The following is a 42,987-nucleotide window of genomic DNA, read 5'->3' on the forward strand; positions in this document are numbered from 1 at the left end:
GGAGATATTTGTTTCCTTCATAGTTGTACATCATGGCACTTGAAAGCCTACCTGCATAATCATATTGGTGATAGATGCGATAACTGTTGTCACACTGACGGGTGGAGATGGATGAAATACGCCCGTTGAAGTACTGATCTCCATAGGGAGTGGGCTTAGCTTCGTCGTAATAGAATACTTGCGAAAATATATTTCCGGAAGTACTGTTTAATTTTCCGTCGATACGGTAAGTCGTTACAATCTGGTCTTTATTATTAAATAGGTCTTGATGAGAAATACGTCCGAATTCATCATAATTCCGGTTTTGCAAAGAATATGATTTGTTGATCCCCAGTTTACCGGAAGCAAGAAATAATTCCAAAGAAGAAGATACCTCACGTCCGGCATGGTCATATTCGAAGCTGAGTTCTTCCGTGCAAACCTCCATGGAGGTGATATACGTTGTATGCTGGTTAATCGGATTGTTTACGAAGTTGTAGTTGGACGTGTTTTGGGTATTAGTGTTACTGATACTGTTATAGGTATCTGTTTGAATGGAGCGTCCGCGCTGGTCATAGTAGTTAACCGATACTTCATAATCACATTTTGTATCCAGAGTAGTGATATAACTTCCTGTTTGTAAAGAATTGGCGGCATGACTTTCGGTGGGACGGGAAGTCATGAGGTTTGAAAATAGGGGGAGGCTTATAAAATCATAATAGTCATAATAAAAAGCTTTATTAATATGGACAGAATTACCCATATTGATGTTTTCGGTATATCCATAAGGCATATTTGTATGAAAAGTCTCTTTAACAAGTATGGTGCTGAAGTTCTTAATCAGACTTGTATGAGATTGTGTATTTATCACTGTTCCTTCCTGAATTATCCGATTGAGTCCGTCGTATTTTATAAAAGTCCACTCGTTGCGTGAACGCTGGTTAGGAGATTGTTTTAATACCGGACGACAATCACCGTCATAGACTGTATAGTACCATCCGGAACCTGGAAGTTTTGTAGCAACGCAGTTGTTGAGTCCGTCATAATGATAGAAGTAGGCATACCGATCGAGTATATCATTGTCTGAAAGAGTATAAATATCAGAAGTACTTTGCAGAATATCAGATGCAGCCGGAGGAAGGACACAAAATAATTCGTCTAAATTATCATAAATATAATATGTGTCGGAATTTTCTGAATAAGAAATATGAGTATGACGTTCCAGAATAACTTTCTTTTCAGGATTGGTGAATGTGTAGAGAATGTTTCCATCTTCATCGGTTTGTTTTATACAATTAAGAAAACCGGCAGGATATACTCCTTCATTTTTTATGGAAGTGTCTGAATTACGTGTATAATGATATACTGACAGTTCGGAAATAGCAGGTGTATTCATCAGATATTCCATACGGATAGATTTGCCTTTTGAGTTTCGTCCGACTTCTGCCGTAATACGGTTCAAGACAGAGGGCTCATACTCATATTCTACATGGTAATAGTCCTTATAATCAGATGATTCGAAAGTGGATAAGGGCTTGTATAAACCATCTGATGTGGAAAAAGGAAGAGCTTGCCATTCGCATTCTTTACGATTTTGACTATCATAAATGATATGGTTTGCTATGTCTTTGCCCAATGGAGTAATACCTTGCTGAACGGTTTGTATCAGACGTCCGGCACTATCATAATAAGAAGTACTGATTAATGAGTTTTTACTATTCAATACAGTTCCAGGGGGAATTTCAGCCTGGGGAACATAGACACGGATGTAATTTTTCTGTGCAAATGCCGGAAAACAGAATAAAACAGAGAATAACAGAAAAATGCTGTATTTATGTAGATTATTTCTCGGTAGCATATTTATATTCGTTTTTTTGTATAACATTTTCTCTTTTTCCTGTTTCGATAGTTTCGGATAAGCGACCGAATTCATCATAAGTATATCGAACTGTTACACCGGTAGGACCGGTCTGGGATATTATTCCGATTAATGGTTCATAACGGGTAATAATGATTCTGCCCTGCGGTAATGCTTCTCTTAAGGAGTGTAGTAAATCCCAGTCCGTTTCTGTCGGTTCCTCTTTGTCGGCTAATGCTTCTATGTCTATACCTTTATTTTCTACTTCCGCAATTGTGGCATTACTTATCTGGGCAATAATATGCTGATGTTTGTATCCCCATACTAACACTACCGATTGCCCCATACGGGTGTGCAGGGAAGTATTTAGACCACGTTTGTTGTAGGAGTTGTAAGTAATATCCGGCTTACCTGTATATATGGAAGTATTTCCATTAAACGAAGGTATTATGACTCCCGGACGATTATAAAATATATATTCTTTCCATGGTTTTACTAATGAATCTTTATAGTGAATGTGCCATAATTTTTTGCTTAATATCCCATTGGTGAAAAAATCTTCCTCTATCGGAGTTGTTATCAGGTTGTATTTTTCGAAATACCCATCAAGATAAGGGTTGATGAAATCTGTTGCATATCTGATGAAGTGCGATTTTATACAGTCGTTTTCTCTGATAATCATCCTGCTGAGCAAGTAATTGGAATTGTAGGCATATGTCTTTTTTACCGGATGTACGACAAACGTATTGCTTAGCTTTGTATAAATGGTATCTGTTTCTTCAATAAGTTGGGTACAGTAATTTTCAATATGATAATTATGAGATAAATCATTCGGATAATATTTGAGACCCTTAATGTCACTAACTTTAATTGCTTTATATTTTTTGATGTTCTGAGATAAAAGATTGTCTCCCGAATAAATCCGGCGTTTTATCAATTTTCCGTTAAGAGGCATATTTCTTCCGGGATAATCGATATAGAATTCATTGTGATCTTCTTTTTCATTGTGGAAGTAATTTTTTTCAATAATGGTTTTGTCATCCTTTGTCTGTTGAATGATATTCACTTGCTCATATCCCATAAAATAGCTGTTATAAGGATTCTCCAAAGGCTGTATGGCTGCCGAATTGAATTCGATATATAAAATATTGGCTATTGGTATTCCATTGGAATAAGTGGCAAAATAGTTTCTATTTACCATTCGGTTAAAAACTGGTTTTCGATTTAATCTTCCCGAACACTCTCCTTTGTCATTTGTATAGTAATATTTTCGGGTGGTGAGTGGAGATTTGATTTCTGCGATTCTTATTCCTCCGACTAATGGTTCATAATATCCTAACTTGGCTTTGTATCTTTTTATAATGACTGAAAGCTTGGCCCGGTCAGAAGTTTTTAAAGTAATAGTATGTGTACCTTTCGGACAGGCTGTTCGTTGTTTTAAATGATATTGCCCATGAATTGGACTTCCCGAATTATAGGTATCTTGAGGTATTCCTACAATGGAGGTTATTCCGGGGATATTAATTAAGGTTGTATTCTTTTCTTTTTCTATACAATCTATATTGCCGTCATAAACCCAATTAATATCAATACACCCATCATATGGCATTGAAAATGTTGTTGTTAAAGAAGTGTTATCATATTCTTTCAATGCATATATATCAATAGATAAACTATCCTGAATTTTCCATTCAATCTGTGTGCTGTCAATAACCCGGTTTCCTTCATACTTAAACTCCGTTTTTCCTTCCAAAGGGGTGGTCAGGCTTGTCAGTGTACCAATCAGTGCTTTAGAAGAAGGCTCTTTATCTTCACCATAGCCATTTATTTTCTTTCCTTTTTCCATAACGATTTTTCCATCTCGGGCAAGGGTGTATTTTTTAGTACTTTCGTCTATTGATAACGACATACTTCGATAATCACTGGAGGAAACATAAGGGACAAAGGGAATAGTCATGTTACTTTCATTATAGTAGCCCCAATAATCGTAGGCATAGCAGTTCTTTATTGGCAATGGTTCCGAATCGTTATATCCCATTTTATATTTTTGCGTCTTATTACTGTCGGTTCCTTTGATTGAGATGGAATCTAACTTTAGTCGTGAGGTATTATAATTCGGTATTTTTTGAAGATTACCGTTGTCATCCATACTCAGAAAATAGGAATAATGAAACAGGAAAGATTTTAATTTCTTTTTTCTGTCTTTGGTATATAAATTGATCTGACCTAACATTTTTGCACCTTCCGTTTCTGCATGCGGCAGGGTACGTATATCTTCTCTGTTTTTTTCGGCGGGAACAAATTCCAGTTCTCCTTCTGTCCACCGGATACCAGTGAGCCGAGGTTGTTCATAAATATATTCAAAACTGATTGTAGACTGCTTCTTGGGTTCATTCTCAATAGTGAAATGATTGATGTCTTCAATAGGATAATATGGATTCTTTAAATCTTTTACATCTACAACATGATTTGTCACATCCGATCTGTGCATAGGGCTAAGATAAGTATTTAGTGCCCTGTGATAGTCGAAAAATATTTCATCTCCTGTTGGATATTGTATGTGGGTCAGATACCAGGATGTAATGGTATATTCCGGATTGAAATCAAATGTGTCCGGTATATAGTGTTGTGAAGTGAAATGGGGGCATTCAAGATCAACTGATCTGTCAAAAAATCCCAATGCATGTCTTTTAGTTATTTCAATGGCCTTAAATGTATATTTTATATTTCCGGGAGCTATTATTTCAAAAATAGGATTATTCTTTGAGTTTTTTAATCTGATAAGTAAGTGAGCTTCCGGATCCGAAAGCTCAAATAAATTTTCCCCATGCCCTTTAATATTTGCACCTTTTTTAGAATAAAACTTTCCACTGTAACCGGCAAAATTATAGAAAAAGACATCTGGCTCAACATCTTTGTTCATTTCCGGTATAAGGATGTTTCCATTTATTGCATGAAATGATAAAAAATTGTTAGGAATGTTGTCTGCATCTGGTACGGGATTTGTATCAGTTAAGAATTGATTGAGGTCGTCTTTCCCGCGAATAGATCTTGAGATCATGCCTCCTGCTTGAAGATTCCAACCCAGACCAACCCAACTGGCTTCCTGACTTATTTTTATTCCGGAAGCATGATAACTCAAGGCTATTGGTAGGGTCCAGTCGTTGGACCTTATGTTATATAGAGGAACACTTATATCGGGAATTCCAGTGTACAAGCTTACCGGAATTTCTTCATATTGCATCATGGAATATGCTTCGGGTGAAGGTGCATAATTCTTTAAGTATAGAGGATTTTGTTCTACTTGTGCACAAACATGGATACAAATGAATAAAAAAAGTGTTATGAATAAATTGTATTTTATGACTTTCATAAATAAAAGCAGTTTTGGTTATTTTGTACTTATTTCAGTGTCAGCTTTTATATTTACTAAAAAGTATATCCTATAGCCCCTGACCATGCATTGTAGAGTGGAAGGCCAAGACCTGCATGGTGGGCTACTTCAAACTGAGCCCGTAATACAATATACTGATCTCTGCGTTTTACCGGTTTAATTTGCAGGCCTGTATTGACATAATATCCCAGAGCTGTATCTTCTGCAACGTTTTCTGCTATAGAGCTATAATCTCCTTCCTGTTCCGGACCGAACTTTCTGCCAATCATACCTGCAAATGCTCCACCGGCTTCTATAAAAGGACGTATTCTTCCTTTTGGATATGTATAGCGGATACCTAATTTTGCAGAGAGTGATGTTAGTGAGCTACTTCTGGTATAATGATGAAGATAAGTTTCAGAAATACTACCATCTACCATCTTATAGGTCTGATAAGATCTTTGTTCTACACTGTTGAAATGAGAAATGGAAATATCCATAGATGCGCTTAAAGAACTCATCCAACGTCGGCTGTTCAATGCCAGGTTTACACCAAACAGATAGGATAAATCTGGTTTACTAAAATTATGCCAAGGGCCTCTTGAAGGGAAACTGTATTGTTGTATTCCGGCATAAGGAGTCACATACAGTCTTAGGGAGTGTTTGTCTTCTTTAGTCTCAAATTCAATGCAATCTTCATTGCTGGTACACATTACATAATGATAATCTTTTGCAATATCAATCAGGCCTTTATGAGTAAATGATGCTCTTTTGATTTTATGTTCCAAAGCTGGGCAGTCTCCAAAGGCATATTGTAATATTGGAATATAGCGTTTTACATTACCAGTATATTGGCTGCCATCTTCTCTTTTAGTAATAATCTTGGGTGCATCTACTTTTATCAATTTATCACCACTCCCTACAAAGTAGATAGACTCATAGTTCTCTGTTTCATAATAATACAGACTTTTTATACCTTGAAGAAGGTATTCAAGAAAAACAGGCTGAGGTACTTCATCGTGCTTTAGCTCTATGGTGTGTGAAATATAATATTTGCCGTCGTCCGTAAATCTGTATCCTTGGATGTCATATGGATAATATGTCACAATACCCGAATTCCCTTCTGGCTTGAATACACAACGTTTGGCATTCATTTTATCCGTTCGGAAATCTATTTGTCCATAGATGGTGTCATTTTGGAGAGAAATAACAAATCCGGGACGGTAATTGCTTTGTGCATAGGCTGTAATAATCAGGAAAGAAAAGGTGCTGGTTAAAAATATTTTTAATAAAATTGTTTTCATAACGATATTTGTTTATATATAATAATGTTTTATGCTTTACCTGTATCGGAATATTTTGTTGTTTTCTATTTTAAAAAACATTGATTTTATTAAATGTCTCACTTTTTGAAAATTTTCTCACTATGGATGTTACCATCCACAATGACAGATAGGAGATAGTTGCCTGAAGACAGAGACGAAATATTAAAAGACGCTTTGTGAAGACCGGAGGGTATTGAAACATATTGTTTTTTCTCTATGCAATATCCTGCCAAAGAACAAAGTGCCAGTTCAACATCTGAGCCGCCTCCGGATAATAACTCTATTTGTAAAGTATTGCCATTTTCATCGATGAAATAATTATAAGTATAATCTTGCTTTATAAAAGAATCTGGTGACGGTGATACTATGGAATTTTTTTTCATAGCCATCCTTTCACGTATATTCATATTAACTCTATCTTTTGGAAGATATATTTGTTCTTTTAAGGGGTAATAATAGGAACGGTAGAAGTGACGAGTAGGAGTGGCTGAGGTTATGATGGAAGTTTGAACAGTTTCAAATACCGGATAGCGATATCCTGAAGCATACCAACGATAGGTGTCTGTTTGCCATGTAATACTATCATGAGATAATCGATAATGGAGCGAGTCAGTAGAGTAATGGCTATCATTGCCACAGCTTAGAATATCAGAATAGGAAGATAGACGTTGACTTGCATGGGTTGATTCACGAATACGCAACACATGGGTTAATGTATCTCCGTCTGGTAATAGAATAGTGCCGTATGCATCGGCTTGCTGTGTGGAAATACCGTACACTGCCATATTGAGTGTGTGACTGTATTTGCCTTCTCCATAATATAAAGATGAGATTGAATCTCCATAAAACATTGGATAATGCCGATAAAGCTCTGGCAATAGGTGTTTGATTTGGAGGGTGGAAGTTTGATAGCCAATGCAAAATAACGAATCTTCTGTCATTTTATATTCTGATCTTGAACGGGGAGAAACCTTCATAAGGATAGAATCTGGAGAACCTGTAAAATATTCCCGATAGCCTGTATCTAAAACAGATAGTTCACTAAAGTCCCAGATCACATTGCTTCCGCTGCGCCCGGGAGATTTGTATTGTAGCTCTTGTTTCAGGATAACGTCTCCCTCCCGAGGTAAATGAGTGTTTTGGAGTAGGACGGTTTGTCCTTGCACCATTAGCCTACACCCCCAGAGAAATAAGAATAATAGTATATTTCTGATTGTGATATTCATAATAGTATTGTTTAAGGTTGTTTGTCTCACTGTTATTTCAAATAAGAGTACTTATTATATAAAACATTTGACATGGAGTTGATACTAAACTAATATTGCAGTTTTTTCGTATAAGTATTGTATTCTAATTAAATGATCGTATCATTGAAACGCAGATTATCACAAATTCACGCAGAGAATATCGTACCTCAAATGTAGCAAACCATTTAATCTGCGATCATTTGCGCTTTAATAAAACGCAGGCATAGTATGAATTAGATTAGAAGTACTACTTAGTATAAAAAAAGCCCCTTTGATTTCTCAAAGGAGCCTTAATTAATAAAATGGATTAGTTCTTTATTTCAACCATTTATCCAGCCATTCAAAGAATGTACGTTGCCACAAGATACCATTCTGTGGCTTGAGTACCCAATGGTTTTCATCCGGATAGATCAGTAATTCTGCAGGAACACCTCGCATTACCGCAGCATCGAATGCAGCCATTGCCTGATTGGCGAGGATACGGTAGTCTTTCTCTCCATGGATGCAAAGGATAGGGGTATCCCATTTGTCTACGAACAGATGTGGAGAGTTGGCAAAGGTACGTTGCGCTGTTGCATTCTGTTTCTCCCAGTAGGCGCCACCCATATCCCAGTTGGCAAACCATTTTTCTTCTGTTTCCAGATACTGCATTTCCATGTTGAAGATACCGTCGTGTGCAATAAATGCTTTAAAACGTTTATCATGACGTCCGGCAAGCCAGTACACAGAGAAGCCGCCGAAGCTGGCACCTACGCAGCCCAAACGGTCTTTATCAACAAACGGCTCTTTTGTCATTTCATCGATTGCTGTGAAATAATCTTTCATGCATTGGCCGCCATAATCGCCGCTGATAGCTTCGTTCCATTCATTACCAAAGCCGGGAAGTCCGCGACGATTCGGGGCAACGATGATATAGTCATTAGCTGCCATAATCTGGAAGTTCCAGCGATAACTCCAGAACTGACTAACGGGGCTTTGTGGCCCACCTTCACAGAAGAGTAAGGTTGGATATTTTTTGTTCGGATCAAACTTAGGGGGATAAATTACCCAAGTCAGCATCTGTTTTCCGTCTGTAGTCTTCATCCAACGTTCTTCTACTTTACCCATTTCAAGCTGGTCGTAGATCTGTTGGTTCTCCTGTGTCAGTTGAGTGGTTTTTCCGTCCAGAGAGATGGCATAAATTTCGTCGCCCATACTCATTGAATGACGTTTGGCAATTAGCTTATCTCCGAAAAGGGCAGGAGCATCATAGTCATACATTCCTTCGGTGATCGGTTTGATAGAATCATCAGCAAGGTTGAGGGCATATATCTGTACTTCTCCATGCCATACACCGGTGAAATAGATCGTTTGTGCATCTGCACTCCAGATGAAAGCATCTACGTTTGATTCAAATGTTTTACTGACAAACCGTTTTTCACCTGTTTCGAGGTTCATTACGAAAAGGCGGTTCTGATCTGCTTCATAACCGTCGCGTTCCATACTCTGCCAGGCAATGTATTTACCATCCGGAGAATACTGCGGATTGGTATCATATCCTTTGTTCTCTTCGGTAATATTAGTCGTTTGCTTTGTTTTCAGGTCATACACATAAATATCCGAATTGGTAGAAACAGCGTATTCTAATCCTGTCTTTTTACGGCAGGTATAAGCTATCTTATCTGAAGTAGGATTCCATGCCAGTTGCTCCATACCACCCCAGGGTTTCATCGGACTTTCATAAGGTTCGTCCTCCAGGATATCAACGATATTGGAGATTGAGTTTCCGTCAAAATCGGCTACAAACGGATGTGGGGCAGTTGTTACCCATTCATCCCAATGCTTATACATCAGGTCGGTAACGATGATACCCGATGCTTTGGGCAGATCCGGATATTTATCAGCTGTGCTTTTTACTGTTTTCACTTGTGAGACAAAAAGAATCTTTTTTCCGTCCGGTGAAATAGAGAAGCCTTCAATATCCCCGTCATAATTGGTAAGTTGTTTACGTCCGCTACCGTCCGGATTCATCTCATAAATCTGGCTGCTTCCGTTATCATTGCTTAGAAAAGCTATTTTAGTTCCATCCTTAATCCAGATGGCTCCATTCTCCTGATAGGGGGTATGAGTGATCTGTTTGTTGTCACTTCCGTCCGCTTTCATGGTGAAAAGTTCGCGGTTATTTTTGTTTTCTGGTACACTGTAGTAAGCTACACTATACACAATTTTCTGATTGTCGGGTGATACGGATACTTCACCGATGCGTCCCATGGCCCATAGTGCTTCGGGTGTCATACGCATTCCTTCAATCTTGATATCCGATTTGCCGATGAGTGCTTCTGCGCTCTGTCCTGCATCTTTTGTTCCACCGCAGGCTGCTAACATCATTGTTGTTGACATAACTAACAGTTTGGCTTGTCTCATATTTTTTTCAGTTAAATTAAGATGTGCGAAGATAACGATTAAATTTTATTCATGGATTGGGTGACAGATAAATTGAATTATATTTTCTTTTTCTGCCAGTTTCCTTTCTTTATATACCACCAGCATAGTATTAACGTGAGAGTGGCATACAGATGTTCTGTGGTCCAACAGATAGCTACGTCTACTCGCAGATACAGGATGATGTATGTGATATATGCAATATAAATAGCTAATACACACATTTCCATGACTAATGCAGTTCGTGTATTACCGGTTCCGGATACGGACTGGAAATATACATTACACGGAATCATTATCAGATAACCCGTGCATAGTACCCACAATGATGGTATGGAGGCTTCCCGCAGTTCCGGAATATCTGTGTAAATACTCAGTACAAGGTTGGGGAACAGAGCAAAGAATATCAACAGTGGTAATACAAAAGCATATGCGATGCGGATATGCTGACGAATGGTGCCTTGTACACATTGTATTTCTCCGGCTCCGATCAGGTTGCTGACTAATGAACCACAGGTAGAAGCAAATGCCATTGTCATCATAAATGGTATGCCTGAGACATTGCGGATGATATTGGTAATGGCCAGTGCCCGTTCGCCCAGATGTTCTACAAAGAGGAAGAACATAAACCAGGTAGACATGGACAGCAGGTTTTGTATCATAGTCCAGAAAGACACTCCTAATATAGCTTTCAGTGTTTTAGATTGAAAGGCCGGGAGTTTGTGTAGTGCATACTTCCGGCAATCAATCCGTTTCCAGGTGTAGATGACGAAGAACAATACCGATACCAATTCTGCCAGTGATGAGCCAATGGCGGCTCCGGCAATACCTAATTTCGGAAAACCGAATTTACCAAAGATCAGGATATAGTTGAATACAACGTTTGACAGTACCATTACAATGGAGTTCAGAGTTAGGGTTTTTGTCTGCGTAGTACCTACAAAATAAGCGCGGAACATCACCATTATAAACGAGAAAAAGAAACCGAATACACGCCAGTTGATGTAACTGACGGCGGCTTCATAGATGTTTGGTGAAGAGATAATGTTCTTCAGTATATGCGGTGAGAAGCATATCGATAAGGTAAACATGACGGCGGCTAATGCTAATAGAAAATAGATTCCCTGATAGAAGATAGGACCTATTTCGTTGTACCGTTGTTCTCCGTTGCGGCGGGCAATCATGATTTGTGCTCCGATACTGAAACCGAATGCCATCATAAAAATAGCCAGGTAATAGATTCCGGCAATGGCAGATGCACCCAATTCAATCTCTCCGACACGTCCTAAAAAGGCTGTGTCCGTCATTCCTATCATCTGCTCCATGATGAGGCTGATGAGGATAGGGTAGGAGATAATCCATATCTCCTTATAAGTATATTTAGTTTTCATCTCTTTGTTTATAGTCGTTTCATCGCCCGGTGTACTTCCCCGTGTGGGAAACATAAGCACAAAGCCGGACAAATACCTTTTTGGATTTGCCCGGCTTTTTACATCATACAGAGTTTATTTTTATTATTTCTTCTGTTGCTGTCTTGTTTTTGCCATTTGTTCCTGTTGCTTTTGCATAGCTTCCAGGCGAGCGGCAAAACCGGTCTTTTTCATTTGTTTCGGGTCTTTTTTCTTTGCTTCAAGGATAGCCAGCAATTTGTCTTCATCCGTTGTTTTGCGTAATACGATCATTGTACCCACACTAATCAATGTTGAAATGAAATAGTAATAGTTCAATCCCGAAGGATAGTCATTCAATACGAAAAGGAACATTATCGGCATCAGATACATCATCCATTTCATTGCTGCCATCTGAGGCTGTGCACCGGTATCCTGCTGTTGCATGGTAAACTTAGTGTTCAGAATGTTGGTTACTGTCATCAGCAAACAGAACAAACTGAGGTGATTGCCTAAGAACGGAATATGGAACGGGAATGTAATGAAAGCATCATACGTGGAGAGGTCCGGTGCCCACAAAAAGCTCTGCTGACGAAGTTCGATAGCACTTGGCACAAACATGAACAATGCCATAAGAATAGGGAACTGTAATAACATCGGCAGACATCCTCCCATTGGGCTGACGCCATACTGGCTATACAGGCTCATTACTTCCTGCTGCTTCTTCATTGCATCTTCCTGTTTTGGATACTTCTTATTGATTTCATCAATCTTCGGTTTCAATACACGCATCTTGGCAGATGACATATACGTTTTCCAGGTTGCCGGATATACTGCAATTTTCACCATGATGGTCAATAGCAATAGCACAAGACCCATGCTCAGTCCCCAGCCCGAAAGCCAGTCGAACACGTTGATTGTAATATACTTATTGATCCAGCGAATCAGAGGCCATCCTAAATAAACCAGATTGTCGAGTTCCCATTTGTCATCACGTCCCTTATCAAGGGCTTTAAGTGTTTTGTAATGGTTCGGTCCGAAGTAGAAGTACATATCGGTAGCCTGTTTACCTGTCGGATCAAAGAAAGTATTCATTTCAGCAGAATAGTCTTTGATATAACCGGTTCCTTGTTTCTCCATCTTTGATTTTACTGCTACTTTGTCGAAGTCCTGATTAGCAATAAATACGGAAGAGAAGAATTGATTTTTGAAGGCAACCCAGTCTACGCGACCTTCGATCTGCTTTTCATCGTCCTTGGCAGCTGAGAGGTTGTCGGTTCCATCATTTACTACCTTATACATCAATTCAGCCAGACGGTTTTCGTAAGTGTATCCTTTTTCAAGCTGACGAGCGCGTTGTGACCATGAGATATCTACATAGTCTGTTGAAGCAAGTTTGCCAGCCATGCCCGTTGCCTGGATAGTAAATCCAAGTAAATAACTGTCTGGCTTCAGGGTGTAAGCAAAATCAATATAACTGTCTTTATCAGCAGCCAGACGCATCGTAATACTACTGTCGGTCTTATTAACTACTTCAAAATAGTAATCCCTGGTTTGTACTGTCTCTTTCTTATTGTAGAAATTAAAGTTCATCTCAGCATCACTACCATTGAACAATACGATTGGTTTGCCATCTTGTCCGTTGTAATCTTTCAGCATGGCAGAGTACACACGGCCTCCTTTATTGACAAATGTAATTTCTACCAGATTATTCTGAATGGTGGTGAAGGATTCTTTACCCTCCATGGCATCAAAAAAGAGTGAGGTAGAATCTACGCTTGTTGTTTCTTCTTTTTCATTAGCCAATGCAGCGGCAGTTTTAGCTTTTAGAGCTTCCTCCTGTTTTTGCACCACTGCAATGGAGTCGTAGTATCTCTTTTGTGCAGCAAGTTGTTCTTCACTCGGACGACTGAAGAAACTGAAACCTACTAATAATAGCGCTATTAAAACGAGACCCGTAATGGTGTTCTTATCCATTTTAATTTTTAATTTTTAATTATTAATTATTTATTGCCGCTTTGATGAATGATACGAACAATGGATGTGGATTCAATACCGTACTGCTATATTCCGGATGGAACTGAGTACCTACAAACCATTTCAAGGCAGGGATTTCTACAATCTCTACAAGGCCTGATTCCGGATTGATACCAGTACATTTCATGCCGGCTGCTTCATATTCGGTTTTAAAGTCGTTATTGAATTCGTAGCGGTGACGGTGGCGTTCCTGAATGTGTTCTGTTTTATAGGCTTCGTAAGCCTTACTACCTTTTTCCAATGTACATTCATATGCACCCAAACGCATGGTTCCTCCCATATTGGTGATTGCCTTCTGCTCTTCCATAATGTCGATAACATTGTGCGGTGTTTTCTCATCCATTTCACGTGAATTGGCATCTTTGTATCCAAGCACGTTACGGGCAAACTCGATAGCAATACACTGCATACCCAGACAAATACCGAATGTAGGAATATTATGAGTACGGGTATACTTAATGGCTACAAATTTACCATCAATACCACGTTGACCAAATCCGGGACCTATCATTACACCGGACATTCCTTTTAATGCTTCTTCTACATTGTCATCTGTAAGTGTTTCACTGTTTACGAAATCTACCTCTACTTTGCAGTCATTGTAGGTTCCGGCTTGTGAAAGCGCTTCGCGGATAGATTTGTATGCGTCTTGCAAGTCGTATTTACCAACTAACGCAATATGTACGGGTTCTTTTTGTTCTGCTTTATGACGACGTTCGAGGAATGCACGCCACGGACCTAATCCCGGAGTTTCTCCAACGGGGAGGCCCATCTTTTTCAAAATTGTTTCATCCAATCCCTGAGCCTGCATCAGCAAAGGTACTTCGTAGATGGTAGGAGCATCAATACTTTGTACTACTGCATTCTCATCTACATTACAGAACAATGCCACTTTTTTACGAAGTCCCGCAGTTAGTTCATGTTCCGTTCGTAATACCAGAATATCCGGTTGGATACCTGCACTTTGTAACTCTTTTACGGAGTGCTGGGTAGGTTTGGTTTTCAGCTCACCGGCTGCAGCCAGATAAGGTACATAAGTAAGGTGTACACATAATGCATCTTTACCCAATTCCCATTTTAGCTGGCGAATACTTTCCACATAAGGAAGTGATTCAATATCACCTACCGTTCCGCCAATTTCGGTAATTACAAAATCGAATTTGTATTTATTACCTAACAGTTTGACGTTGCGTTTAATTTCGTCTGTAATATGTGGGATTACCTGAATAGTTCTGCCCAAATAGTCACCGCGACGTTCTTTGTCAATCACACTTTTGTAAATACGTCCGGTAGTAATGTTATTGGCTTTTGTTGTCTGAATTCCCAGAAAGCGTTCGTAATGTCCTAAATCGAGGTCAGCTTCATGACCATCTACAGTCACGTAACATTCTCCGTGTTCATAAGGGTTCAGTGTTCCCGGGTCGATGTTGATGTACGGGTCAAACTTCTGAATGGTTACCTTGTAACCTCTTGCTTGCAGCAATTTACCGATGGATGATGAGATTATGCCTTTTCCTAATGAGGAAGCTACACCACCGGTGACGAAAATATACTTTGTTTCTCCCACAGCTATAACTGTTTTAATTATTTGTTTACTAGTAGTATTTTAAAGAATCTAACGCATTAAAAACTGCAAAATTACAAAAAAATGAGGAAGTAGTAAGTAATCACAGAAACAAATTTATTAAAAAATGCAATTCCTTCCTCAAACCCTTACAAAAAGGTTGGCAAAAACAACTTTTTACTTTTTCTATGTTTTCTGAAGTTTTTGATGTATTTTTGCGCTCAAATAGCATGAATCATGAAAAATAGTTATATCTCATCATTCGCATTGGCGATTATTTTTTCTTCGTCTGTTGTGGCGCAAGATGTAGTCGGGACTGTGTCGAAAAACAGGACTAATGTAATAAAAACAGATACGGTGTTGTCTGCAAAGCCTGATACGCTTTCGGAAGGACTTCAGCCATATCTCTTTTTGAAATTGAATACTGAGACCAATAAGCTGGATACAGTGTCTTATCTGTATCAGAAGTATATTGGAGAGTTAGATTATTTGAATGACCCTGCTGTACCGGAACGTTATATTCCGGTTTATCCAAAATACTATCGTCTTTTTGTGCCGTTGGCATATTATTATTCTCCGATTGCGTATTATTCTAAGATTGATTGGGAGATGCCTAAACTGGACTCTGTTTCTGTTGATTGTTCTAATTGGCTGCCTTATGATAAAGATCGTTTTACGACTTTGGAGCGTGCTAATAAGATTGTTGACCAGTCATTGATGGGAGTCTACTTGAATGCTCCTCAGTTGGTTCGTACGACAGAAGATCGTATCAGAAGCCGAAAGGTGTTCCGTGAAGATGTGAAGCCTAAGACAAAAACAGAGGTACTTCGTTTGTTTGATAAAGAGCCGATGGAGGTCGCAGTAGGAGAGGCTGAATTGAAAATCAGCAAACCTAACTGGTGGGTAACTGGTGGTAATGGTTCTTTGCAGATTACTCAAAACTATATTTCGGACAACTGGTATAAAGGAGGAGAAAGTAATAATGCATTGCTTGCCAATTTGAAACTGTTTGCCAATTACAATGACCGTGAGAAGGTGCAGTTCGAGAATATGTTGGAAGCTAAGTTAGGATTCAACTCTACTCCGTCAGATAAGTATCATAAATATTTAGTAAATACAGACCAACTTCGTTTGTACAGTAAGCTGGGTATTCAGGCTGCTCATAACTGGTATTATACAATTTCCGCTGAATTCAAAACCCAGTTTGCCAATGGTTATAAAGCCAATAGTGAGGAACTTGTTTCTGCTTTCTTTGCTCCGGCAGATTTGGCAGTCAGTATCGGTATGGATTATAAATTGAAGAAGAAGAAATTTAACTTTTCTTTATTCTTGGCTCCTTTGACTTATAACCTCCGTTATATAGGTAACAGTGAAGTGAATGAAACAAAATTTGGTCTGGACAAAGGCAAATGTTCTAAAAATGATTTTGGTTCACAATTCCAGCCGACTCTGACCTGGACAATCATCCCTTCCGTGACTCTTGATTCTCGTTTAAATTACCTCACCAGTTACAAATGGGTGCGTATAGAGTGGGAAAATACAGTAAACTTTGTTCTGAACCGTTATCTGTCTACCAAACTTTATGTACATGCACGTTATGATGACAGTTCGAAGCCAACTGAGGGAAGTAGCTATTTCCAAGTAAAGGAATTACTCAGTTTTGGTATCAATTATCAATGGTAAGTTAGCTTTTTGTAAGTATATTAAAGAAGGGCGGCCATATAGGTCGCCCTTCTTCATTTATTGTGTGCGATAACAAAAAAAGTAAAAATAGCACTTTAACACATAGAAAAAACAGCCTAACGCTTCGTAGTTCACAAATAATGCTTAAATTTGCCGCAATTTGTAATGTTCAGTTTGCAAAATGGCTAATACAATAAAGCATCAAGGTATTGTGGAAAACATAAATGGTTCTCATCTTTCAGTGAGAATTATCCAGACATCAGCATGTTCGGCATGCAGTGTCAAAGGGCATTGCTCCTCTGCAGATAGTAAAGAGAAGGTTATCGACATAGTTGATTCTTCGGCATCTTCTTATCAGATTGGAGAACAGGTAATGGTGACTGGCGAAACCTCTATGGGGATGATGGCTGTTGCTTTGGCTTTCGTGTTTCCCTTTGTGCTTTTAATACTTTCCCTTTTCTTATTTATGGCAGTGATGAACGACGAGCTTTATGCGTCACTTACATCGCTCGCTCTTCTTATTCCTTATTATTATGTATTGTGGTTGAATAAGAACCGATTGAAACAGAAATTTTCATTTACTATAAAACCAATAAAATAACTAATTTATGAATTTGATTCTGATTGCAGTAATTTCATTGGGAGCCATTGCGCTGGTTTCAGCCGCTATTCTGTATGCCGCTTCCAAGAAATTTGCCGTGTATGAAGACCCGCGTATTGCCCAGGTGTCCGAAGTGTTGCCCCAAGCCAATTGCGGTGGATGTGGCTATCCGGGATGTAGTGGATTTGCTGACGCTTGCGTGAAGGCTGGTTCGCTCGAAGGTAAATTCTGTCCTGTAGGTGGGCAGGATGTTATGACGCAAGTGGCCTCTATCCTCGGACTCGATGCCGGTGAAGCCGAACCAATGGTTGCGGTGGTGAGATGTAACGGAACCTGTGCTAATCGTCCTCGTACCAATCTGTACGATGGTGCAAAGAGCTGTGCGATAGCTGCTTCTCTTTATGGTGGAGAAACAGGTTGTAGTTTTGGATGTCTGGGATGTGGCGACTGTGTAGCTGTTTGCCAGTTCGATGCTATCCACATGAATCCGGAGACCGGACTTCCGGAAGTAGATGAGGCAAAATGTACCGCTTGTGGTGCTTGTGTAAAAGCTTGCCCGAAAGCGATTATTGAAATCCGTCCGCAAGGTAAAAAGTCTCGTCGTGTGTATGTGTCTTGTGTAAACAAAGACAAGGGTGCGGTGGCACGTAAGGCTTGTACAGTTAGTTGTATCGGTTGTGGTAAATGTGTGAAGACTTGTCCGTTCGAAGCTATTACGCTTGAGAACAACCTGGCTTACATTGATCCCAATAAGTGTAAATCATGTCGTAAGTGTGTGGAAGTTTGTCCGCAAGGAACAATTATTGAGTTAAATTTCCCACCGCGTAAACCAAAGGCTGAAGGGACTCTTGCAACAGAGGCTCCCAAAGCGGAGGCTTCTAAAGCAGCTCCCGCAGCCGAAGCGTAAATAATAGAATAATAACAGATAAAATACAGAATTGTATGTTGAAGACATTTTCAATTGGTGGTGTTCATCCACAGGAAAATAAACTCTCAGCACATCAGCCCATCATTACAGCAGAGGTTCCGTCGAAAGCGGTAATTCTACTGGGTCAGCACATTGGTGCTCCGGCAAAGCCTGTTGTGGCTAAAGGTGACGTGGTGAAAGTGGGCACAAAGATTGCCGAGCCTGCTGGTTTTGTTTCGGCAGCTATTCATTCTTCTGTCAGCGGAAAGGTAACCAAAATTGACTCGATTGTTGATGCAAGCGGTTATGCCAAACCTGCTATTTTCATTGATGTGGAAGGAGACGAATGGGAAGAAAATATCGATCGTAGTGAAACACTGGTGAAAGAGTGCGAACTGAGCTCTGAAGAGATTGTAAAAAAGATAGCCGATGCAGGTATTGTTGGTTTGGGTGGTGCCTGTTTTCCTACACAGGTAAAATTGTGTCCTCCTCCTTCATTTAAGGCAGAATGTGTTATCATTAACGCAGTGGAGTGTGAACCTTATCTGACGGCCGATCATCAATTAATGCTGGAACATGCTGAAGAAATCATGGTAGGTGTTTCTATCCTGATGAAGGCTGTAAAGGTGAATAAGGCATTTATTGGTATCGAGAATAATAAACCTGACGCTATTGAACTGATGACCAAAATAGCTTCTGGTTATGCCGGCATTGAAGTAGTAGCTTTGAAAGTGCAATATCCGCAGGGAGGTGAAAAGCAATTGATTGATGCCGTTATCAAACGCCAGGTTGGGAGTGGAGCGCTTCCTATCTCTACCGGTGCTGTAGTGCAGAATGTAGGTACTGCTTTTGCTGTTTATCAGGCTGTGCAGAAAAATAAACCTTTGTTTGAGCGTGTTATTACCGTTACCGGTAAGTCACTTGCCAAACCTTCTAATTTTATGGCACGTGTAGGTACGCCGATGCGTCAGTTGATTGATGCTTGTGGTGGTTTACCCGAAGATACAGGTAAGGTAATCGGTGGTGGTCCGATGATGGGGAAAGCATTGGTTAATATCGACGTTCCTACAGCTAAAGGTAGTTCCGGTATTCTCATTATGAATCAGAAAGAAGCGAAGCGTGGCGAGATACAAAATTGTATTCGTTGTGCGAAGTGTGTAGGTGCTTGTCCGATGGGACTGGAACCTTATCTGCTTTCTGCATTGGCCGAAAACGGGGAATTTGAAAGAATGGAAACAGAAAGAATCATGGACTGTATTGAATGTGGCTCCTGTCAGTTCACTTGTCCGGCTTACCGTCCGTTGCTCGACTATTGTCGCTTAGGCAAAGGTAAGGTAGGGGCTATGATTCGTGCACGTCAAGCTAAAAAATAACGAAGTATGGAAAATAAATTTATAGTATCACTATCACCTCACGTTCATGGCGGAGACAGCATACAGAAGAATATGTATGGTGTACTAATTGCATTATTCCCTGCCTTTATCGTGTCGCTACTCTTTTTCGGGTTGGGTGCCCTTATTGTTACAGCTACTTCTGTGGCAGCCTGTGTCTTTTTTGAATGGGCTATCGGCAAGTACCTGCTGAGGAAAGAAACTACTACTATTTGTGACGGTTCGGCTATCATCACCGGTGTGCTGCTTGCCTTCAATCTTCCGTCTAACCTTCCTATCTGGATTATCATTTTGGGTGCACTGTTTGCTATTGGTGTAGGCAAAATGTCATTCGGAGGTTTAGGTAATAACCCTTTTAATCCGGCATTGGCAGGGCGTGTATTCCTATTGCTCTCATTTCCGGTGCAGATGACTACATGGCCGGTTGTAGGCCAGCTTACAGCTTATGCTGACGCTACTACGGGAGCTACTCCACTGGCTATAATGAAGGGAGTTATCAATGGTGCTCCCGGTGTTTCACTGGATCAGCTTCCTGATGCCCTGAGTCTTCTCATTGGTCAGAATGGTGGATGCTTGGGCGAAGTAAGTGCTGTTGCATTGCTGCTCGGGCTTATTTATATGTTGTGGAAGAAAATTATTACCTGGCACATTCCGGTATCTATTTTGGTTACTGTATTTGTGTTCTCCGGCATTATGCATTTGGTAAATCCGGTATTGTATGTATCTCCGGTTCTTCAATTGCTTACCGGTGGTTTGATGTTGGGAGCTATTTTTATGGCAACGGATTATGTTACTTCTCCGATGAGCAAGAAAGGCATGTTGATTTATGGTGTATGTATCGGTCTGCTGACTGTTATTATCCGTTTGTTTGGTGCTTATCCTGAGGGTATGTCGTTCGCTATTTTGATTATGAATGCATTTACTCCGCTGATAAATACATATTGCAAACCTAAACGCTTTGGGGAGGTAGCGAAGAAGAAATGAAAAAATTAGAATCATCATTAAAGAATATGTTGCTGGTACTTACCGGAGTTACTGCTATTTCGGTGGCGTTACTGGCTTACGTAAATGAACTTACAAAAGGACCGATAGCCGAAGCCAATGCTAAAATATTGAGTGATGCTATTAGTGTGGTTGTACCTGCATTTGATAATGACCCTACTGCAGAAGCTACCAAGCAAACTATAGATGGGGTTGAATATACTATTTATCCTGCTAAAAAAGACGGTCAGTGGGTAGGTGCTGCTGTAGAATCTACTGCTATGGGTTTTGGTGGCGAATTGAAAGTTCTGGTAGGTTTTGATGCCGATGGTAAGATCTATGATTACTCTTTACTATCTCATGTAGAAACTCCGGGATTGGGCTCTAAAGCCGCTGACTGGTTTAAGGAAGGTGGTAAAGGAAGTATTAAGGGAATGAATCCGGGTGAAGCTCCATTGAAAGTGAGTAAAGACGGTGGTCAGATAGATGCTATTACTGCTTCGACCATTACTTCACGTGCATTTCTTAATGCAGTGAATGCTGCTTATGCCGCTTACAAGGGTAATGATGACACCAATGGAACTACCGGTGCTACACAAAAAGTTGTTGAACCTACTGAACCCATCAGTGCTAATTAAGAAAGGAGTATTAAGAAATGAATAATTTTAAAGTATTGATGAATGGGATTATCAAAGAGAATCCCATATTTGTGCTCCTGTTAGGTATGTGTCCTACCTTGGGAACTACCTCTTCTGCCATTAATGGTATGGGTATGGGACTGGCTACGATGTTTGTACTTATTTGTTCTAACGTCGTTATCTCGCTGATCAAAAATCTGATTCCGGATATGGTGCGTATTCCGTCATTTATTGTAGTTATTGCTTCCTTTGTGACTTTGTTGCAGATGGTGATGCAGGCTTATGTTCCGGGATTGTATGCCACACTGGGGCTTTTTATTCCGTTGATTGTTGTGAACTGTATTGTCTTGGGGCGTGCCGAAGCTTTTGCAGCTAAGAATAATCCGATATCTTCTATGTTTGATGGTATTGGTATGGGACTTGGTTTCACCATTGCTTTGACTCTGCTGGGTGCTGTGCGTGAATTCTTAGGTACTGGTAAGGTTTTTGATTTTGCTATTTTCCCGGAAGAGTACGGTATGTTGGTATTTGTGTTGGCTCCGGGTGCTTTCATTGCATTGGGATACCTTATTGCATTGATTAACAGTTTGAAGAAAAACTAAGGAAATTAGAATTTAGTAGTTAGAATCCATTCGGCATGATAGCTAACATACTGCATAGATTCTAATTACTAACTATCAACTACTAAATTCTGATTTTTAATTTTTAATTAATTATGGAATATATATTGATCTTTATATCGGCAATCTTTGTAAACAACATCGTATTGTCACAGTTTCTGGGAATTTGTCCCTTCTTGGGGGTTTCCAAGAAAGTAGAAACTGCGTTAGGTATGAGTGCCGCAGTAGCATTTGTGCTTACCATTGCTACTATCGTTACCTTTCTGATTCAGAAGTTTGTACTCGATGCTTTCGGGCTTGGTTATTTGCAGACCATTACTTTCATTCTGGTAATCGCCGCTTTGGTGCAGATGGTAGAAATTATTTTAAAGAAAGTATCTCCTGCATTGTATCAGGCATTAGGAGTATTTCTTCCTTTGATTACAACCAACTGCTGTATCTTAGGGGTTGCTATTTTGGTTATCCAGAAAGACTTTGACCTGTTGACGGGTGTTGTATATGCATTCTCTACCGCTCTTGGTTTCGGACTTGCTCTCGTGTTGTTTGCCGGTTTACGCGAACAAATGAGTCTTGTGAAGATTCCCGAAGGTATGAAAGGAACACCGATTGCTTTGATTACAGCAGGTTTGCTGGCTATGGCATTTATGGGATTCTCCGGAGTAGTGTAATTGTTATAAGCTATTCACTATAAGTTACGAGCTACAGCTACGAATTTAAGGATCTGTGTTTTATTGCACAGCTACTTATAGTTCGTAGCTTGTGGCTCGTAACTTTTTTACCTTGTGGTGATTTTTTTTGTATCAATCCTGCTTTTCTAAATTAATTTTTCTAAATTTGCAAACAGAACAAAAGGACAAAACCGAAAGAACTAACCAAGTATAAATATATGAAAGAAAGAATTTTAGTAACCGGTGGAACTGGTTATATCGGTTCTCACACTGTAGTAGAACTTCAAAACAGTGGATACGAAGTAATCATCATTGATAACCTCTCAAACTCAAATGCTGACGTAGTTGATAATATCGAGAAAGTATCTGGTATACGTCCCGTTTTTGAAAAACTTGATTGCTTAGATTTTAACGGTCTTGATGCCGTGTTTACCAAATATCCAGGTATTAAAGCAATTATTCATTTTGCTGCCAGTAAGGCAGTAGGCGAATCTGTTCAGAAGCCATTGCTTTACTACCGCAATAATCTTGTTTCTTTAATCAATCTGCTTGAATTGATGCCTAAGCACAATGTAGGTGGTATTGTATTTTCGTCTTCTTGCACTGTTTATGGTCAGCCCGATGAGCTTCCCGTAACAGAACAGGCTCCTATCAAGAAAGCTGAATCTCCTTATGGAAACACGAAACAGATAAACGAAGAAATCGTTCGTGATACAGTAACTTCCGGTGCTCCGATCAACGCTATCCTGTTGCGTTATTTCAATCCGATAGGTGCGCATCCTACTGCGTTGTTGGGTGAACTTCCTAACGGAGTTCCTCAAAACCTGATTCCTTATCTGACTCAAACAGCAATCGGTATCCGTAAAGAGCTTAGTGTATTTGGTGACGATTATGATACTCCTGACGGTTCTTGTATCCGTGACTTTATCAATGTTGTAGACCTTGCCAAGGCACACGTGATTGCTATTAAACGCATTCTTGAGCAAAAACAAAAGGAGAAAGTAGAAGTATTCAATATTGGTACGGGTCGTGGCTTGTCTGTATTGGAGTTAATAAATGCTTTTGAAAAAGCTACCGGTGTGAAGTTGAACTATAAGATTGTAGGACGCCGTGCCGGTGATATCGAAAAAGTATGGGCTAACCCGGATTATGCAAATAAAGAACTGGGTTGGAAAGCTGTAGAAAGTATTGAAGATACTTTACGTTCTGCATGGAACTGGCAGCTGAAACTCCGTGAGAGAGGCATACAATAAGAAGAGTTTATGTTACATTAACATACAAGAAATAAACAAATACATAAGTTATTTGTTTATATAGTGCAAATCGGCCTGAAGCCATTTATGTATATGTGAATATCCATACGCGGTACATATGCCTCCCCGGCATAGACAGGTAAGATTGCATAGTAGTTTTGTCGTGTTTTATTTTGTGTTTGTGTTGTGACGGTACTACGACGTGAGTCGTGGTACCGTTTTATGTTATATCCTATCTTATTTAATTTTGATATTTCTTTTTTTCTTACCTTTGCGAGCATTACTTTTATGAATACGACATGTATCTGACACTTTTTCTCAATTTTGTAAAAATAGGAATGTTTACCATAGGAGGAGGGTATGCAATGATTCCTCTAATCGAGCGCGAGATAGTGAAGCGCCAATGGATGACTAAGGAAGATTTTATGCAGATGTTTGCTATTACACAATCTTTGCCGGGAGTCTTTGCTGTTAATATATCAATCTTTGTAGGTTATAGGTTGAGAGGCTTCTGGGGAAGTTTAGTTTGTGCTTTGGGTACTATTTTACCTTCATTTGTTATTATCCTGATTATTGCTCTGTTTTTTGATAAGTTTCAGGATAATCCATATGTTATCAGAATATTCAATGGCATTCGTCCGGCTGTTGTGGCGTTGATACTGGTGCCTTGTCTTTCGGCTATAAAGGCTATTCGCATGGGATATATGGAGTTGATTGCTCCGGCAATAGGTACGGTATTGATATGGAAAGCCGGTGTATCGCCGGTATATATTGTGTTGGCCGGCATCGTTGGGGGATTAGTATATACACTGTGGCTAAAAGATAAATTGAAAGGAAGACGTGTATGATTTACTGGCAACTGATATGTGTTTATCTGAAAATTGGAGTATTTGGTTTTGGCGGTGGATATGCAATGCTCTCTCTTATTCAGTTTGAGATAGTAGAGCGTTATCATTGGTTGACGCTTCAACAGTTTACAGATGTAGTAGCAATCTCGCAAATGACTCCTGGTCCAATCGGCATAAACAGTGCAACTTACATAGGTTATACGGTAACAGGCAATATATGGGGTGCTGTTATTGCTACTGTAGCGGTCTGTCTGCCTTCTTTTCTGATGGTATTGTTTATCTCTTATTTCTTTGTGAAATTCAAAAACAACAAATATGTCAATGCCGCCATGTCGGGGTTGCTTCCTATGTCTGTAGCTTTGATTGGGGCGGCTGCTTTGTTATTGATGAATAAGGATAATTTTATTGATTACAAAAGTATCCTGATCTTTGTTGCAGCCTTTTTTCTGACCTGGAAATATAAGGTCCATCCGATTCTGATGATTCTATTGGCGGGGGTAATGGGATTTATTCTGTATTGAAGGATTCAGATTAATAAAATAAGGAACGTAGACTGTGCGCCCGCGTTCCTTATTTACTTTATTCAAAGTTTATAGTTTTCCTTTAAATACAAAACTTCGTTCGCCAAAGTTAATATCCGGTATTGTGATATCCGGAGCAAACAATCCAAAGACTGATGACCCCGAACCACTCATAGCAGCATACATCGTTCCATTTTTATACAATTCTTCTTTTATTTCTCCAATAACAGGATATTGCGGGAATACACTTGCTTCAAAATCATTCACCATTTGTTCTTTCCATTCACTGACGGGATGAGTTATAATTTCTTTTAATGAATATTCCGGTTCGTGAGGCCTGACCAGTGAGAAGGCTTCCCGGGTGGAAACGAAGATATCCGGTTTGACTAACAGAATCTGATAACCCTTTAAAGAGAGTGAAAGAGGGGAGAAGATATTTCCGATTCCTTCTGCATAAGTTGGGGTATTCTTTATAAAAAAAGCACAATCGGCTCCTAATGTAGCTGCATATTCTTCTAATTTCTCATCTGTTAGCTTCAATTCAAATCGTTCATTCAAGAGTTTCAACATGAAAGCTGCATCCGAAGATCCTCCTCCTAAGCCGGCACCCGATGGGATATGTTTGTACAAATGAATATCTACCGGAGGGAGATTGAATTCTTTATCCAATAATAAATAGGCTTTTACCACAAGGTTGTCTTCTGCATTTCCTGTTATTTCCATACCAGCCTGATGCAAAGCAAACTTCTTATCTGTACTATTATTCAGCACATGAATTTCCAACGCATCTTCTATCGGTACGGGATAGAAGACGGTTTCCAGATTATGATATCCGTCCGGACGTTTGGCTGTAATATTTAGTCCCAGGTTTATTTTGGCATTTGGAAATGTGATCATCTTTTTATTTACGATTTATTCCCTGCAGTTATGACTCTCATTGGGGGGGTAATAACATAGGTACGTTTACGATGTTTATGAACGACGATGCAAAGTTAGCAAATTCTTCATTATTATATTCTATGTTTTAATCTGTTGAGGAATTTATTTCTTACAGGTAAAGGATAGGAGAATTTTATGATGTACACTATATATTCTTTTAATTGAAAGAGTACGTATTTAATGTTGACTTAAAATGCATATTAACAGTGTGTTAAGTACGTACTTTTACACCTCAAAAGTACGTACTTCTTTATTGCTTGATTTTCAGGCTGATAAGATATTATAAAGGGTGTGTAAACCAAAAATAAGAACCTGCGTCTTCTATTGATTCTACTCCTATTTCTCCTCCCATTTGTGAAACGATACTTTTGCAGATAGATAGGCCAAGTCCGGTTCCCTGAGCAAAATTATTCAGTTTAACGAAACGGTCGAATATATTTCCGAGCTTTTCTTGGGGAATACCAACCCCTGTATCACGTACGTAAATCTTTATTCTATCTTCGGAGATGATTTCATATCCTACTGTGATACTGCCATGTGAGGTGAATTTAATGGCATTATTAATGAAATTAGTGATCACTTGGGTAAAGCGGTTTTTATCACTGTGGATATAACAAGGAGAGAGGTGTTGTTCAAAGAGAAGCGTTACTCCCTTCTGAACTTTGGCTTCAAGCGTTTTTACTATTTCCAGACAAGTCTGATTGACCTCAAATTGGCTTTCGACAAATTCAAACGTACCGGCTTCTATCTTTGAAAGATCCAGTATATCTGAGATGAGTTGCAATAATAACTCATTGTTTCTCTGTATGATTTCGACATATTCCATCCGTTCTTCTCTCTCGTTTGTTTCTGCCAGTAAACTCGAGAATCCTACAATAGAATTGAGAGGTGTACGGATTTCGTGACTCATATTTGCTAGAAAAGCGGACTTTAGTTTGTCTAACTGCTCAGCCTTGTCACGGGCTATGATGAGTTTTTGTTCGGTCTGTTTCAGAGGGGTAATGTCATAATTGACACAAACCATTTCTATTATATTGTTCTGTGGGCGGAAGTCTCTTACAAGTACATTGATGCTGGTCCAGGAGAATTCACCAGATTGACGCCGGATACGTACTTCTCTGCGCAGGCAGGTGGCTTTACCCTGTTTAACATTGCCCATGAACTCTTTTAATGCGGCACGATCGTCGGGATGTACGTTCTGATAGACACCAATGACTTCGGGGAGGGGAGTGCCATCTTGTTCGCCGATATTCTCATACCAACTGCTGAGTGCATAGCCATCACGACTTAAGGCATCAAATATAGCATAACCAACCTTTGCATAGTCACCTATGAGAGTAAACAGATTTTCAAACTCTCTGATTTTTGAATAAGCATATGTGGTTTCGGTTGTGTCAATGTTTATTAATAGATAATTTGTTAAATTGTTTTGGGAATCATACAAGGTTGTGGCTTTGCTAACCAGATTGATAACGTCTTTTCTTTGAGAAGTGTAATAGCCATTTATTACAGAAAAGTCATAATTTAACTTGAAATTGGCATTTTCTTTGTTTCTGAGTTTTATTTTAACCTCTTCCGGAATATTGGGATTGGAAAATAAATTGACTCCCAATACTTCTCTCTTATCTTTAAGACCAAACATTTCAAGGTCTTTGTCGTTAAGATCTGTCAGATAACCATCCTTATCATATAGCTCAATACCCGCCGGTAGGTTCTGGTATATATTACGAAGTATCTCCTCATTATGTTTCAGTGCCAGATGAACTTTATGGCTGGCCGTAATATCGGAGAATAGAATTACCATTTCATCCTTTTTGGTGAAATAAAGCAAGTACTGATAATATTTATCTGATTCCGGGTGATAGTAAGTATGTTCTTCTGTAGTATCGGTTTCAAGCAGAGTTTTCAGCATGGAAAGTTCACGGTTGAGATGGGGTGTTGCAATGCTGGCGTACTCTCCGATATATGATTTTATAGGTAATCTGGTGATTTTTTCGATAGCTGTGTTAGCGTCCAGAAACTTAAAATCGGTTACTTTATTATTTTCATAGATAACTTGCATCTGGAGGTAACCCATGGGCATATGGCGGTATAAGTTGTTGAGGTCTTGCCGTTCCTCTTTTGCTTTTTTCTCGGATTTACGCAATTCAATGCAGATACTGATAATGTTTGCCAAAGAGGTAAACCATTGATAATCTGCATTGCTCCAGTTACGGTATCGTTTAACGATGTCTATGCCCATATATCCCCATACTCCTTTTTTGGATAACAGTGGGACTGCCATGAGTGATTTTATATTTTGTGGCTCTAAAATATTCCTGTCATATTCTGCTTCCGCAGGCATATCATCGAGTGTGTTCAGGATGATTGCCTTTTTGCTTAATATTTGTTGACTCCACCATGAAATCTGATTGATGGGGAGGTTTTGAAGAAATTCTTGTTCCTTCGAAACGTTTTCCGCTGTCACTTCATAAATGCAGCTTTGTATGTTTCTCTCCGGAAGTATTTCGAAAATATAAGTCCGGTCTCCATTAAATTGCATTAGTATATCTTTCAGTATTTTCTGTACTGTTTCGGAGATATCATCTGTTTGCAAAAATGAAAATAGAGAGTGGGATATACTGATTTGACGATAGAGTAATTTGTTAAGCTCGTCTCTTGTAGATAGTTTCTTTTCATTAACTTCGATATCATTCAGGCATCTTATGTAACCAAAAGATTTTAGGTTATCTTGCTCGGTATTCTTGCTGAATTCCATTTTAGATAATACCCAGGTTATCCCATATTTAGTATAGAGAGGGAAGATCAGTTCATAGGCACGTTGATTTTTAAGAGTCAGAGATGCCTCTCTCAATTTGTCCCGATAATCCTCATGAACAAGATTGTGAAGATCTTTGAATTCAATAGTATCGCTTTCAAGACCCAAAAGGTCTACTATAAATTCTGATAAAGTGTATTTTTGGTTTTTAAAGTCTGCTTCCCACCATCCAATTTGTGCCATGGAGGTTAATCTGAGAAGCTTATCGGAATTCAGATTTGACATATCTTCCTGTTGTCTGTAGATTTGGACACAAATATAGATAATACTTTTGGATCTTATTGAGATTCATGTGTGATAAAACACTATAAATAGCAAAGTTGTCTTCATCGGAAAATGTTGTTTGCAGCTTTTCTTAAAAAAATATTATGAATATCTTCGCGGATAGCGGAAAAGGATAGCCAATAATGCAAATGTCCCCATGGTAAACGAGTAATACAAATTGCCTACAATGCTGATCGGAGAAATTTTAGCCAACCCTGCTGCCATGAGTAATTGTGCTCCGTAGGGGATGATACCTTGTATGAAACATGAAAATGTATCGAGGATACTGGCTGTTTTTCTACGATCTAAGTTGAACTTTCCGGCAATGTCTTTGGCAATAGGTCCTGTAGTGATGATAGCAATTGTATTGTTGGCTGTGCAGAGGTTGGCTATACTGACAAGGGCGGCGATACTGAGTTCTGCTCCACGCTTGCCATTGACGTGGCGGGTTAACTTTTCGATGATAAAATCGATTCCCCCATTATAACGGATTGTTTCGAGCATACCGCCTGCAAGCAGGGTGATGATGATGAGTTCGCCCATTCCGGTTATACCGTTTCCCATTGCTCCAAACCAGTCGAATATACCGAAGCTTCCTGTGGCAAGTCCTATGATGGCTGTGGAGATGATGCCTAACAAGAGAACGATCATCACGTTGATACCTGCTATGGCTGTACCCAATACGACAAGATAAGGGATCACTTTGAGCCATTCGATTTCTTGTACCTGGGGAGGAGCGGTGATTGATAATCCTTGAACAATATAAATAATCAGCACAATAAGTGCAGCAGGTACAACGATCATTGAGTTTACGCGAAATTTGTCACGCATCACGCAACCTTGTGTTTTGGTGGAAGCAATGGTGGTGTCGGAAATAAAGGACAGGTTATCACCAAAAAAGGAACCACCTACAACGATAGCTACCATAAACGGAAGATCTATGCCGGTTTTCAGTGCCAGGCCAGTAGCAACAGGAGTAAGGGCTACAATTGTTCCTACACTGGTTCCGATAGAAAGGGAGATGAAACAGGAAGCTATAAAGATGCCAGCCAATAACAAATTGTCGGGAAGAATGTGTAAGGTGAGGTTTACTGTTGCATCAATGGCTCCCATCTCTTTGGCGCTTTGTGCAAAAGCCCCGGCCAGAATAAAGATCCAGATCATCAGCATGATATTCTTATTGGAGGCTCCTACAGAGAACTGATAGACCCGTTGATCCAGCTTTAAGCCGCGTGTGATGGCGATAGCGTAACAGGAAGATACCAGAAAAGCTACCGTAATAGGGACTTTATAGAAATCATTGACGATGATGGAGGTTACCAGATACAGACACAGGAAAACAAATAGCGGGCTGAGTGCCCACCAACCGGAGATATGCTTACTATTCTTTTCTTCGTTCATTAATATAGGGTTGTACTTGTTTTGGGATCGCAAAGATAATAATTAGTAGTTAAGAATGGGAGTAATAGGGGTTAGAATATAGTAGCCGGTAGTCAGAATCTATACAGTGTGTTTATGATTTACATACTAATATAGATTTAACTACCGGCTCTTTTATTCTAACTCCTAACTACTATCTTCTAACTTCTGATTTAAAGCGTTACTCCTGTCTTGAATATAGCGATTTCGCGATATCCTTTCTTTTCGTTGTTTACAAATTCGCCGCTTGCAACTTTGATAATATAGTCAATGAAACGTTCGCAAGTCTTTTCCATTGGTTCATTTTCAACGATAACGCCTGCATTAAAATCAATCCAGCCCGGCTTGTTTTTAGCTAAAGTTGAGTTGGTAGAGATTTTCATAGTAGGTACGTAGGTACCAAACGGAGTGCCGCGTCCGGTAGTAAACAACACCATATGGCAACCGCAGGAAGCAAGGGCAGTAGCTGCCACCAGATCATTGCCTGGTGCAGAAAGCAAGTTGAGACCTTTCACCTGTAAGCGTTCTCCGTAAGGTAATACACCTTCTACATAACTCTTACCGCATTTCTGCGTACATCCCAGTGCTTTATCTTCCAGTGTAGAAATACCTCCGGCTTTATTTCCCGGTGAGGGGTTTTCTCCTACAGGTTCACCATGCGAGAGGAAGTATTCTTTAAAATCATTAATTAGTTTAACGGTTTCCTGGAATAACTCTTTGTTGTGACAACGGTTCATCAGAATTGTTTCGGCACCAAACATTTCAGGGACTTCTGTTAATACACTTGTACCACCTTGTGCTATAAGGAAGTCTGAGAACATGCCTAACAATGGATTGGCTGTAATGCCGGAGAAACCATCAGAACCACCGCATTTTAAGCCTACACGCAATTCTGACAGAGGAACTTCGGTACGCTCGTCTTTAGAAGCCTTAGCGTAAAGCTCGCGCAGGATTGCCATACCTTCTTCGTATTCGTCACCCACTTTCTGAGTAACCATAAACTTCACACGGTCCTGATCATAGTCACCCAGAAATTCACGGAATACATCCGGTTGATTGTTTTCACATCCTAATCCTACAATAAGCACTGCACCTGCATTGGGGTGAAGTACCATATCGCGAAGGATTTTCTTTGTATTTTCGTGATCGTCACCCAATTGTGAACAACCGTAGTTATGTGGAAAAGCTACGATGGCATCCACGCCTTCACCTTCCGTTTCGCGGCGTAAACCTTCGGCCAACTGATTGATAATGCCATTGACACAGCCTACGGTAGGAATAATCCATATCTCATTACGTACACCTACATCGCCATTTTTACGACGATATCCTTTGAAGGTCAGATCTTTCTTTGGAATATCAAGCGATACCTCTACCGGATTATAAGTATATTCCAGAAGTCCGGCCAGGTTGGTCTTTATATTATTTTCATTCATCCAATCACCCTGCTTCTTTGCCATTTTGGCATGGCCGATAGGATAACCGTATTTGATGACATCCTCTCCTTCAGCAAAGTTTTTCAAGGCAAACTTATGCCCGGCCGGAACATCTTCGTTCAGGATTACCTCAATGCCATCTACTGAAAGTTTTTCTCCTGCGGGTAGATTAACGATAGCTACGGCTACATTGTCAGCTGGATTGATTTTTAGATACTTTGTTTCCATGATGCTTATTTATATTTACTGTTTTTACGATTGAAGAACCTTTTTTTATTTATTGCTGTAATAGTCAATTGTTTCTACTGTTAACAGATCAATAGGCATATAGTTAATGCAATTTACCTCTTTTTTGAAAATAAGATGATCGCATAATGCCTTGATGCCGTTGTATCCTTGTAGTTCCGGTTGCTGTGCTATAAGGAAATATACGCTTCCTTGTTTCAGACAGGCTACATTTCGCTCCAAAAGGTCATAACCGATCAGATTGAAATTATTCTTTTCCCGGGTTTGCAGATATTCTCCTACGATGTATACTTTCGAGTTGAACGTGATTCCGTTGCGTACCGTAGGATGTTCCCGGAAGAAGTTGTCCAACATGAGAGCATCTTCATCATTACGTTCGGCATGAAGGTCCAGTTCTAATATATTGCATGCAGGGTGATGTTCTTTCATATATTGTCTGAATCCTTTTTCTCTGTTCTCCTGCTGATTGGACCCTACGATACCTTCATGTATTTTGCGGAAGATGACGATCTCTTTTTCGTTTCCTGCCAGTAACATCAGCATGCGTGCAGCAAAGTATCCGCTTTGGCGTGAGTTTTGTCCGAAGAAAGCCAGTGGGGGAATATCCTTAATATTTGAGTCTATATATATATAAGGTATATCCAGTTCTGCTAATTGTCCGGTGAAAATCCGGGTATATTCGCGTACGGTAGGTGCTACCATCACTCCATCCGGATGCTGTGCTATAATAGCGTCACTTGCATTAACGAATGACTGGTAATCATAAGGATCGTAATAGGTTGTTTTTACTGTGGTATTGAAATCCGAATAAGTACTGAGTGCCTTACTGATACCTTTTTCTACATCTGTCCAGTATTCCCCCTCTAAATGTTGAGGGAGGAGACACGCAAAAGAATACTTTTTATTGGAAGCTAATGCACTTGCATACATATTGGGCTGATAGTCCAACTGTTTTAGGATCTCTTCAACGCGTTTCCGGCTTGATTCGGAAACTCCGCTGCGTCCATGAATGACGCGGTCTACTGTTCCTACTGATACATCGGCCAGACGGGCGATATCTTTGATTCTGATTCTATCAGGCAACTTATTCATATTTACGATTTGACTGTTTGCGATTTACGATTGAAAAGACATCAGACTTATGGTTGAATGAACGAAGTTTTATCAATCGTAAATCGTAAATAGTCAAATCGTAAATCAATATTGTGCTCGTACACAATAATAATATTAATATTTTCGACACAAATATATAACAATTTTTGTAATTACGAAAATTGTTGTATCTTTGTGCCCGCACACGAAAGCTATGTGGAGTACATTTGTTGTTTGTATATATGGCATAGTATCAGTGTGTTAAGCTGCAAAATGGGCTTATAATGATAAATTGAAACTTAATAATATTAATTACTTATTTCATTAAAACATAGAATTATGGGAAAGAAAGTCGTTACGTTAGGCGAAATCATGCTTAGATTATCAACTCCGGGTAACACTCGTTTTGTTCAATCTGACTCTTTTGATGTAGTATACGGTGGTGGAGAAGCCAACGTTGCAGTGAGCTGTGCAAACTATGGCCACGATGCATACTTCGTATCAAAATTGCCTAAACACGAAATTGGTCAGTCTGCTGTAAATGCATTGCGTAAATATGGTGTAAAGACAGACTTTATTGCCCGTGGTGGTGATCGCGTAGGTATCTATTATCTTGAAACAGGAGCTTCTATGCGTCCAAGTAAAGTAATTTATGACCGTGCTCATTCTTCTATCGCTGAAGCTGATGCCGCTGATTTTGATTTTGACGCTATTATGGAAGGTGCTGACTGGTTCCATTGGTCTGGTATCACTCCGGCTATCTCTGATAAAGCTGCCGAACTGACTCGTTTGGCTTGTGAGGCTGCAAAACGTCATGGCGTAACAGTGTCTGTAGACTTGAATTTCCGTAAGAAACTATGGACTAAAGAAAAAGCACAGTCTATCATGAAGCCGTTAATGAAATATGTAGATGTATGTATTGGTAATGAAGAAGATGCAGAACTCTGTCTGGGTTTCAAGCCGGATGCTGATGTTGAAGCAGGACATACGGATGCTGAAGGTTACAAAGGTATCTTCCAGCAGATGATGAAAGAGTTTGGATTCAAATATGTAATTTCTACATTGCGTGAATCTTTCTCTGCTACACACAACGGCTGGAAAGCTATGATTTACAATGGTCAGGAGTTCTATACTTCAAAGCGTTATGATATTGATCCTATCATCGACCGTGTAGGTGGTGGTGACTCATTCTCCGGAGGTATCATCCATGGCTTGATGACGAAACCGAACCAGGGTGAGGCTCTTGAATTTGCTGTTGCTGCTTCTGCATTGAAACACACTATTAATGGTGACTTCAACCTTGTATCAGTAGAAGAGGTAGAAGCGCTGGCAGGAGGTGATGCAAGCGGACGCGTGCAAAGATAAAGAGATTGACTATTGGACAATTTACTATTTACTATTTAATGCCAGGGCTAATGACCGCAGAGGAAATGAAAATGAGGCTGAAGAATTTGGCCGTACGTGTTATTAAATTAGTAGATAAATTACCTAATACTCCTGCTGGCCGAGCAATTGGCAATCAGATTATTCGTTCGGGAACATCGCCTGCTGCAAATTATAGAGCTGCATGTTTGGGTAAGTCAGATAGAGACTTTTTGAATAAACTGAAAATAGTGGAGGAAGAGTTAGATGAAACATTATATTGGTTGGAGCTGATTATGGAAATTCAAATGATAAAGTCAGATTTATTGTCTGCTTTATATGAAGAGAATAAAGAACTACTTAAAATAATAGTTAGTTCTATAACAACAATGAAAGCCAAACTCAATAAATAGTAAATTGCCTGATATGCAAAACATTTAAATAGTAAATAGTAAATCGTCAAATTGTAAATAAGAAGATGGCAAAATTTGATAAAATAGCGGTTCTGAACAAGATTGGTTCAACCGGCATGGTTCCTGTATTCTACCATAAAGATGCAGAAATTGCAAAAAAAGTAGTAAAAGCTTGTTATGAAGGTGGTGTTCGTGCTTTCGAATTCACGAATCGTGGCGACTTTGCTCATGAAGTATTTGCTGAAATAGTGAAATTTGCAGCAAAGGAATGTCCGGAAATGGCGATGGGTATTGGCTCTATCGTTGATCCGGCTACAGCTGCACTGTATATTCAGTTAGGTGCTAACTTCGTAGTAGGTCCGTTGTTCAACCCTGAAATCGCTAAGATCTGTAACCGTCGTCTGGTAGCTTATACTCCGGGATGTGGTTCGGTATCAGAAGTGGGTTTCGCACAGGAGGTAGGTTGTGATCTTTGCAAAGTATTCCCGGGTGATGTATATGGTCCTAATTTTGTAAAAGGTCTGATGGCTCCGATGTCATGGTCTAAATTAATGGTGACCGGCGGAGTTGAGCCGACTAAAGAAAATCTGACTGCCTGGATTAAAGCTGGCGTATTCTGTGTAGGTATGGGTTCTAAACTCTTCCCGAAAGATAAAGTAGCTGCCGAAGACTGGGCTTATGTTACAGCTAAATGTGCTGAAGCATTGGGTTACATTGCTGAGGCTCGTAAATAAAGAAAAAATTTACGATTAGACAATTTACAGTTTATAATTGAGGTTACTTCAATCATAGAATCGTAAATCGTTCAATCGTAAATCTAAAATATGCCTCTAAGGGTTAGTTAGTTTAGTTAGTTGAGGCATATTTTTTCATTTTGTTTAAAGGTGTTTAAAGGGGACAGCCATCGGAATGACATTGTTAGTGAATCATTCCGGTGGCTTGTTTTATTATGTTTATTTCTTCACCAGTTTCTTCAGCAAACGGGTTGCTGTGAATGATTGGCGATGGAAGATAAATACCGGTATGGCTGCACCGACTACCAGGGCAAAAAGCACGAAGATAGTGGTAGCTCCGTTGTGGCAAAACTCCACCAGGTATTTTAATGAAGCGGTATCATCCTTTGTTTGCATGAATTGAGTTAATGCAAGAATACTCTTATAAGCAAACATTCCCGGAATCATAGGGAGTAAAGACGGGAATGAAAAAACTTCTGCCGGGCAATGAATGGCTTTTGCAAACGGGATAGCCAGCAGACCGATAGAGAAGGCGGCGAAGAACGAAGCCGTTGCAATCTCCAAAGGCATAGCGGTGTGCATAAGGAAATAACGCAATCCGTGACCTATAGCGGCCAATAAAGCGGATATTAATATGGCTTTACGGGGCGGGTTGGATATAATGGCAAATCCGATAGCAGCAATAGCGGCAAAGGCCCCATCTTGTATGATCTCTGTGATAAACTGTACTGTCATAAGGCGCTGATTCCGGTTAATAAAAGAGTCATTGACAGACCTATCGCTATACAAATGATAAGCAGACAAGCGTTGATAAATCTCGAAGTCCCTGCCAATACATGTCCGTCGATAATGTCCATGATGGAGTTAATCAAAGGTACTCCCGGGATAAGGTAGAGAACACTTGTACCTAATGCCATATCCGGAGTGTTGCCCCAATGCATCAGATAGCCTGTACTGCCAATCATTGAAGCCACGAAAGCGGAGATTATAAATACCGCCAGATGGTTCCAGTGATGTTCCATCAGTAGTGTACGGACAAAGAAACCTACCAGAGTGGCTGCAAATACAATTCCCATCGAAGTAAAGTCTCCCTGAAACAGACGACAAAAGGATGCATTGGCAAATGCAACAAGGATTAGTACCAGCCATTTACTCTCGCGTGGCTTGCTGACAATGTCCAGATAACGGCGTTGCAATTCCGGCAATGAGAGTCGTTCATCATAAGCCTGCCAGCTGAGGGTGCTAAGTTCCGAGTTGATGGCAAAGTTCAGTCCCATAGGCTTTATTTTGTTCACAGTACTGTATGAATGTGAGTTGTCGGCGTCACGCAATGTCATAATGATCGTTTTCTGAAAGATCGTCATATCGCAGAGGAACCCGAATGATTCGGCTATGCGCGCGGTGTTGCGTACAATACGTGAGGTTTGTACTCCTACGGCCATAAGGCTGGTAGAGTACTCCGACAGGAATTTAGATAGCTCTTTTAATTCTTGATGGATATTCATGGGATTGTTTTAACGTGCTAATTGATTCTTTATGATCCGGGTAATGATAAGTGTAATAATGTACAATACCGCGAAACCTACAATTCCGAAGATGAATGGTTTTTGTTCTTCAAATGTTCTGCGTACAGGTGTTGTAGCTACTGTGCCGGTATAGGTGGTAACAGTTTGTATTGTTTCTTGAGATGTTGCGGTTGCCTGGCAACTGTCTGCGTTGGAAGTTCCTTCCACTTGTTCTCCTGATAACATAAATCTTTTCTCCTTATTAAATCTTTAAATCTAAAATAACACAATTGTTTCTCTGCAAAGAGAGTCATGTTTCTGATGTCTATAACACAGTTCTTAGATTTTAGTTTAATTCCGGCTAAATATCGATTGTTTCAAGATGAAAAAACGCTATTTCAGCGGCAAAGGTAATTAAAAAAACAGTAGACAAAAGAGAGAAGAGAATTTCTTTTGGATAAGTTTTCGGTTCATTTCCGTAGCAACCGGAAGGCTTTATTTTTTTCTGTGTCTGAAAAAGTAAATCGGCAGGAATATCAGTAATATCCAGAGAAGGCTGATAAGGGGCAGGTAACGATTATAAAGACACTCGCCATCTTCGGGGACATAATTCATAAGGCATTGTAAACAGTGACAATGGATATTGGAATCATTGTGTGAAGTAAGGCATAAGCAAAATGTAACAATACCGATTATGAGGATTAACAAAAGGATTGTCAGGTTTCTGCGGTAGTGTGTTCGTTTGGAGTTTGGTTTTGAGATAAGAACCATTGTTTTGTTATTATTTATCGTTGCAAAGTTACGTGTGAAACAAAGAAAGGGCAATACCTAAAAATAATGATAACTTGGGAGATAATACTTATTCTTAGGTATAAGCTTACCGAATATGTTCTTAATCTGCTTGTTTGCCTGAACCAATTCAGGATATGAAATGTTTTCATTTTGAATGAAGTACTGTTTTTCATAACAGGCTAAAATAGAATATAATAATGGTACACAATCACGAACATCATTCGCATGAGCACGTACATCAGTTATCGTCGCTCAATAAATCGTTCATTATAGGGATTACGCTCAATATACTTTTTGTCCTTGTTGAGTTCGGCATCGGTTTTTATTATGATTCTTTGGGTTTGCTTTCCGATGCCGGACACAACTTGGGAGATGTAGCGAGTCTTGTGCTCGCTATGCTTGCTTTTCGTTTGGCAAAAGTACATCCTAATAGCCGCTATACGTATGGCTATAAAAAGAGTACGGTATTGGTTTCTCTGCTCAATGCTGTGATTCTATTGGTTGCTGTAGGTATCATCATTGCCGAAAGTATAGGCAAGCTACTTCATCCTACTCCTGTAGAGGGTGCTGCTATTGCCTGGACAGCCGGGGTAGGCGTTGTAATAAACGCTGTCACTGCCTGGCTTTTCATGAAAGATAAAGAGAAAGATCTGAATGTAAAAGGGGCCTATCTGCATATGGCTGCTGATACGCTGGTCTCTGTAGGAGTAGTGATTTCGGGTATTATCATCATGTATACCGGCTGGACCATTGTCGATCCGATTATTGGGCTGGTTATCGCAGTTATTATCGTTATATCTACCTGGGGGCTGTTACATGACAGTCTTCGGCTTTCATTGGATGGAGTACCTGTAGGAATAGATACGGAGAAAATAGAACAACTTATACTTTCACAACCCGGCGTTGTGGGGTGCCATCATCTTCATATCTGGGCGTTGAGTACCACTGAAACTGCACTTACTGTACATATTGTACTGGATGAAATGAATCATATGGAGGAGGCTAAGCATCTCATCAGGCATATATTAGAGGATGCGGGCATTCATCATGTAACGCTTGAGTTTGAGTGTGAAGGCGCCACCTGCGACGAAGAAACTTGCTGATTGAGGCTTTTTTACGTACCTTTGCCGCCCTAAACTAACAAACCCCTTTAAACCTATGCTTACTGATTTATTGAACTCCTCTTATTTTGCACTTTTTCTGATTGTTGCTTTAGGCTTCATGTTGGGAAGAATCAAGATCAAGGGGCTATCGCTCGATGTGTCGGCGGTCATCTTTATTGCTTTACTTTTCGGACATTTTGGTGTAATTATTCCCAAAGAGTTGGGTAACTTCGGATTGGTACTTTTTATATTTACGATTGGTATTCAGGCCGGTCCCGGATTTTTTGATTCTTTCCGAAGCAAAGGAAAGACCCTGATTCTTATTACGATGCTCATTATCTGTTCGGCTTCGCTTACGGCCGTAGGGTTGAAGTATGCTTTTGATATTGATACCCCGAGTGTGGTAGGACTGATTGCCGGTGCACTGACCAGTACTCCGGGGCTTGCTGTAGCTATTGACAGTACAAATTCTCCGATGGCCTCCATTGCTTATGGTATTGCTTATCCGTTCGGTGTTATCGGAGTTATCTTGTTTGTGAAACTGCTGCCTAAGATCATGCGGGTGAACCTCGACCAGGAGGCACGCCGTCTCGAAATAGAACGTCGCGGACAATTTCCTGAATTGGGAACCTGTATTTATCGCGTCACCAATCCAAGTGTGTTCGGCCGTAGCCTGATGCAAATCAATGCCCGTGCAATGACCGGAGCTGTTATTTCCCGGCTGAAGCACGACGAAGAAATTTCGATCCCTACTGCCCACACGGTGCTTCGTGAAGGAGATTATATTCAGGCTGTGGGGAGTGATGAGTCTTTGAATCAGCTTGCCGTGTTGATTGGTAAGCGTGAAGAGGGTGAACTCCCATTGGATAAGACCCAGGAGATTGAGTCGTTGCTGCTCACTAAGAAAGATATGATAAACAAACAGTTGGGCGACTTGAATCTGCAACGTAACTTTGGTTGTACGGTGACCCGTGTTCGCCGAAGTGGTATTGACCTTTCTCCGTCACCGGATCTTGCGCTGAAGTTTGGTGATAAGTTAATGGTGGTAGGCGAGAAAGAAGGTATACAGGGAGTGGCACGCTTGTTGGGCAATGATGCCAAAAAACTGTCGGATACGGACTTTTTCCCTATTGCAATGGGGATTGTACTTGGCGTATTATTTGGAAAGCTCAATATATCCTTCCCCGGTGGATTGTCTTTTTCTCCGGGATTGACAGGTGGTGTACTGATAGTGGCTCTGGTGCTTAGTGCAGTAGGTAAAACCGGACCGATCCTTTGGTCGATGTCCGGACCTGCCAATCAGTTATTGCGCCAATTAGGGTTGTTACTATTTCTTGCTGAAGTCGGTACCTCTGCCGGAAAAACTCTTGTAGCTACTTTTCAGGAGAGTGGATTGCTGATGTTTGGGGTAGGGGCTGCTATTACAATAGTGCCTATGCTGGTAGCCGTACTGGTAGGCAGGCTGGTTTTCAAAATTAATGTACTCGACTTATTGGGAACCATAACCGGAGGCATGACCAGTACGCCGGGGCTTGCTGCTGCCGACTCAATGGTAGACAGTAATATCCCAAGTGTGGCTTATGCTACGGTTTATCCGATTGCAATGGTATTTCTTATTCTCTTTATACAGATTATATCAACGGTTGTATATTAATGAAGACGCTTTTTCTTATAAGCATTGTGTTTACGCTTTCTGCTTTGTCCGTATCCGGGCAAAGTATTGAAAGGCGTGTGACACCTCCTGCGGGATATGTTCGTGAAGCCTGTGATCTCCATTCGTTTACGGCATATTTGCGGACACTGTCTTTATTACCGGCAGGGAGTAAAGTGTTGCTTTATAACGGGCAGGTGAAGCGGAACCAGGCGGCGGCTTACGCTGTGATCGATATGGAGATCGGTAATCGTGACTTGCAGCAGTGTGCTGACGCTGTGATACGATTGCGTGCTGAATATTTGTGGGCACAGAAACGATATGATGAGATAAAGTTCAACTTCACCAGTGGTTTCCCTGCCAAATATAAAAAGTGGGCAGAGGGTAATCGTATTAAAGTAAACGGAAACAAGGTACAGTGGTATGCCGCAACTGCTCCCGATTATTCTTATAAGACTTTCCGCAAATATCTGGATATAGTATTTATGTATGCCGGTACGGCTTCCTTGTCAAAAGAGCTTGTTGCTGTTCCTTATGCTTCTTTGTCTCCCGGCGATGTGTTTATACAAGGCGGTTCTCCCGGGCATGCCGTTATTGTGATGGATGTGGCGGTGAATCCGCAAACCCGGAAAAAAGTATATCTGCTGGCACAAAGCTATATGCCTGCGCAGCAGATACATTTATTGGTTAATCCTCAAAATCGTTCACTCTCTCCGTGGTATGAGCTTTCATCCGAAACTACCGGCAAACTCTATATCCCCGAATGGGTCTTCAACAAGAGTGATTTAAAACGTTTTATCTCCGGAAACGAATAAAAAGCTCCGGAGTTTAAAATATCTTATTCGTTCTAAAGTAATTAACTACCTGGTCCAGAGCTTTTGCATAACGATCCAGATTCTGATCGGACAAGGGATAGTCTTTTGCAGGAAGCACAGGGAATACTTTTACCGGGAAGTCCGTAGCGTCATAAGCTTTACCGCAGATCATGGTAAATGCTTTACCGTCTACCGGCTGATAGAAAGGCGACAGGCTTTCTTTTCCGTTGCGTCTGGGTTCGGCAGCCCGTAAAAAATCGGCATCCCCTTCGTAGAAACCAAGTTGCTGAAGCCAGTAATTTGTTTGCAAGGACATTGCCAGTATACATTTTATGGAAGGATTCTCCGACAAAATCCATTTGATGTGTTCGATGCCTTTTTGTGCTTTTTCTTCGGGTATAAAAGTTCTTTTTCCTTTGGGAGCCGGTTCTAAATCATCGTTGCACAGGTTGGTGATATACACATCTTCGGGAGTTAACTGATGATCGGTGAGTCTCATCACATAGTTGAAGAGATTGCGTGACTCCACGTTTCTACTGCGCTCTCCGTGATCCTCCGGAAATCCGCGAAAATAGTAATCGGCAAACATAGCGTACTTTGCTACGGTTTCCGACCACTGCAAGTTTGAATCTTCTCCTATCACAAGTATCTTGGGGGTATTTATCGCTTTCCAGTCTTTCGTTCTCATTGTAGTTTTATTATTAAATAATATGATACGGCAAATGTACTGTTAATCTGTTAATATCCGTTGAGAAACGCATGAAAAGTTTTCATAGGGTCTTCCCGGCCGGGGAGATACGACAGGCGATGGTACATTGAAACACAGGTGAACGCAAATTATCGCAAAGTGTCTCATAGAGGAACGTATGAAGTCTCGGTGTGTAACATTGTTTTAGATGTACATGTAAAGCAGTACGACATGTGCATGTGGAGCAGTACGACATGTGCATGTGGAACAGTACGACATGTGCATGTGGAACAGTAAGACATGTACATGTAAAACAGTAATACATATCGAGAAACAGGGCCGACGCATTAAAATGCGCTGTCCTGTAAAAGTGTTGACAGGTATTTTTCATCCCATCCTGCTTTCAG

General features: G+C 40.1%; 34 protein-coding genes. 17 read left to right on the top strand and 17 right to left on the bottom strand.

Annotated features, from left to right (window positions below; translation table 11 throughout):
• The 8 genes from ACESQI_RS21385 to ACESQI_RS21420 all read right to left on the bottom strand — a co-directional run.
• A partial coding sequence (locus ACESQI_RS21385) for a DUF6443 domain-containing protein (RefSeq protein ID WP_373127075.1) occupies nt 1-1,837 on the bottom strand: 1,837 nt, incomplete at its 3' end.
• On the bottom strand, nt 1,821-5,210 hold the full coding sequence (locus ACESQI_RS21390) for an RHS repeat domain-containing protein (RefSeq protein WP_370827591.1): 3,390 nt from the start codon (nt 5,208-5,210) through the stop codon (nt 1,821-1,823). The genes ACESQI_RS21385 and ACESQI_RS21390, both read right to left, overlap by 17 nt.
• A 56-nt stretch (nt 5,211-5,266) precedes the next feature.
• Nucleotides 5,267-6,514, bottom strand: a complete 1,248-nt coding sequence (locus tag ACESQI_RS21395) for a hypothetical protein (protein WP_002562608.1) — start codon at nt 6,512-6,514, stop codon at nt 5,267-5,269.
• 98 nt (nt 6,515-6,612) lie between these two features.
• Entirely contained in the window at nt 6,613-7,761 is a 1,149-nt protein-coding gene (locus tag ACESQI_RS21400) for a T9SS type A sorting domain-containing protein (protein ID WP_234130103.1), read from the bottom strand.
• 336 nt (nt 7,762-8,097) lie between these two features.
• On the bottom strand, nt 8,098-10,185 hold the full coding sequence (locus ACESQI_RS21405; protein WP_373127077.1) for a prolyl oligopeptidase family serine peptidase: 2,088 nt from the start codon (nt 10,183-10,185) through the stop codon (nt 8,098-8,100).
• A 77-nt stretch (nt 10,186-10,262) separates the two neighbouring features.
• A complete protein-coding gene (locus ACESQI_RS21410) occupies nt 10,263-11,594 on the bottom strand; it encodes an MATE family efflux transporter (RefSeq protein ID WP_195449858.1) in 1,332 nt (443 codons plus the stop codon).
• 123 nt (nt 11,595-11,717) lie between these two features.
• Nucleotides 11,718-13,568 (bottom strand): membrane protein insertase YidC, encoded by a 1,851-nt coding sequence (yidC, locus tag ACESQI_RS21415; RefSeq protein WP_002562603.1) that lies wholly within the window; start codon nt 13,566-13,568, stop codon nt 11,718-11,720.
• 22 nt (nt 13,569-13,590) lie between these two features.
• Nucleotides 13,591-15,195: a CTP synthase gene (locus ACESQI_RS21420; protein WP_002562602.1), complete on the bottom strand. Its 1,605-nt coding sequence runs from the start codon at nt 15,193-15,195 to the stop codon at nt 13,591-13,593.
• Nucleotides 15,196-15,429: 234 nt separating this feature from the next.
• Between ACESQI_RS21420 and ACESQI_RS21425 the strand changes: the two genes are divergently transcribed.
• From ACESQI_RS21425 to ACESQI_RS21475, 11 genes are all read left to right on the top strand, one after another.
• A complete protein-coding gene (locus ACESQI_RS21425) occupies nt 15,430-16,875 on the top strand; it encodes a DUF3078 domain-containing protein (protein ID WP_007485946.1) in 1,446 nt (481 codons plus the stop codon).
• 181 nt (nt 16,876-17,056) lie between these two features.
• Complete coding sequence (locus ACESQI_RS21430) at nt 17,057-17,476, top strand: SoxR reducing system RseC family protein (protein ID WP_002562600.1); 420 nt, start codon at nt 17,057-17,059, stop codon at nt 17,474-17,476.
• A gap of 7 nt (nt 17,477-17,483) precedes the next feature.
• Nucleotides 17,484-18,383 (top strand): Fe-S cluster domain-containing protein, encoded by a 900-nt coding sequence (locus tag ACESQI_RS21435; protein ID WP_122201546.1) that lies wholly within the window; start codon nt 17,484-17,486, stop codon nt 18,381-18,383.
• Nucleotides 18,384-18,418: 35 nt separating this feature from the next.
• Nucleotides 18,419-19,756 (top strand): electron transport complex subunit RsxC, encoded by a 1,338-nt coding sequence (rsxC, locus tag ACESQI_RS21440; protein WP_025867123.1) that lies wholly within the window; start codon nt 18,419-18,421, stop codon nt 19,754-19,756.
• 6 nt (nt 19,757-19,762) lie between these two features.
• Entirely contained in the window at nt 19,763-20,758 is a 996-nt protein-coding gene (locus ACESQI_RS21445; RefSeq protein ID WP_373127081.1) for an RnfABCDGE type electron transport complex subunit D, read from the top strand.
• Entirely contained in the window at nt 20,755-21,393 is a 639-nt protein-coding gene (locus ACESQI_RS21450) for an RnfABCDGE type electron transport complex subunit G (protein ID WP_002562596.1), read from the top strand. The genes ACESQI_RS21445 and ACESQI_RS21450 overlap by 4 nt, the downstream gene beginning before the upstream one ends.
• 17 nt (nt 21,394-21,410) lie before the next feature.
• Nucleotides 21,411-21,995, top strand: a complete 585-nt coding sequence (rsxE, locus tag ACESQI_RS21455) for an electron transport complex subunit RsxE (protein WP_002562595.1) — start codon at nt 21,411-21,413, stop codon at nt 21,993-21,995.
• 113 nt (nt 21,996-22,108) lie between these two features.
• Complete coding sequence (rsxA, locus tag ACESQI_RS21460) at nt 22,109-22,681, top strand: electron transport complex subunit RsxA (RefSeq protein WP_002562594.1); 573 nt, start codon at nt 22,109-22,111, stop codon at nt 22,679-22,681.
• Nucleotides 22,682-22,899: 218 nt separating this feature from the next.
• The gene (galE, locus tag ACESQI_RS21465) at nt 22,900-23,934 is read left to right on the top strand and encodes a UDP-glucose 4-epimerase GalE (RefSeq protein ID WP_002562593.1); all 1,035 of its coding nucleotides are present in this window, start codon (nt 22,900-22,902) and stop codon (nt 23,932-23,934) included.
• Between the two features lie 299 nt (nt 23,935-24,233).
• Entirely contained in the window at nt 24,234-24,782 is a 549-nt protein-coding gene (locus tag ACESQI_RS21470) for a chromate transporter (protein ID WP_081504738.1), read from the top strand.
• Nucleotides 24,779-25,303: a chromate transporter gene (locus ACESQI_RS21475; protein ID WP_002559789.1), complete on the top strand. Its 525-nt coding sequence runs from the start codon at nt 24,779-24,781 to the stop codon at nt 25,301-25,303. Before ACESQI_RS21470 ends, ACESQI_RS21475 begins: the two co-directional genes overlap by 4 nt.
• A gap of 69 nt (nt 25,304-25,372) precedes the next feature.
• Here the strand turns inward: ACESQI_RS21475 and ispE are convergent, their stop codons facing one another.
• From ispE to ACESQI_RS21500, 5 genes are all read right to left on the bottom strand, one after another.
• Nucleotides 25,373-26,200 (bottom strand): 4-(cytidine 5'-diphospho)-2-C-methyl-D-erythritol kinase, encoded by an 828-nt coding sequence (gene ispE / locus ACESQI_RS21480; protein WP_373127084.1) that lies wholly within the window; start codon nt 26,198-26,200, stop codon nt 25,373-25,375.
• A 322-nt stretch (nt 26,201-26,522) separates the two neighbouring features.
• Nucleotides 26,523-29,243 (bottom strand): ATP-binding protein, encoded by a 2,721-nt coding sequence (locus ACESQI_RS21485; RefSeq protein WP_373127086.1) that lies wholly within the window; start codon nt 29,241-29,243, stop codon nt 26,523-26,525.
• 183 nt (nt 29,244-29,426) lie between these two features.
• Nucleotides 29,427-30,725, bottom strand: coding sequence for a Na+/H+ antiporter NhaC family protein (locus ACESQI_RS21490; RefSeq protein ID WP_373127088.1), 1,299 nt, complete (start codon nt 30,723-30,725; stop codon nt 29,427-29,429).
• Nucleotides 30,726-30,916: 191 nt separating this feature from the next.
• Complete coding sequence (locus tag ACESQI_RS21495) at nt 30,917-32,407, bottom strand: UxaA family hydrolase (protein ID WP_007485935.1); 1,491 nt, start codon at nt 32,405-32,407, stop codon at nt 30,917-30,919.
• 45 nt (nt 32,408-32,452) lie between these two features.
• Nucleotides 32,453-33,517 (bottom strand): LacI family DNA-binding transcriptional regulator, encoded by a 1,065-nt coding sequence (locus ACESQI_RS21500; protein ID WP_002559794.1) that lies wholly within the window; start codon nt 33,515-33,517, stop codon nt 32,453-32,455.
• A gap of 339 nt (nt 33,518-33,856) precedes the next feature.
• On the opposite strand from ACESQI_RS21500, the gene ACESQI_RS21505 reads away from it, so the two are divergent.
• From ACESQI_RS21505 to ACESQI_RS21515, 3 genes are all read left to right on the top strand, one after another.
• Complete coding sequence (locus tag ACESQI_RS21505) at nt 33,857-34,882, top strand: sugar kinase (RefSeq protein ID WP_002559795.1); 1,026 nt, start codon at nt 33,857-33,859, stop codon at nt 34,880-34,882.
• 50 nt (nt 34,883-34,932) lie between these two features.
• Nucleotides 34,933-35,292: a four helix bundle protein gene (locus ACESQI_RS21510; protein WP_007485931.1), complete on the top strand. Its 360-nt coding sequence runs from the start codon at nt 34,933-34,935 to the stop codon at nt 35,290-35,292.
• A 65-nt stretch (nt 35,293-35,357) separates the two neighbouring features.
• Nucleotides 35,358-36,026, top strand: a complete 669-nt coding sequence (locus ACESQI_RS21515; protein ID WP_002559797.1) for a bifunctional 4-hydroxy-2-oxoglutarate aldolase/2-dehydro-3-deoxy-phosphogluconate aldolase — start codon at nt 35,358-35,360, stop codon at nt 36,024-36,026.
• 219 nt (nt 36,027-36,245) lie between these two features.
• On the opposite strand, the gene ACESQI_RS21520 is transcribed toward ACESQI_RS21515, so the two are convergent.
• Genes ACESQI_RS21520 through ACESQI_RS21530 form a run of 3 tightly spaced genes read right to left on the bottom strand, consistent with a single transcriptional unit; the run spans nt 36,246 to nt 37,777 of the window.
• Entirely contained in the window at nt 36,246-36,761 is a 516-nt protein-coding gene (locus tag ACESQI_RS21520; protein ID WP_002559798.1) for a threonine/serine exporter family protein, read from the bottom strand.
• Nucleotides 36,758-37,531 carry a threonine/serine exporter family protein gene (locus ACESQI_RS21525; RefSeq protein ID WP_373127091.1) on the bottom strand — a complete coding sequence of 258 codons (774 nt, stop codon included), beginning with the start codon at nt 37,529-37,531 and terminating at the stop codon, nt 36,758-36,760. The genes ACESQI_RS21520 and ACESQI_RS21525 overlap by 4 nt, the downstream gene beginning before the upstream one ends.
• A gap of 9 nt (nt 37,532-37,540) precedes the next feature.
• The gene (locus ACESQI_RS21530; RefSeq protein WP_320908079.1) at nt 37,541-37,777 is read right to left on the bottom strand and encodes a hypothetical protein; all 237 of its coding nucleotides are present in this window, start codon (nt 37,775-37,777) and stop codon (nt 37,541-37,543) included.
• A gap of 743 nt (nt 37,778-38,520) precedes the next feature.
• Between ACESQI_RS21530 and ACESQI_RS21535 the strand changes: the two genes are divergently transcribed.
• Genes ACESQI_RS21535 through ACESQI_RS21545 form a run of 3 tightly spaced genes read left to right on the top strand, consistent with a single transcriptional unit; the run spans nt 38,521 to nt 41,892 of the window.
• A complete protein-coding gene (locus ACESQI_RS21535) occupies nt 38,521-39,426 on the top strand; it encodes a cation diffusion facilitator family transporter (protein WP_373127093.1) in 906 nt (301 codons plus the stop codon).
• A 55-nt stretch (nt 39,427-39,481) separates the two neighbouring features.
• Nucleotides 39,482-41,080: an aspartate:alanine exchanger family transporter gene (locus ACESQI_RS21540; RefSeq protein ID WP_002559802.1), complete on the top strand. Its 1,599-nt coding sequence runs from the start codon at nt 39,482-39,484 to the stop codon at nt 41,078-41,080.
• Entirely contained in the window at nt 41,080-41,892 is an 813-nt protein-coding gene (locus ACESQI_RS21545; RefSeq protein WP_373127095.1) for a DUF4846 domain-containing protein, read from the top strand. The genes ACESQI_RS21540 and ACESQI_RS21545 overlap by 1 nt, the downstream gene beginning before the upstream one ends.
• Nucleotides 41,893-41,905: 13 nt before the next feature.
• Here ACESQI_RS21545 and ACESQI_RS21550 read toward each other — a convergent pair whose 3' ends face one another.
• Nucleotides 41,906-42,580 carry a hypothetical protein gene (locus tag ACESQI_RS21550; protein WP_320934838.1) on the bottom strand — a complete coding sequence of 225 codons (675 nt, stop codon included), beginning with the start codon at nt 42,578-42,580 and terminating at the stop codon, nt 41,906-41,908.
• Nucleotides 42,581-42,987 lie beyond the last annotated feature (407 nt).

Source organism: Bacteroides sp. HPS0048 (assembly GCF_964240755.1).
GTDB lineage: Bacteria > Bacteroidota > Bacteroidia > Bacteroidales > Bacteroidaceae > Bacteroides > Bacteroides nordii.

What these genes read in the sequence shown, in the direction of transcription:
- ACESQI_RS21540 (WP_002559802.1), top strand. Translation starts at nt 39,482, where the DNA reads ATGCTTACTGATTTATTGAACTCCTCTTATTTTGCACTTTTTCTGATT.
- ACESQI_RS21435 (WP_122201546.1), top strand. Translation starts at nt 17,484, where the DNA reads ATGAATTTGATTCTGATTGCAGTAATTTCATTGGGAGCCATTGCGCTG.
- ispE (WP_373127084.1), bottom strand. Translation starts at nt 26,200, where the DNA reads ATGATCACATTTCCAAATGCCAAAATAAACCTGGGACTAAATATTACA.
- ACESQI_RS21510 (WP_007485931.1), top strand. Translation starts at nt 34,933, where the DNA reads ATGACCGCAGAGGAAATGAAAATGAGGCTGAAGAATTTGGCCGTACGT.
- ACESQI_RS21450 (WP_002562596.1), top strand. Translation starts at nt 20,755, where the DNA reads ATGAAAAAATTAGAATCATCATTAAAGAATATGTTGCTGGTACTTACC.
- ACESQI_RS21430 (WP_002562600.1), top strand. Translation starts at nt 17,057, where the DNA reads ATGGCTAATACAATAAAGCATCAAGGTATTGTGGAAAACATAAATGGT.
- ACESQI_RS21525 (WP_373127091.1), bottom strand. Translation starts at nt 37,531, where the DNA reads ATGAATATCCATCAAGAATTAAAAGAGCTATCTAAATTCCTGTCGGAG.
- galE (WP_002562593.1), top strand. Translation starts at nt 22,900, where the DNA reads ATGAAAGAAAGAATTTTAGTAACCGGTGGAACTGGTTATATCGGTTCT.
- ACESQI_RS21425 (WP_007485946.1), top strand. Translation starts at nt 15,430, where the DNA reads ATGAAAAATAGTTATATCTCATCATTCGCATTGGCGATTATTTTTTCT.
- ACESQI_RS21515 (WP_002559797.1), top strand. Translation starts at nt 35,358, where the DNA reads ATGGCAAAATTTGATAAAATAGCGGTTCTGAACAAGATTGGTTCAACC.
- ACESQI_RS21395 (WP_002562608.1), bottom strand. Translation starts at nt 6,514, where the DNA reads ATGAAAACAATTTTATTAAAAATATTTTTAACCAGCACCTTTTCTTTC.
- yidC (WP_002562603.1), bottom strand. Translation starts at nt 13,568, where the DNA reads ATGGATAAGAACACCATTACGGGTCTCGTTTTAATAGCGCTATTATTA.
- ACESQI_RS21475 (WP_002559789.1), top strand. Translation starts at nt 24,779, where the DNA reads ATGATTTACTGGCAACTGATATGTGTTTATCTGAAAATTGGAGTATTT.
- ACESQI_RS21400 (WP_234130103.1), bottom strand. Translation starts at nt 7,761, where the DNA reads ATGAATATCACAATCAGAAATATACTATTATTCTTATTTCTCTGGGGG.
- ACESQI_RS21470 (WP_081504738.1), top strand. Translation starts at nt 24,234, where the DNA reads ATGTATCTGACACTTTTTCTCAATTTTGTAAAAATAGGAATGTTTACC.
- ACESQI_RS21390 (WP_370827591.1), bottom strand. Translation starts at nt 5,210, where the DNA reads ATGAAAGTCATAAAATACAATTTATTCATAACACTTTTTTTATTCATT.
- ACESQI_RS21410 (WP_195449858.1), bottom strand. Translation starts at nt 11,594, where the DNA reads ATGAAAACTAAATATACTTATAAGGAGATATGGATTATCTCCTACCCT.
- ACESQI_RS21490 (WP_373127088.1), bottom strand. Translation starts at nt 30,725, where the DNA reads ATGAACGAAGAAAAGAATAGTAAGCATATCTCCGGTTGGTGGGCACTC.
- rsxA (WP_002562594.1), top strand. Translation starts at nt 22,109, where the DNA reads ATGGAATATATATTGATCTTTATATCGGCAATCTTTGTAAACAACATC.
- ACESQI_RS21530 (WP_320908079.1), bottom strand. Translation starts at nt 37,777, where the DNA reads ATGTTATCAGGAGAACAAGTGGAAGGAACTTCCAACGCAGACAGTTGC.
- rsxE (WP_002562595.1), top strand. Translation starts at nt 21,411, where the DNA reads ATGAATAATTTTAAAGTATTGATGAATGGGATTATCAAAGAGAATCCC.
- ACESQI_RS21505 (WP_002559795.1), top strand. Translation starts at nt 33,857, where the DNA reads ATGGGAAAGAAAGTCGTTACGTTAGGCGAAATCATGCTTAGATTATCA.
- ACESQI_RS21500 (WP_002559794.1), bottom strand. Translation starts at nt 33,517, where the DNA reads ATGAATAAGTTGCCTGATAGAATCAGAATCAAAGATATCGCCCGTCTG.
- ACESQI_RS21535 (WP_373127093.1), top strand. Translation starts at nt 38,521, where the DNA reads ATGGTACACAATCACGAACATCATTCGCATGAGCACGTACATCAGTTA.
- ACESQI_RS21495 (WP_007485935.1), bottom strand. Translation starts at nt 32,407, where the DNA reads ATGGAAACAAAGTATCTAAAAATCAATCCAGCTGACAATGTAGCCGTA.
- ACESQI_RS21445 (WP_373127081.1), top strand. Translation starts at nt 19,763, where the DNA reads ATGGAAAATAAATTTATAGTATCACTATCACCTCACGTTCATGGCGGA.
- ACESQI_RS21545 (WP_373127095.1), top strand. Translation starts at nt 41,080, where the DNA reads ATGAAGACGCTTTTTCTTATAAGCATTGTGTTTACGCTTTCTGCTTTG.
- ACESQI_RS21485 (WP_373127086.1), bottom strand. Translation starts at nt 29,243, where the DNA reads ATGGCACAAATTGGATGGTGGGAAGCAGACTTTAAAAACCAAAAATAC.
- ACESQI_RS21550 (WP_320934838.1), bottom strand. Translation starts at nt 42,580, where the DNA reads ATGAGAACGAAAGACTGGAAAGCGATAAATACCCCCAAGATACTTGTG.
- ACESQI_RS21405 (WP_373127077.1), bottom strand. Translation starts at nt 10,185, where the DNA reads ATGAGACAAGCCAAACTGTTAGTTATGTCAACAACAATGATGTTAGCA.
- ACESQI_RS21520 (WP_002559798.1), bottom strand. Translation starts at nt 36,761, where the DNA reads ATGACAGTACAGTTTATCACAGAGATCATACAAGATGGGGCCTTTGCC.
- rsxC (WP_025867123.1), top strand. Translation starts at nt 18,419, where the DNA reads ATGTTGAAGACATTTTCAATTGGTGGTGTTCATCCACAGGAAAATAAA.